This is a genomic window from Psychrobacter sp. P2G3 (genome assembly GCF_001593285.1).
In the GTDB taxonomy this organism is placed as follows: Bacteria; Pseudomonadota; Gammaproteobacteria; order Pseudomonadales; family Moraxellaceae; genus Psychrobacter.
Map to the genome: position 1 here is coordinate 2,708,730 of NZ_CP012529.1, position 57,671 is coordinate 2,766,400.

The window sequence follows — 57,671 nt, forward strand, 5'->3', positions numbered from 1 at the left end:
GTTGGTTTAAAGATTTATCCGCCGCTGACAAGCAGCATCATGGTCAACAAGCTTTAGATCGAGCGTTAAAAACTTACCAAAAAAACCTTGATGATTTGACTGATAGCGATTGGAAAAACTTAATTGAATGGCGCGGCTTACCAGAAAAGAGTGCTCTATTTGAGCAGATAAGTTCTGGCACACTACTACCGCAGCTTGTTGTATCACGCTTATTTAGCGATGAGGTAAGCAATCTACAAGTGCAAGGACATAATGACGATATGACGCAGCCGCAACAGCTGATTGCTAATGCTGCAGGTGTTGAGATTGATTTTGCCAATTGCTGCCATCCTATCTATGGCGACCCTATCGTTGGGCATTTATCAAAGCATGGTCTGGTTGTACATCGACATAAATGCTTTTCACTGGACGATATTCGTAAAGACAACCCTTATCAGGTTATACAGTTGCGCTGGCGTAGTGATAAGGGGATAAAACAAGGTGAGGCAGTTGAGCAAAGCGGGAAAGAAGGCGGAAAAGTTCGTTTTCCAGCCTACCTAAAACTATCTATCGCTCTTAGCGACGAACAAATCAGCGAAGTCATCTACCATTTGCGTCAGCTGAATATCGGCGTCGAAACGGTCGATGTACGTAGCAGTGATACCATTGTTCATATTATTGTCCGTAGCCGCGATCACTTAGCGCAAGGTATTCGTGAGCTGCGCTCTTTATTGGGCTTTCCTAATATCGTACGCCTATATCAGCTCTAAAAACATTTATAATAATTATCTAAATTTTTATTGATTAGGGCGTGTCCTAGATAATCTGTCAAAAAATCGATACTTTTAGCCTAAAATTTTAGAAAAATTCAAAACAATGCTAGACTCTTCTGCTAACTTTTTAGCATACTAAACTAATGAACATACAATAAGGATATAAAATGAGCCGTCAAACCATCCAAACTGATAAAGCTCCTGCAGCCGTTGGCACCTATTCACAAGCAGTTAAAGTGGGTAACACTGTTTATATCTCAGGACAGCTTGGTTTCGATCCTGATACGATGGAATTACGAGACGGTTTTGAGGCGCAAGCGAAGCAAGTATTTGCTAACTTGAAAGCCGTTTGTGAAGCAGCTGGTGGTAGCTTAAATGATGTGGTTAAGTTTAATGTATCTTTAACTGATTTAAGCGACTTTGCCGTACTTAATGAAGTATTCGTTGAAAACCTAAGTGAGCCTTACCCTGCCCGCGCTGCCGTACAGGTTGCTGCATTGCCTAAAGGTGGCGTGGTTGAGATTGAAGCTATTTTATATATTGAGTAACGTTATATATTGGATTAGGCCGTGTCACCAATTAGCACATTGGTACATTTAATGGTCTTAAAATATTAAGTCAAAAAAGTTACTGCTAAAAAACTTCTAGAGTAAGCCCAAATATAGCTATTTGGGCTTATTGCTATTATCCTCATCAATATCATTTTCTAAATCTCTAAAAGCTAAATATAAAAGCTGGTTATCTAAAAGCTATATATCTAAACGTTGGGAATGCATTTTATGTTGGTACAAGTTGCTCTGCCCGTGCCCCTTTATCGGGTATTTGACTATAGCGTACCGGCAGATGTAAACGCCTTATCAAGCTCTTCTTTACCTCATGTTGGTAGTCGCGTCGAGGTATCATTCGGTCGTCAGACTCTAGTCGGTATTGTAGTCGCTCATATCTCGGAAGCTGATAGCAGCGTACCCACGAATAAACTAAAACCCATTAATAAAAGCTTAGATGCTGAGCCTATTTTAGATGCCAGTATGTTAAAGCTGGCCTATTGGCTTGCGCGCTATTATCACTACCCGCTTGGCGATGTCTTAGCAGTTATCTTGCCAAGCTTGGTTCGTCAAGGCAAGCCACTGGACTTACTCATTACCCATTGGCGAATTTTGGCGAATGCGAGCGACAACGACTTTCGTGCCAATGCAAAAAAGCAAAAGCAGCAGTTTGATATGCTCAAACTACATGGCGAGCGCGGTGCAAGTGAAGACGTACTATTATTGGAAGGTATGGAGCGAGCTTTTTTAAAAACGCTAGAAGATAAAGGTCTTATCGAGCGCTATATTGAGCCAAAACAAGCGCCATCTCCTGTCAAATTAGCAAAAATGCCACTCGATCTCAATGATGAGCAACAGCTTGCCGTTGCAGCCATTGTTACCGCCCATGAAGCTAAACGCTATACAGGATTTTTACTAAATGGCATTACCGGTAGTGGCAAGACCGAAGTCTATCTACAAGCGATGCAAGCTGTATTAGAAGCTGGCAAGCAGGTTTTGATTTTAGTGCCGGAGATTGGACTGACCCCGCAGACGCGTGCGCGTTTTGCCAGTCGCTTTGCCGCTCATATCGTCTTACTGCATTCAGGTATGAACAATACTCACCGCCTACAAGGCTGGCAAGATTGCCGCACTGGTCATGCTCAAATCATTATCGGGACGCGTTCAGCAGTACTATATCCTTTTAAAGATTTAGGACTCATCGTCGTCGATGAAGCACATGATGGTTCTTATAAGCAGCAAGATACACTGCGTTATCATGCTGCTGACGTCGCGCTTTATCGCGGCCTGCAATACAATATCCCAGTCGTACTTGGTACCGCTACCCCTTCTCTTGAGCATTTAAAACTGGTCGATGACGGCAAGTTAGTAGAGTGCCAACTGCTTACTCGTCCTGGCAATGCCAAACCTGCCATGATGCAGCTGATTGATGCGCGCTTGCAAAGTACTCATCAACAAACGACGGATGACGGCGCGCGCTTTGATACAGGTTTGACCGATGCATTGATTGGTGCGATACGGCAAACACTAGAAGCTGGCAATCAAGTATTGATATTCTTAAATCGTCGCGGTTATGCCCCTGTCTTATTGTGTGAGGCTTGCGGTTGGCAGGCGGACTGCCCGCGCTGCGACGCGCATTTAACCGTTCATTATAATAGCCAAGCTCAGCATAGCAATTACTCAAGCAACTCATATCTGAAATGCCATCATTGTGATTGGCAAGCTTATATTCCTACTGTTTGCCCTGATTGCAGTAGTCAAAACTTAGATGCCAAGGGTATGGGTACCACAAGGCTGAGCGAAAACCTACACGCTATCTTTGCCAATCCGCAAACCAGTAAAGAGCTGTATCCGATTATTCAAATCGATCGCGATACTACCAGGCGTAAAGATAGCTGGGAGAATATTTATCAGCGTATCAATCAAGGCAATCCTGCTATCTTAGTCGGCACGCAAATGGTCGCCAAAGGTCATCACTTTCCCAATGTCACCTTAGTTTGTTTGCCCAATGCTGATCGTGGCTTTTTATCAGCAGACTTTCGCTCGCCTGAACATACCGCTCAGCTAATGGTTCAGGTGGCAGGCCGTGCTGGACGCGGTGATAAATCTGGTCGCGTACTGATTCAAACGCTGCAACCAGATAATGAGCTATTATTAAAGCTGGTGAAAGACGGTTATCTGTCATTCGCGCGTGAGCTATTGCAAGAGCGTAAAATGATGGGATTACCCCCTCATAGCCACGCCGCACTAATACGCTGTGAAGGCAAAACCCTTGCGGCTACTACTCAAGCCCTTAAAGATGCCATTGCCAATCTGCCTCATGGGCACAACCTTGCTGTACTGGGCCCCATCGACGCGCCAATGAGTAAAAAGAACAGTCGCTACCACGCACAATTGCTGCTCTTAGCCAAGGATCGGCAGCAATTACACCATGTATTAAATCAATGGTGGCAGCCAGTACTCGCCTTGCCCAGCGCCAAATATCTGAAGCTTACTTTGGACATTGACCCTGTCGGTTGGTAGTCTTAGAGCGTATCCTCAATCTGAACATTAAATTCTAAATGGGCTAAAAAGGGCTAAATAATTTTCCGTTATATCTATTCTCCATTATTTATCTACCGTATTTTTACCTCGTCATTACAGCTTCTAATACTCGGCTATGTTAAATTCATAATTAACCTTTGATAGATTCTGACAAAAATGCAGCATCTACTTTATATAAAGCATAAATTAATATCGACTAGTTTATTTAAATTTCAGCAAACCTGAGTGTTGTTATGAATCAAAAAAATTCAAACCCTGAACAAAGTAACCACTCTTATCAGAATGGAGCGGCTGTGCCTGAGCATCTGCACAAAGATGATGAGAGCAACTACACTCATGACAATCAAGACACTCACGACCACGATGAACACTTAGAGCAAACAACAGCGCCGCGTGATACCAAAGGCTATCAGCGCACTTTACTGTTTAGCTTTATTATCATTACTGGCTACATGTTTATTGAAGCTATCGGCGGCTGGCTCACAGGCAGTTTAGCGTTATTATCTGATGCAGGTCACATGCTAAGCGATGCTATAGCACTTGGCGCTACCCTAATGGCTTTTAAAATCGGTGAGAAAGCGGCTACCCATCAAAAGACTTTTGGCTATAAACGTTTTGAGATATTAGTTGCTACTGTCAATGGCGCTACGCTTGTTATCATTGCGCTGATGATTTTCTATGAAGCAATCAAACGCTTCAATTCACCGCCTGAAATCGCTACCCAAGGTATGCTTATTGTTGCCACCATCGGTATGCTAGTCAATATTTTGGTTGCGTGGCTTATGCATCGAGGTAGCCGCAGTGGAAATGGAAATGAACACGCTCACAATCACAGTCATAGCTCAAATGGAGACAATGCAAAAGCCGGAATTTCTGACACTAAAGAACCCGTTAACCTCAATATGCAAAGTGCTTACTTACATGTACTGAGCGATTTAATGGGATCCGTTGCCGCTATTGTTGCTGCGCTATTGATGATGAGTTTTGGTTGGGTTTGGGCAGATGCAGCGGCGTCAGTGATTGTCGCGATACTAATCTTAATCAGTGGTTACCGCGTCGTACGTGATTCGGTGCATATCTTAATGGAAGGTACGCCAGAAGGAATATCACTGGTTGATGTTGAGGATAAATTGGTTGCCCATCCACAGGTACAAAAAGTCCATGACCTGCATGTTTGGAGCATCACCAGCGGCTTAAACGCCTTATCTTGTCATGTGGTGGTCGATGGTGACATGAGAATCTCGGATGCCAGCTTATTGATTGCCAATCTTGAACAAAGCTTGTTAGAGCTCGGTATTCATCACGCCACCATTCAGGTCGAAAGCTTATCGCATCCGCAAACTGAGGCACATAGTGATGCGCTGGTCTGTGATATCTCAGAGCGTCCTGCTGATGGTAATAGCCATATTGGTCACAGCCATTAGTAACAGTCATTGGTAATGAAGAAACAATTACTGGCTATTAGGTAGAATCGTAGATGATACAGACGCAGCTAGTTAGTGGTTACCTCTAATGCAGCGGTAAATATAGCGTAATATAGGCCAAACTAACCAAGCTACTGCGGTAATCCAAACAATGAACCCAAGACCTAATAACGTCATTCTAATCCAAAAATCTAAACAGCCATTGTACACATCAGGCAGATAAGCTGGCCCCATATTTGACGCCATCACTAACCAAAATCCAAAGGCTAGTGTCAATCCTATAACAAGTATTCTTATTAACAGTAGGAAGGGAGTGTGGTTGATGCTCCATGATAAATTAGTCTCGATTTTTACTTTATTCCATTTTTCTCAATCTTATAAAGCCTGTCCATTTATAACCTCGTTTGCCTCTTCCGTTAAAATCACCTTAACAACTTTTATCAAGCTTTTGCTTACCCGATTTCAAAAAAAACCATTCCAAGCAGGCTTATATGGTTATAATAACTATTGTAAACCACCATTTAAGCTATAGATTGACTTTGGCAAACATACTTATTAGTATTTTTTCAACTTATCTATTGATGATATAACACTATGTCTAGACGCTCGGCGCCCTTTGTCGCCCCCGACTATATCGACAACCCTACTTCAACAGACGGCAAAAAACACGCCAAGGTTTTGCTATCAACGCTGCAAGAGGATATCTCCAGCTTTCGTAATGAGCAGTTTCCGCCTGATATTTTGCGCCAAATTCGTGACATGCCCATTTATGAAGGTAACTTAGCAGAAGTCCAAGCCTACCAACAACGCTGGCAAAATCTGCTTGAGCGCGCAATGGCATTTTATCCTGCTGCCAACCTACCACCCGACTATCTACCATTGCCGGCCAGTCTTGAGATTCCACAGTTTATCTACCATGTTCAGCGCCTACATCTAACCAAGACCCATGCAAAAGAATCCAAAAGCTTTGGGTCGGTCGGTGCGCTTACCGATAAATGCGGTGATTACAGTGCTGATGAGATCGCGCGTATGTCATCAGTATTTGATAATGACGATGAGGCGCGCTTAGTTGCCCATCGTGAATTTATTGATCTGCGCGCGTATGTTTTTTGCCGTGACCATAAAAGCGAGATGTTAGAGCCTGAACGCATACGCTTTTATCGTACTGGGCTTATCGTCCATGCGCTGCCAGATTTCAAGATAATTGATAGTCGGCAGACGCCGCGTAAGCGTCGCAATGACGCATATAGCAATCCGCTAGCGGACAATGGAGTGTGGAAAATTTACCGTAAAAAATAACCATATTATTATTTTATTTACGCGTGTCATTGATTATATTTTGAAGCTTTAAAATAGACAATAGCGTGCTCTATAGTTTATTTAAGCTTATTTGGTTACAGGAAAGATGAGTGAAAGTACTATCAATAGTAGACTAAGCGAACCTGACACCGTATCTAATGTAGATTAGATTGACTATATTTTTATATTGATTGCTAAGGATTTTATATGTTCGCTGCCGCTGCCGGCTCACCAAACTTGATGTTACAAGCCACCATATTTTTGGGTGCAGCGCTGCTTTTTGTTCCACTTGGTAAACGCTTTGGTATAGCCACTGTCCTCGGTTATCTGATTACAGGACTGATATTAGGCCCAAGTGCGCTAGATGTGGCAGGTGATGCCGAGAGCTTGCTACACTTTTCTGAGTTTGGTGTGGTAATGCTGCTATTCATCATTGGTCTTGAATTGCAACCATCACGGCTTTGGGCACTACGACGCTCTATATTCGTCCTTGGCGGCTTACAAGTTGGGCTTACGGGCACGCTATTGATGGTAATTCTGTATCAGTTTTTCTCTCTAAGACTAGATACTGCTTTCATTGTCGGCTTCGGCTTAGCGCTCTCTTCTACTGCCTTTGTACTACAGATACTGACCGAAAAACAGCAACTATCCAGTACACATGGTCGTGAAGCATTTACTATCTTACTATTCCAAGATATTGCCGTTATTCCATTATTAGCAGTGATTCCATTTTTATCAGGGGTGCGCGAACAAAGCTACGATTTGATTTATTTTGCCAAAGTTTTTGCCGTCTTTGGTGGTCTTATCCTTGCTAGCCGTTATGTTATCCGACCATTTTTTAAGTTTGTAGCATCCAGTGGTGCTTCAGAGCTACTGACCGCTGTCGCCTTGTTTATCGTCATGGGCGTATCTATTTTGATGGGACAAATCGGTCTGTCAATGGCTTTAGGTGCATTTTTGACCGGTGTACTATTAGCTGACTCTGAATATCGTCATGAGCTAGAAGCCAGTATTGAGCCATTTAAAGGTTTATTGCTCGGCTTATTTTTTATGTCAGTAGGTATGCTGACCGATATCAAGCTTATCTTAGCGCATCCTATATTCATAATAAGTTGTGCGTTGGCGTTGATGTTTATCAAGTTTGCCGTGATTACTGCTATTGCAAAAATATCAGGCAATCGCTGGCCGACCAGTATTCGGCTTGGTGTTACCTTAGCTCAAGGCGGTGAGTTTGCCTTTGTTTTATTCAACGTCGCGGCGACTCAAAATGTATTAGCGCCTGAACTGGAAAACACGCTTAATCTAATCGTAACCATTTCTATGGCACTCACACCGTTGGCATTTTTATTACTAGATAAAGTCGGCGAGCCTTTGTTCGCTAAAAGTAAGCCTAGTCGCGAACACGATACGATTCCCGACCATGAGCATCCAGTCATTATCGCTGGTTTTGGACGAGTCGGACAAATTATCGGGCGAGTACTACGCATGCATAATATCGAATTTACTGCCATTGAACGCTCGGCAAATCGAGTGGATTTTGTGCGTAAATTTGGTAACCAAGTCTATTATGGCGATCCAAAAAACCCTGAAATTCTGCGTGCTGCCGGTATTAGTAAAGCACGTATTTTTATTATCGCTGTTGATGATTTAGAGCGCTCTATCACTACCGCTGAGTATCTTCGCAAAAACTATCCTGATTTAGTTGTGCTAGCGCGAGCTCGTGACCGTCAGCATTATTACCGCTTACGTGAGGTCGGTGTGCGTCATATCTGGCGTGAGACCTACTTATCCTCGTTAGATATGTCGCGCGAGTCCTTACAGCTGCTTGGAATATCACCTGAAAAAGCACGTGAGACCATTCAAACTTTCCGCAACTACGATGACGATTTAATTGAACGTCAGCAAGCGATCTATGGTGATGAGGCGCGCCTGATTGAATCAGCACAATCGGCTATGGCTGAGCTTGAAAGCTTGTTTGATGAAGATATCGGTAAAGCGCGCAAGATGGACTTAGGTGAGTTTTATGAAGTCCTTAAGAATCAAGCAACGCCCGTTGATGACGCCCCAGATGATGTCGTTACTGACCCTAAGGCCTAGATGATTTGTGGTTTATTGCTCAGTTTATCGATAGCTCGGTTTGACAGTTACTTAGCTTGATAGTTACTTAGCTTGACAGCTACTAAATTTTAAGTGCCAAACATGATTTAATTAGCCATGCAGCGTTTGGGAGCCTGTTTTTTATTAAGTGAGCTTATACAATTCCAGCTATCGCTATCAGGGTTATGGTGAAACACTAAGGTTTGACCATTTAGATAACGTATAGGGAACTTGGCATTTTCAACTGTCGCCACCACTGCACAGTCAGTAGCGGATACACCTTCTACTTGCGTAGTAATATGCATGCGTACCTGCTGTGCATCGGTGCTGAGAGGTAATTTGGTTGGGCACTCTCCCGTTTGCTGATAGATTAGAGCGACCCTATTCTGTGCATTTTTAGTTATGTCATAAGCATCAAACAATACCTCATTTTCCTGTTGTTTAGCAATAATCGGCAAAAACTGCACATTGATCACCATGAGCGCAAAAGCAAAAAATCCAAAACCAAGCCCCAAACCAAATAAGCTCACTCCTCCCTCACGGCGTAGATGCGCTTGTTGCGCTGCTTCGTCTCGTGGATGGTCATTAATAGCATCCGCAATTTCACGTCTTGCCATTCGGTAATAATAAGCATCGGTCCAGCGAGCCACTATAAAAGCCCAAAACAGCCAAATAACTGCTGCAATTCCAATACGTGTTACCATCTGATAGACATCTGGAATATAAGGCATCGCCACAAATTCAAACGTGACTAGCGCGATGACAATATTAAGTTGAATAAAGGACCAGCCAGCAACGCTATAGACAAGAGCGTCCATGTAACGCTTACGATATAGGAGCCAAGGTAAGGTAATAAAGAACGCAGCCCAGTGCCACTTGGGTGACAGATATCCTTGCTGATCAAACTGCGCAAAGCGCTTAAGGTAATAACCTTGTGTACGATGACCAATAAACCATTGATCAAGCTTTTTGCGCTTGAGAGGACTCAGCTGTTCTTGATAAAACGGTGGTGGCGAATCCGTCTCAATAAATAACATAGCAGTAGGCTCTATTAACTGTGCATGATTAAAAATTACTTGAAATTTAGGATTCTAAATAGGGATTTATTGGGTCGATAGGTGACCTTTATTATATGATAATCAAAAGGCAGATGCGATATCACTTTAGTGCCGATAGGTAGCTTAATATAGCGTCTATCTAAGCGCGTTAGTAAGCGATTGATAACTTACTAATAACCACGTCCATTGTAGTTTGGTCATTCATTATAAGATTGGACGTTCACACCCAGGTGTATTTAACTTATAATACGCTCATATTCGTCACTTAATTAAGTTCTATAGATCTTATGAATGAACATTCTCGCACCGATAGCCCTTCTCAAAGCCATAACGACATGGCCACTGATACCGATATCGACACTGATATAAATACCAATGAATCTGCATCGACCGACGCAGAAGCGTCTGATAGCAAACACATTCGTATCGTCAATACGTTTATGAAACGCCGCACGCATATGAATAAAAATGCCGAGCTGGCACTAACTGATCCAGAATTTGCTCAGTATTTAGTGAATAATAGTTTCGGTGATGGCAATCTAGAGGGCATAAATGATCTGCGCTCGCTATTTGCTGACACGCCGAATGGCAGTGACGCTCCGCTTACCTTAGAGATTGGTTTTGGGTTGGGTGATTCGTTCATTGAGATGGCTGCAGCTGACCCTACACGCAACTTTGTTGGAGTCGAAGTACATGAGCCCGGTATTGGCAAATGTGCCTATATGGCTGGTACACAAGGCTTGACCAACGTTAAAATTATCAATGGTGATGCCATTCAACTACTGAAGCAGCTGCCAGAAAACCATATTGACCGTATTCAACTTTACTTCCCTGATCCGTGGCAAAAAAAGCGTCATTATAAGCGCCGTTTTGTCAGTCCGGAACGCATGGCTATAGTTGCTCGCAGTCTAAAGCAAGGTGGCTGGTTTCATACGGCAACCGACTGGGAACATTATGCATTTTGGATGGTCGATGTGTTAGATAGCTTTGCTGGCCTCAGTAATCAGGCAGGTAAAGGTAGCTTTACTGCACGTCCTGACTTTCGTCCAATGACCAAGTTTGAACGTCGCGGCTTAGAACGTGGTCATGGTGTTTGGGATTTGATTTATACTAAAGACTAAATTTTTATCTTTTTTATAGTTTATATTCAGCATTCAGCGGCTAATCGACTTAGCCGCTTTTTTGTAACATTATATAATCAATTCATGTGCTCAAACTACTCGATTCATGAGCTCAAACTACATAGTATCGCCCTACTTACTCTTGTGGTTGTGCGCTACTCTAGCTTATTGTTATATCATTCATTCTTTTGCCACCCTTCTTATTTTCTAGTATCTATTCTCTGACATCTGTTTCTGTTCCTGCATTTATCAAATATCTACTTCCTAGCTGATAAAGTTTCATTCTACATTGCGGCTATGCAACATTACGCCAGTCTAGTCTTTATTTGAAGCCAAAACTTTATCTTCAGAATAATGCAAAGAGCTCTTGCTATTTTCAACTATTGTTTTTATCAAAAAAAATTTTAGCATTCCAGTTTTCCTTAAAGTTTAGGCTAATAATGACTATAAAGGTAACGAGACAATACTACGTGAAACATCGTCAAAAAATATAAAAATTAGCACGATTTTCCTATAAAATCTGAGCTACAAAAACATCTCGACTGAATCTCAAGCTTTTATCATCATCGCAAACATTGATAGCATAAGGGTTTGATGAGTTTTCCCCATAAGCTGTGGATAAGTATGTGGATAAGTACCTACTTGACACGTATCTAGCTTGATACACTAATGCCTTAGGTAAAATCGTTCATTTTTTGTACAATTTAAATTAATATTAGAATCAATGACTTATGTTATTAAAAAAGTAAAAATAACTTTTTAGAAATTAATTTCAAATATTTTTCATACTAACCTATGTTTCACGAACGAGACTTTAGAGCCTATTATTTTCTGTGGACAACTTAATATTTTTATTGACAAATTTGGCTGGTAGTGAGTCTAAGTTACCATATTAATAGTAAGAATTTCTACTATTTCATTTAACTTTTTCGTCAATTTAAATCATGCGACAGCTGTTGTCGCTTGTTCTGTATCAGGTCAAGATGTAGCAGTCAGATTTTGCTATAATTACTTCATCAAATAACACACCTAAAGACATCACTTCTCCAAACTTTTTTCTACTTTTATTATCGATATTTTTTACTGTATAGTGGGACAAAGTATTCTTATAGCGTTTTAGCTAAGATAAATATGAAATTAAAAGTAGGTTAAGATAGACGACCCATGTATTAAAAATTTTTGTTTAATTATCACTATACATTCAAACTTTCGAATTACTCTTTTATGATAAGGACTCCATTATGGACGACAATAAAGCCAAAGCACTTAAAGCGGCACTGGGTCAAATTGAAAAGCAATTTGGCAAAAACACCATCATGCATCTAGGTGACGACTCTGCCATTTTGGATGTTGATGTGGTATCAACAGGCTCATTAGGTCTAGACATTGCCCTTGGCATTGGTGGCCTACCAAAAGGCCGTATCGTTGAGATTTATGGCCCAGAAAGCTCTGGTAAAACTACCATGACGCTACAAGCTATTGCAGAATGCCAAAAGCAAGGTGGTATCTGTGCCTTTATTGATGCTGAGCATGCACTAGATCCAGTTTATGCGCGCAAGCTTGGCGTGAATACTGATGAACTATTGCTCTCTCAGCCTGATAATGGTGAGCAAGCGCTTGAAATCACTGACATGCTTGTGCGTTCTGGGGCGGTTGATATGATTGTTATTGATTCAGTTGCTGCCTTGACGCCGCGTGCAGAGATTGAGGGCGAGATGGGCGACTCACATATGGGTTTGCAAGCACGCTTGATGAGCCAAGCCTTACGTAAGATTACTGGTAATGCTAAACGCTCTAACTGTATGGTAGTATTTATTAACCAAATCCGTATGAAAATCGGTGTCATGTTTGGTAGCCCTGAGACCACAACAGGTGGTAACGCACTTAAGTTCTACGCCTCAGTGCGTATGGACATTCGTCGTATTGGTGCGGTTAAAAATGGTGATGAAATCATCGGCAACCAAACTCGGGTTAAAGTTATCAAAAATAAGATGGCACCGCCTTTCCGCCAAGCAGAGTTTGAAATCACTTATGGTGAAGGTACTAACCACTTAGCCGAAGTGATTGACCTGGGCGTTGAGATTGGTGCGGTTGGCAAAGCAGGCTCGTGGTATAGCTATGGCGATGAAAAAATCGGTCAAGGTAAAGCCAACTCTGTGCTGTTTTTGAAAGAGAACCCTGCTATTGCCAAAGAGATTGAAGATAAAATTCGTGACGAAAAGCTTGGATCAAAAAAAGAAGCAAAAGCAACGGACGCTAATGAAGCCGATGCAGAACTGGCCTCTGAACCTGTACAATAGCAGCTTAATCACTAATCATTATCAATAATCTTGATTTCTTATGAAAATTAAAACATTAGCCGAAATTCTAGCTGAATCGGAAGCCGATTCAGCTAGTACTCCTGTCTCTAAACAAAAAACAACCACTCAAAAGTATTTATCTAAAAAACCTGCCAAAATAAAACAATCTGTAGATAAATCAAAATATGCAAAATCTAGTCCTAGGCGCGCAGATCTTAAGGATGACGAGCCTTCTCAAACCTTTGATAACTCCGACAACGATACTACCTCATTTTTCTCTCCTGACCACTCATCCAAATCTTCTAAGTCTAAATCGAAAAAGCGGAAAAAGCGCTTTCATCCGGCTGTCAATTTTGAGCCTGAAGCTAATGACATACCTACTTACCAGCTTCCTACATCGCAAAGTATCAAAGAGATGCTAGCAGAAGTTAAACGTAACGTTCATGCTGACGCTATAGTCGATAAGTCCAATATAAAAGAATTTTCAGATATAGATAAAATTAGCGACGACAACACAATTAGTCGCACCGATGAGCACTTATCAGAGCCAGAAAAAGACTGTAGTGAAGTTAATCAAACGGACAACTTACCATCCGCGTTAAAAGCCTACCTACGTACACCTGAGCAGCGACAAGCAGAAGTAGATGCTATCAAAGCTGAAAGCCGCCTACGCTGGTTAGCGTTTTACTATTTATCGCGCCGCGAATATGGCAAAGCTGAATTAAAACAAAAACTACTCGATAAAGAGCAAGATCCTACCAAAATTAATGAACTACTCGATGAGTTTGAAGAGAAGGGTTATCAAAGTGATTACCGTACTACCTTGATGCTTATTCGGGAAAATATCCGTAAAGGTCGTGGACGTGGACGCATCAAACAAGAGTTCTATCGCAAAAAAATAGCCATACCTAGCAATATAGATGAGCTAATTGACATGGCAAATACAGAGTCTGATGAATTTAGCGAGTTCGTTGATGAGGATCCAGAAAGCTTAGTGGAAGGCGTCGACTGGCTAAAGCTTGCGGTAGCTGCACGTACCAAAAAATATGGAAACGACATCCCTATTGAGCAAAAAGACAAAGCACGCCAGCTGCGGTTTTTACAATATCGTGGATTTAAGAGTGATATCTGTTTTGCCGCGCTCAACTATACGTTAGAGACGTTAGATGAACGCTTTTAGCTAATTTTCTTGCAGATTGATTAGGTTAAAGTATTTAGAACGCAATGAATGAACCCTATTAATAATATGTACGCACGTTTAATAATAGCCGAGCACTTTCCACCAAACCAGACCTGCACCTATCCAAACGACTAAGTTAACCACACTCATTATCGCGCCAATACCCCACCACTCCCCTAATGTCACATAATCTGAGTTAAAGATAACTGGAGCGGTACCTGTCGCATAATGAGTCAAGGTCATCATGATGTTGCCTGCTGCCGCAAGTATTAACGCATATAACATTGGCGGTGCACCTAAGCTTAACCCTACTGCGTAAAAGGCTGCGAATAGCGCTGTAATATGAGCAGTCGTACTGGCAAAGAAATAATGGATATACAAATAAACCAAGGTCAAAATCGCTACTGCACCCATCCAACCAACCCCAGTCGTACCAATCATTGACTCGATGTTGCTAGAAAACCAGCTGATCAAACCAAGCTTATTTAGGTAAGACGCCATCATAATTAGCGCACCGAACCAAATAATAGTATCCCAAGCAGACTTTTCTTTGAGCACATCCTCCCACGTGAGTACACCAGTTAATATCAAAGTCGTCAATCCAATAAAAGCCGTCGTCGTGGCATCAACACTAAAGGCTTCACCGAATATAAGAGCAGGAATATTCGCCCACAGTATCAACATCAGTGCAAAGACACCGAGCATAATCTTTTCTTGCTTACTGATACTCCCCATTTCATCCAAATTTTCTGTAGCGAATTTTTTGGCGTTGGGTGTAACTTTTAAGTCAGGTGGATAAATAACATAAATGACCAGTGGCATCAATATTAAACATAGCATCCCAGGTACAAACATCGCCACTGCCCATGTTGTCCAAGACAGTTGAATGTCACCACCTGTTGCTTTGTTAACTAAATCTACGACCAGAGGGTTGGGTGCGGTTGCAGTAATAAACATGCCCGAAGTGATTGGGTTAGCATGATAATTCACCATTGCTAAATAACGGCCAATCTTTTTTTGAGTACCTTCTTCTGGAGTTGAATGGAAACTCTGCGCGATGGATTTCATAATAGGGTGAATAATACCGCCACCACGGGCAGTATTAGAGGGCGTAATAGGTGCAATCATTAACTCAGCTGCAGTTAGGGAATAAGCCACACCAATCGATTTTTTGCCGAAAATAGAGATAAAGTAATAAGCAATACGGCGTCCCAAACCAGTCTTAATCAATCCTCGCGATATCATTACCGCGATACCGATCAGCCAAATAAGCGGGCTTGAGTAGCTTGAGAGAGCATCACTGATTGCCTCTTTCGGGCTCTCATTAGTCACGCCAGTGACAGCCACTAATGTCACTGCAATAATGGCAATTGCGCCAATCGGTAAAACTTTACCAATAATGGCAACAATCGTAGCAATAAACAACGCCAGCATATGCCAAGCTTCAGGTGTAACGTCAGCAGGAACTGGAATAACGAACCAGATAATCAAGCCAACTAAGACGGCAATCGCGGCAGGAATAGGTTTAAATGGCATCATCAGCTCAACCTTATCACACGTATAGTAGGTAGTAATATCTTATTCATCAGCTTCAACAAAACCTAAAACTGTAAATAGATAAAAAAACATATAATGAAGCAGTCATTAACTAATTATATAGCTATGATATAACGATTAGACTAATGCTGCTTTATTGCTCACTTTTTTTAACATAACTATTTAATGTTAACAATGTCACTTAATGCTAAGAGTGCCACGAGTTTCTGATTATTAATTATTGGCCATAAAAAAAGAGTGCGTTATTAAACGCACTCTTTTTTAAACCAAAACATAATGTACTGAAATTAAAAAATACTTGTCTTATTTCAGCGTACCAAGACGACTAGATAATTGACTAACAATCTGATCAATCTCTTGATTGGCTTCTGATTCATTGTCCAAATTGCCATGTGGCGTTAGCTGATTAAAGACTTCTGGCAGTAGCTCAGCCAGACCTTGGCGTACTTCTACATCATTGGCACCAGTATGCGCAGCGACTTGTTGAATTTCATTCTCGTCAAATAAACGACTGACATCATTAGGATCCAAGTTATCATTAAGTTCATGATTACTCATCCAAGAGCGTGCTTGATTGTCATAACCCATTCCTGTGACTTTAGACAATGCGCCGCTAAGTCCACCGTTACGTTGAATCCAGCTTAGTACCATAGGCATAAGAGCCGCCACTAGCATACCTTTACCACCGAAACCGCTTCTAGTACGCTGACTGCCTAATACGCTACCTAAGATATCACCTAAGCCCCCTGCACCAGAGCTCATACCACCGCGCTGATTGCCACCAGTCAAACCTCCTAAAATATCATCCAAACCAAAGCCATTACCTGGCTGTTTATCGTATTGTTGCGGATTATATTCACGTGTTTGATTGCGACTACCTGTTAATACCCCACCTAAAATATCACCAAGACCACCAGTACGACGCGGATTAATATTCTGATTGACTGGGTTGCGTTTAGAATCTTCTGGATCCATAGCACTACGGGCGACTTGTGTAATTAAATTTCCTAATAAACTCATAATATTATCCTCTTATTATTTATAATCGTATTGTCATACCTGACATCAGAGCTGTTAAAAGCATAATCTGACCTGCTATCTAATATAACAAACCGTTTTAACTAGCAGGATAGGTATTTTGTTATAACGCGTAGGACTTCGTTAGAGAATAATGAAACATTGAATATAAAAAATTTATACAATCATATTACCCATGTAAATTTTGCCTGAAACAGACAACTTTAAACAATTTTTTCACCTGATATATTCGCTAAAATATTTAGCTGTCGCCATTCATTACGACTGACTTGATCACGAAAAACGGTCACTGTCAGAGTGCGCTTAAAAGGCTCGACAGTCATAAATTCAAAAGTTATCAACCAATGATAACGATGTATATTATTAAGCTCAGCCAGCCATAGCTCATCGCCGCGACCAGTACGCATAAGTAATTGCCAATCCTGACTCACTTGCTTATACAAAGGTGGCTGACTCAAATGTAACAATATTGGACGTGATAAAGCCAAATAGCTTACTACTACTGCACTGATAACCAGTATCACAACATCTTGCCACAATGATAATTCGGCAAGCCATAATAGTAATACCAGCGCACTTAGCAATCCGACATATATGAGCGCACGAAGATAACTGCTAGAATTAACAGCAGTATCAATACGTAACGGATTGGTTTGCGACGGAGCCATAGCGTTGTCAAGCATAAGAGAGAACCAGATTTTTATAGTGAATCTTTAGCATGGCGCCATGTCTTAATTTTATTTACTAATGTCCATATCGCTTCGTTTTCTGGACGAGCTTGATTGGTAAAGTAATCCAGTAAATCTGGGTCTTCATGAGTAAGCATTTGCGCAAAAGCCTCTTGCTCAGCAGGCGCTGCTGTCAAGTAAAGCTCTTTAACGTAAGGATCAATATAGAAATCTAACTCTTTTAATCCACGGCGTGCTTGATAAATAATACGGCGCTGTTCGTTAGTTGGTTCTGGTTGGGTTATTGCTGTCATAGGTACGGTCTCAATTAAAGATATATTTAAATAGAAGTTTGATTTTTAATCATCGAATAATAATTATGATAGTTAGGCTTTATGCTGATTATGAGTGGATAACTGTTTCCATAATGCCACTGCCTGCTGCATCATTGGCACATTATGGGTACGAATAATGCTTGCGCCTTGTTGCAAAGCCAGCAAGCCAGCGGCAGTCCCTACTGCATCACGATCAGATGCCTTAGTCTCTGCGAGCATGTTGACTCCGCTATTGGCCAATACTTCTGCTAAAAAACGCTTGCGCGAAACACCAAACATCATTGGTAACCCAAGTATTTGCAAGCTATCAAGCTGTGTTAATAAGGTGCAGTGATGGTCATAGTTTTTAGCAAAACCAAATCCTGGGTCAATAATTATCTTATCACGCTTCACGCCGAAGCTTGTTACCTCATCGATACGAGCGGCTAACTCAGCAATGACATCGCTAACTACATTATTATACTGCGCTAAATGATTCATGGTTGTCGGCTCACCACGCATATGCATAAGCATCACTGGTATATCAAGTTTGACCGCCATAGCTACTGCACCCTCGCGCTTGAGAGCACGCACATCATTCCAAATGTCTGCACCTGCTTCAAACGCAGTCTCTATAACTGCAGGATTACTAGTATCAATAGATAGCCAAACTGCATCGCCAAGATATTGCCTGATGGCTGTGACAACTGGCACCACGCGCTGTACTTCTTCAATAGTATCAACGGCATCCGCATTTGGACGTGTAGATTCGCCCCCAATATCGATAATAGTCGCTCCTGCCTCAAGCATTTCTTGACAGTGTGCAACGGCTTTATCAATGGCATTGAATTGTCCACCATCCGAGAATGAGTCAGGTGTTACATTCAAAATACCCATTATATGTGGTTGAGATAAATCTAAAACTTTATTGCCACTAGAAAGAGTATAAGCTGGTAAAGGGAGGAACAATGCCATAATTAATCCATTATTGATAATTGTTTCATAAATAAATATGCTTTGCTAAATGATCGGTCTCAGTTATGTTCTACAAGAAGATAAATCCCGAAGCAAATAAATTTAGCTCATCATACCAGTAAATTTATACCAATAAAAAAGCCCTTTAAGAAAAAGGGCTTTTGCATAAATTATTGAATGACTTTTAACTTTACATCGCTGGCAATGGTGGTGGAGTTAAACCCGTTGGCTTAATATTACCTTTTGCGAGATTGACTTCATGTTGGTAAACTTTTGGTGGACGTGGATCTTCACCTGCTAGGATATCCTGCAACTGATCACGGTCAATCGTTTCCCATTTCATTAAGGCATCAACCATTGCATGCATTTTATCTTGATTACCTTCGATCAGCTCACGAGCAATATCATACTGCTCTTCTAACATCCGGCGTACTTCTTCATCAACTTTTTGCTGCGTCGCTTCTGAGATAGTACGGTTACTAGAACCGAAATATCCTTGCGAGCTATCATCATCTTCATACACCATAATACCAAGGGCATCAGACATACCATACTTAGTAACCATGGCGCGCGCCATTTTAGTTGCACGCTCAAAGTCGTTAGAAGCGCCTGTCGACTGCTGATTAATAAATACTTCTTCAGCAATACGACCGCCGAATAATATAGCGATATCGCTTAGCATTTTTGACTTATACATACTAGTTTGATCGTGCTCAGGCAATTGCCAAGTCACACCAAGCGCAAAACCACGCGGCATAATAGTCACTTTATGCACAGGATCCGTACCTGGCAATAGCTCAGCGACCAATGCATGGCCCGCCTCATGATAAGCAGTTGCACGGCGCTCTTCTTCGCGTATCACCATTGATTTACGCTCAGGACCCATGTACAACTTATCTTTAGCATCTTCAAAATCATTCATGTCGACGCTAGTTTTATTACGACGTGCTGCAAACAATGCTGCTTCGTTTACAAGGTTAGCAAGCTGTGCGCCACTGAATCCAGGAGTACCACGAGCAAGTGCATTGGCATCAACACCGATAGTATTCGGTAGTTTTCTCAAATGCACTTTTAAAATTTGCTCACGGCCTTTAATATCTGGCAAGCCTACTTGCACCTGACGGTCAAAACGACCCGGACGCAACAATGCTTTATCGAGAACATCTGCACGGTTAGTCGCAGCAATGACAATAACGCCTTCATTACCTTCAAAACCATCCATCTCGACCAGCAACTGGTTAAGCGTCTGTTCACGCTCGTCATTACCGCCGCCCATACCAGAGCCACGATGGCGACCGACTGCATCAATCTCATCAATAAAGATGATACAAGGCGCACTTTTCTTGGCTTGTTCAAACATGTCACGTACACGAGATGCACCGACACCGACGAACATCTCAACAAAATCAGAACCTGAAATTGAGAAGAACGGTACTTTAGCTTCACCAGCAATGGCTCGTGCTAGCAACGTTTTACCAGTACCAGGAGGACCTACCATCAAAATACCACGTGGAATCGTCGCACCAAGCTTGGTAAACTTATCGGGATCACGTAAGAACTCGACAACTTCCACCACTTCTTCTTTGGCTTCTTCACAACCAGCAACGTCTTCGAAGTTGACGTTGATTTGGTCTTCAGTCAGCATTTTAGCTTTAGATTTACCAAAGCTCATTGGACCGCCGCCCTTACCGCCAGCGCCCCCTTGCATGTTACGCATGAAGAACAAGAACAGACCAATAATCAATAGGATTGGGAAACTGGCTATTAACAATTGCATTAACACGCTTTGACGTTTAGGCGCAGTCCCTTGGACTTCGACTTGGTTCTCACGCAATAGTGGCATTAGCTGCTCATCAGTCACAGCTGGCCTAATGGTCTCAAAAGATGAGCCATTTTTCTTCTCGCCGATGATTTGCTCGCCGTCAATCTCAACACTGGCTACTTGGTTTTCGGACACTGCGGTCACAAACTCAGAGTAGTTAAGGTTATCTGGCTCAGATGATTGATCAAAGCCACTAAACACCAGCACCAAAACGCCGATTACCACCAGCCACAATAAGGTATTTTTTACCATGTCGCTCACTAGTTATTCCCATCCCTTACTTATTGGTGTGTTTACTAAACACGTGACGCCCATATATAAATGTAATATAAATTCATCATACATTATCAGACGACTTTGCTTGAAACAAAACAAAGTTAATATATTATGATATGTGGTTTTAACCTGCACAATTCAAGCGAAAGCTGCGTTTATTCAGTTAACAATTGTAGCGGTTTTCGCACCTTATATGACGTACTTTATAAAGTTAATAATAGACTATTTATTAGCTACAACCTATTGAAACAACAAGTTATTTTATTGCTATCCAGAACATCTCTTTTGATCGTGGTCTAGATGCTGCAGGCTTCATACTACGAATCTTACTAAATTTAGACTGCATCTGCTTGCGTAATTCTTGTGAGCCCTCACCTTGAAACACTTTCATAATAAGCGCGCCACCTTCTGGTAAGGTATCCAAAGCAAAGTCTACAGCCAGCTCGCATAAGTACATCATTCGGGGTTGATCAATAGAACTATTCCCTGCTGTGTTAGGTGCCATATCAGACAATACCACATCTACTTGCTTGCCACCGACCTCAGCCATGATTTTGTCAAAAACTTCTGCTTCTCTAAAGTCGCCTTGAATAAACTTCACATCTGCTAAAGCATCCATAGGCAAGATATCAGACGCAATTAAAGTACCTCGTTCACCAACTAGTTTAATTGCAACCTGTGACCAACTGCCAGGAGCACTGCCTAAATCTACTACAGTCATACCAGGAGATATCAATTTGGCTTTATCGTTTATCTCAAGCAACTTATAAGCAGCACGTGCACGGTAGCCATCTTTTTGTGCTTGTTTCACATAATAGTCGTCAATATGCTCTTTCATCCAAGCACTACTACTTTTTGACAAACCTTTATTCTCAATACGCGTGGCCAAAATACCTGCTCCTATTACTTTACAACGTGACAACGTGACAACGTGACAACGTGACAATGTACAACTATTTAAATTTATATTTATATTTTTTATATTCGACAGTATTTACCTGTAGTGGGGTTTAAGCATTAAATCTGCAATGCCTATTTTACTTTTAAGACTGCCTATTTAGAATAAATCTATATAGTTAATAAAATTAATAGCATTAGTAATGATTTAACAGCTTTATGACTCAGCAGCGTCTATAATGCGGCAAGTTAATCAGTTTAACATTTTCATCACGTAAAATCGTGCAAAATACTGATGATTTCATGCAAGATGGTCACAGATTATTTATAATGAATATTAACTTTTTTAATAACATTGTTTTAATGATATTGTTTAAATAACATTGCTTCTTATTTATTATGACTCGTTATAACAACGCAACTATTTTAAGACTGTCTTTTATTTTTACTAGAATTTAGGAATACTATGCAACTCGATAACGCTACGATTAAACGCTTAAAAGGTATTGGTCATGAGCTCAAACCTGTCGTTATGATCGGTAATAATGGCATTACTCCTGCCATCACTGAAGAGATTGACCGTGCTTTGACTGATCATGAACTTATTAAAGTAAAACTACCTGCTGGTAGTAAACATGACCGCGACTTGGTCAGTACGGAACTTGCTACTGCTGCTAAGGCTGAGGTGATTCATACTATTGGACGTATGGCATTATTACTACGCCAGAATCCAAATGCCAACCCTAAGTTGTCAAACCTAGTACGCCATGCTCAATAGCAAATGAGCAATGAATGATATTGGTTAAACCCATACAACGGTTATAATTATAAAAGCCGCGACGCATCATTGCTCGCGGCTTTTATGTTATCTCTCACTTAATATATTCTATATTGAAAATCTCTGTTAGGTCACTTTTGTCATGAGTCAGCTATTCAACCTAAAACTTGCAACCGAAAATCTATTTACAGATGCAAAGCAGATTGGTGTACCCATTGATCAGCTCCTGCAAATTCGAATTAGCGTAAGTGCTTCAATCATTTATCAGCCCAAGCGACAACTTTGGCTGAGTTATCAAGTTCAGCTGCCATCACCTACCTTAGCTGCGCAACTAGATTGGCCCGCATGGCAACAAACACAGGTCAGTTTCAATGATTACTTGTGGGAGCAGACTTGCTTGGAGTGTTTTATTAGTAGTAAAGCTATTGGTGATAACGAAACGAACAGCTATATCGAAATCAACGCCAGCCCCAATGGGCAATATGCACTGTATAAGTTTAACGACTATCGCACTCCATCGACGCTACCTCCAGAAGCATTACTACAATCAGATAGCAAGACAAAGGCTCATATCATTTGGAAAGACAACTTTTCAGGCCAACAGATAAAAAGCGTAATTGGTCTGAAACCATCTCTTAGACTGGCAAGTCTCGCTATAGATTTAACTGCTGCGAAATTTATTCCATACTATCAGTATCAACGTAGCTTTGGATTGTATTTAGAACAAATATCATCTGACTATTCCAATTCTGAATCGCCTGCTGATATTGGTATCGAGCTGCTACATCCTTGCGTAATTCTACGTTTTGATAAAACCAATTTATACTTCGCATCGGCTCATGCTGCCCCGCCCGACTTTCATCAGCAGTATCATTGGTCAAAACTGGATTACCAAGCTGCACTGTCTAAATCAACGTTGTCTTAAATGAGCTTTATAATTATTAGACGACCTTATCAGACAGCTAAAAACAGATGTTTTTGATTGCAGTTTAACAAGTATAAGAATAAACATAAAAAAACTCAGTAATGTCATAAAGAGCATTACTGAGTTAGGAGAAAACGGTCAATTTTTAGCTTACGGCTACTTAATCAGACTTTATTTGTCAGCCATAGCAAGGTAGATACCACGATCTGAAGCATCATCAACGTACTGCGAATCACGCCATGTAGTATAGTTATGAACGCCGCTGTATGGGCTAATACTGTTCTGACGGAAATCAGAAACCCATCCTGAACCGTCAAAAATTTGGATATGGCCATGCGGACGTTGTGAGCTGCGATCATAGACTACGACATCACCTACTTGTGGCGGCATGTCATTGCTGATTTTGGTAAAACCTGCGTTAGCAAGTGTGCCGCGAGAGGCATACTGATAAGCTGAAGGATTAGGCGTAAATTCGTAACCAGCTGACTGTAAAGCTTTACGTACATAACGGGCACAATATCCAGAGCTTCTAGACAAAGCAACTCGTGACGCACGAGCAGCGGCGATAGCAGGAGCTGAGTTACTATCTGGTACTCTGCTACTAGCTTGCTGCTGACGCTCATATGATAAGCGATTGGTTAACGATGCTAACTGATATTCTTTTTGTTTGGCATGAGCACTTAAATTGTCGATAGCTTGACTGATTTCATCATTGCTAAAGACATGGGCGCCACTATTCGTGCTATAGACGTTGCGGCTAGAACCATAGTTTTGAGAAACTGAAATATTTGTGATGGTATGACTCAAGGTATTATTTGGTTGAAAGGTGGTTTCGGCAGCACCACTCGTTTGTGCTAAACCCATTCCCAGTACTGACAAAATTAATAAAGCTTGTTTCATAAATTTACTACCTATTTGTTAATACAAGATTGCTCGTCATCCGTGACAAAGCATTAATTGATTTAGAGGATGTACCATTGAATAACCATGATAAAATCCTTAGTACAGCAGCTAACTATTCAGTCTATGACGATTAACACAGGCATTATTGCCAGTTTGGTTATTCGCCTCTTAAACAGCTCGCTTTATATTCTATATATACTGATATTAGGCATATTTATTTTATAAATCGGCTTTTATCACCTAATTGATGAGTAAACACGATGTCAAAAAAACAGCCTAATCGTCTTGCTGAGCTTATCGACCATCAAGCATTTGCTGGTAGCGCACTACCTCAAACACTAGCTGATGATATGCGTCTTTATACACAAGTAACCAATGAGATAAAAACGCTATTGGTAGACTGTCTACCTGAAGAAATACTTAATACCTGCTGGGTTGTAGGTCTGAGCTCTGAGCAATTAACACTAAGCGTAGCCTCAGTTACTGCAGCCAATCATATTCGATACTTACAACATGCATATCTACAAGTACTGACAACGCAGTCAATTACATTTCAACAACTTAAGAAGATTCGCGTAGTAGTATCGAAAACCAATACTAATAATTCATCGTATAAAGAAAAATTATCATCACTAACTAATAATCTTAAATATGATAAAGCCAATGAAAATCAGGCTCTTAGCCAAAACACAAAGCGGACTATAGCACAGGCTGCAAAGCATGTCACCACTGATGAAAAGCTCAAAAAAGCACTTTTACGACTAGCAAATGAGTAAAAGTTCGCATCTTACAATGTAATCTTATGTAAATAAAAACAGAAAATCGACATGGTAACGCTGCATTTTTGTAATTCTATAAACAAAAAAAATCATCTGTTAGTTCTATCCCTATTAAGGATTTGACTAGCAGATGATTTTTTTACTGTCCAAAGCTTTTATATTGTCTAGGCTCTAGCCTAGTTATTAAAAAATATGAAAGTATATATTTTTCAATGTGATTATAATTTGAACGTTGATATTCCCAAAATATGTAATCTTACGTAAATGTTGCGATACTTCGTGTATATTCCTGTATTCATCCTTCAACAGTTAGACCTGTTAGAGGTAAATATTTGATAGGACAGGTTACATTGTCATCAAAAGTTACAATTTCAAAGTTATTTGCATCTGATAAGATTTCACGTACTAACATATTGTTTAAGGCGTGTCCTGATTTATAGGCATTAAAACGACCTATAATAGGATATCCAATCAAATATAAATCGCCTAAAGCATCTAAAATTTTATGGCGAACGAACTCATCAGCAAAGCGTAACCCACCAGCATTTAATATACGAGCATCATCAATGACAATCGCATTGTCCATACTACCGCCCAACGCTAAGTTGTTTTGTCTTAACGTTTCAATATCTTGTAAAAACCCAAAAGTACGCGCCTCACTTAATTGCTCGATGAAATTTTGTGTTGAAAAGTTAAGCTGAGCATGTTGAAAGTCTTTATCGAAAGCTGGATGATCAAAATCAATCTCAAAATTTAATTCAAATCCTTCATAAGGACGCAGTTCTGCCCACTTATCATCAACATCGACACGAACTGGTCGGACAATACGCAGAAACTTCTTTAACTCATCTTGTTCAGTGAAGCCTGCTTGCAATAGTAAGCCCACAAAAGGTGAGGCACTACCATCCATAATCGGAATTTCGCTCGCAGATACTCTTATTAACAGGTTATCTATACCAAGTCCTGCTATTGCACTTAATAAATGCTCAACCGTACCGACGCGCGTACCACCAAATACAAGATTTGATGACATCATGGTATCTTGTACTAAAAAAGCACTAGCTGGAATCGGCTCACTACCCTCAATATCTGAGCGCTCAAAAACCACTCCAGTGTTAACAGGTTGTGGATGAAACTCTAAATCAACAGGCTCGCCACTGTGCAGACCGATACCTGTAATAGCTATAGCTGTTTTTATGGTTCGTTGATTCATGGCTGCTTTCTCACATATTTTGTTACAATTGCCATAGTGTACCACTAGCTCCTATCAATTCGCTATAGTCAAAAATTAGTAATTTACTCATTTCTATGATTGACCCAGCTTATGATGAACTGTTTTTCATTATTAACTTATTAATGACTTGCCTAATTAACACCAATTTTTTAGCTAAAACTATGTTAAAACCTTTTAAATATCTACTATTAACAGATTATAAATACAAAAAAGCCAGCGTTGCTACGCTGGCTCTTTATAAAACTGACATCACTGTTGATAGTTTATTAAGACTTTATAATCTAAAAACCGTTGTAAAAACCATACAATATATTAATATTAGTGCAACTTAAAACAGATTAATTACTTATTCTGCTGACGTTTAAGATAGTCTTGAATACTATTAGTTTTAGTCTGTGGTTGCTCTTGAGCAGGTGCAGAACGTGCTCCAGTATCTTGATATGCCTGATTTTGTGAATGCTTTTGACTGTTCAAAGCACTGGTATGCAGATTGGGATCTACTGGTTGCGTGCTGGTCACAGAAGGCACTGATTGTTGAACTTTAGGTGCTTCACTCACCTTTTCATCCAACGTCAAACCTGTTGCGATAACCGTAACATGTAAATCATCGCCCATCTCTTCATCAACAACTGAACCATAAAAAATGTTCGCTTCATCAGTATCTGTGATACCTTCCACAATTTCACTGATCTGACTGAATTCATCTAATGATAGAGTTTCTGAAGAGATAACATTGACTAATAAGCCTTTGGCATTTTCTAAGCATAGATCATCTAACAACGGTGACTTGATTGCCTTTTCAGTGGCTTGACGCGCACGATCATCACCACTAGCACGCCCGACACCCATCATAGCGTGACCTTTAGCTGTCATCGCAGTACGAATATCATTGAAGTCAATGTTAACAAGACCTGAGCGCGCAATAGTTTCAGCAATACCCTGCACTGCATGCAATAACACGTCATCCGCTTTTTTAAACGCGTCTTTCATTGAGATATTACCGTAGACACTCATAAGCTTGTCGTTAGGAATAGTAATGATAGAATCAACGAAGTTTGTCAATTGCTCAATGCCTGCTTTAGCAGATTTGTTACGCTTGCCGCCTTCAAACTTAAATGGTGTCGTAACGACCGCAACGGTCAAAACTTCCATCTCTTTCGCGATACGCGCAATGACAGGAGCTGCACCAGTACCTGTACCACCACCCATGCCAGCAGTAATGAATACCATATCTGAGTTTTCAAGCAAAGTTCGAATCGCTTCTTCTTCGCTTTCTGCAGCTTCACGCCCAACTTCTGGGTTAGCACCAGCACCTAAGCCACGATTACTCTTCGCACCAAGCTGCAATTTATGCGGTACTGTCAGGCGATCAAGGGCTTGTCTATCAGTATTGGCACAAATAAACGTCACGCCTTTGATACCTTGCTGTACCATATGTTCGACTGCATTACCGCCACCGCCGCCAACACCGAATACGGTAAAACGAGCTTGGCCATTATTTTGAGGCTGGTTATCATCTGGCATGGTGTATTTTGACATAAAAAAGATTCTCCAGTTGCAGATAGCGTGATGGTCGATACGTGGTAACGCACTCGCATAAAGTACTATCGACTTACTATATATAAATGCATACAAATAAAATAAGATAATAAAGCTGAGGCTTAGTTGATACGTGTCAAACCTCTATCTAAATGCGCTACGCTAATAATATGGTCTCGCAGTACTACAGTATTTTGTCAAATAAACGTATTAATCGTTAGATTGAGATAGCGCACTTCAAAGACGATTACAAACGTTTATGCTTTTAAATACTTTATTCTAAATACTCTAAAGTATTTTTTTAAGAACACTAGTGAAACGATGGCCGACACTTTGGAAAGTACCTTTTATTCGGCCCTGTTTAATAGCGTCAGGTTCACTTTGCTCACTGTGACGAAACTGCTCACTTTGACTATAGAGTAAAGTTCCGAATGCAGTTTGATAAGCACGATCATTCACCTGTATATTCAGCTGCTTAAATGACTCTTCATTATCAAAATGATTATAAGCACTGATAGCCGGATGTGTGTTAGACAGCACCACTGGCATTTTTAACAGTCTTTTGGCAAAAGGTATCATACCTTTAATGGTACTACCACCACCAGTAAGTACAATACCGCGATCGATATAACTTAACAGATCTGCCTCATGTAACTGTCGAATGACTTCAGTAAATATCTGTACATAACGCGCTTCAATAATGCGTGCTAGATTATAAAGACTGACATTGACCTCGTCACCTGTACCTTGCGGTTTAAAAATAAAAAACGAGCTTGGATCCATACTATTTATATCGACTGTACCATGTGATTTTTTGAGCTTTTCGGCTTCTATCATAGAAATACCGATATCAGCTGAAATATCCATTGTTACTTCATGGCTACCACTTGCGATACAATGAGTAAAAATAAGCTTATTTTCTTTATACACGCAAATACTAGTAGTACTTGCGCCTATATCTACTAGGCAAACACCTTGTTGGCGTTCTTCACCCATTAAACTATATTCGGCGCTCGTTACTGCATCAAAAACAATATGGTCGATACCAACATCACACCCTTGCAGCAGCTTTTGTATATTTTGACGGCTAGAGACCGGCATCATCATCATGTGATACATGACTGTGATGTTTTTTGCAATCATCTCAATAGCATCATCAACCATTGCTTCTTGCTCATCAATATAAATACCTTGCTGACAGCAGTGCATCAAATAATAATCAGACGGCAAATCTTGCGATTTAGCATTGGATAATGCTTGTACCATATCTTTAGCACGTACAGTCTCTTCCTCGACCGCTACATTACCGACACTGTTTTTGCTAGACAATTCAGGAGTAGCTAAGGTCAACCATACACTATGTACACGGCAGTTCGCTGTATCTTCAGCATCTTGAATGGCTTGTTTGATGGCACCTTGCAAGCGTTCACGATGTTTGATTTGACCTTGATAAAAATCGCTATTTTTAACTTGCCCAACACCCATAATACGTATGTCTTTTGCAGACACAACGCTGCCGATCACGACATAGACTGCAGTGGCACTCAGATGGACAACAACCAGATTTTCAGTATTTTTCATGGTACCAAACAAATTATCGCTAAACAGGAGACTACATGACGTCTCCATTAAATCATTAGAACAGTACTATTTTGAATTTATACATCATCTATAGCACAAAGACGGCAAAACTGTTGTACAGGTAAGACTAGTTTACGTTACAGGCTGAGCTACCACTGGTTCTACTTGTGGCACTTCAGTCTTCCATGCAACGGTAAAACCGTTCTTATATCTTAAATCTACCGACTGCATATTCTCACGGCGGTCACTTAATTGATTGCTTAAAAGCTGGCTTAAATTAAGTAACTTTTGCGCGGTATTTTCGTTATCGACAATAACCCTTAGACCATTATCGAAACGTACTAACCAAGTCATACGCGGTGTTAGAATGATATCCTCAACTCGCATATCAAGCGGTGCATACCAATCATTAATCTGCTGCATTTGCTGCATAATAACAGGCGCTTGGTTCATCTCACCTTGCAACGTAGCAAATTTTGGCTTGGTTAACTCTTCGCTGTCTGCTGGCACGAATACTGCACCTTGAGCATCGACTAAACGTTCTGTACCAAAATTGGCTACTGCCTGCTTAGGTAATGCTGTGATGACGATACCACGCTGCCAATCTCGAGTCACACTGATCTGATCGACCCAAGCAAGTCCCATTGCAATATCTCGTAACGCCTGCAAGTCAGTTGTAAAAAAACTACTTACTGTTTGCTGACTCATAGTCTGTTGCAAAGCTTGATATTGAGCAGTGGTCAAATCTTGTGTGTTGACATGAATAGCAGCTGGCGGTGCATCACGTAGAGCCTTACCACCCATCATTAATATTAATAACAATAGCCCTACTACAAGAGTCATAAAAAAATACTTAACCCAAGTAGGTACTTGCAAGCTGGATCTCGGGCGACGGGCGTCATCACTCATCAAGTCAGTTGTTCCATTGACAGTTTGAGCCATAACCGCGTTTGCCCCTATACCTTGTATATATTTTAGCTTACTAAATATTTCGATTAAATAACTACTGTTTTGCTATGACCGTTTTGCTATAAAAGCCATCAGACTTTAATGCTTTGTCTCTCAATACACGATAAACGCCTAAAATGAGATAAATATCACCAACATAGGGTAATCATTACAATATTAACGTATTTTGATGGTAAACAATAGCCTAACCCATGCTGTAACTAGCGATTTTACACAAGTTTACAGGAAGCTGTGTTATAGCAGGGCTAGCGATACAATCTTAGGATGCATTATATCCGTTTTGTTCAATATAGCACTAAAAATATTAGCAATTTATCTTAATAAATAGTACTAAACTCTATTTATTGTAAAGTAGCAGCGATAAGCTCTCTAACACGATACTAAAAGACAATCTCTAATGAATAGTTTCTCTCTATTAAAGTGTTTGTGCCAGTATGTGCCAGCATAAGGTATCAAAGTCCATACCTTGTGCTTTAGCTGCCATCGGGACTAAGCTATGACTGGTCATACCAGGTACCGTATTGATTTCTAGTAACCAAAAATTGCCAGCCTCATCTTGCATAGCATCGACACGCCCCCAGCCTTTTGCATTAACGGCACGGAACGCAGCAAGGCTCAAGTCTTGCAAATGTTTTTCATCACTATTACTGAGTCCACAAGGAATATAATAGCCAGTATCATTGCGATTATATTTAGCTTCAAAATCGTAAAAGTTAGTGATATCAGCAGGTTCTAAACGAATAACTGGATAGGCTTCATCATCAATAATAACAATTGTAAACTCACGACCCGTAATCCAGCGTTCAGCCATTACTACATCGCCACACTGTACTGCCGTTGCATAGGCAGCAGGCAACTCGTCAAGATGGTTGACCTTAGTCATGCCAATACTTGAACCTTCATGTACAGGTTTAATAATTAAAGGTAAACCCAACATATTCACCACTTGCTGCCAGTCGGTATCAGCTGTCAACAATGAAAATGGTGCCGTTGATAACCCGCAACCCTGCCACAACTGCTTAGTACGAACTTTATCCATTCCTAAGGCTGATGCTAAAATCCCTGAACCTGTTTGCGGAATATCAAACCATTGCAACACGCCTTGTAGCAAACCATCTTCGCCGCCGCGACCATGTAACACGTTAAACACGCGATCATAGTCACGAAGCTCAGTAATGTCTTGATGCTTAGGATCAAAATGAGTGGCATCGACGCCTTGATTTTGTAGCGCTTGCAATACGGCGGCCCCACTGTCCAATGACACGCTGCGCTCATTGCTACTGCCACCATAAACGACAGCCACCTTACCAAACTCACTCGCATCTTTCACTTTGCTAGGAGCGACAGTTAATAGTGTGTCTTGCTTTAGCTGGTTATTTTCCATAGTATCTTTCTCTGCTTGCGCAGCTGCTGCTAAAGCAGACTCTGGATTAGTAATAAGCGTCGTATTCTCGGCATCATTTATGGCTTCGTTGAGGTTTTTTGCATTTTCTTGATTGTTAATAGACATGTAGATAGTTCCTAAAATTCTTCTAGCTTACTGGATATAGAGATTGTTTGCAGCCAAGTCGATGGATATCTGGCCCACATTGCCAGCACCTTGAGTGATAAGCATGTCATTTGCTTTTAATAAGCGCTGCATGACAGGTGCTAGATTGTCCTTATCAATAATCGTTGGTTCAACTTCGCCACGCAAGCGAATACTGCGTGCTAATGACTTAGTATCAGCACCCGCAATCGGGCTTTCGCCTGCTGAATATACCTCTAATAATAAGAGCTCATCAACGCTTGAGAGTACTTCGACGAAATCATCATAACAGTCACGCGTACGGCTATAACGATGCGGCTGAAACAGCATCACTAGACGACGATCAGGAAAACTTTGACGCGCCGCTTTGATAGTGGCATCGACTTCTTTTGGATGGTGACCATAATCATCAATCAATAAAACATTACCCTCATCAATATCCACAGAGGCATGCTGCTCAAAGCGGCGGCCGACCCCTTCGAATTTCTGCAGTGCGCGCTTAATCGCTTCATCATCGACGCCTTCATCGGTCGCCATAGTGATAGCAGCCAATGCATTATAAACGTTATGCGTACCAGGGATATTTAACGTCAAGCGTAGCGGCTCACGGTCGCGGCGCAATACGGTAAAATGTGTCTTAGTACCCTCAGTAACCAAGTCAATTGCCTGTACATCGTTAAACGGCTCAAGACCAAAAGTCAGTACGGGACGGCCAATATCATCAATCATTGCATATAGTTCAGGGTCATCACCGCACACCACAGCCAAGCCATAAAACGGCATATTTTGTAAAAACTGAATGTAAGCAGCTTTTAGTTTATCGAAGCTGTTTTCATAGGTCTCCATATGGTCTTGGTCGATATTGGTGACAATCGCGGCCATCGGATGCAATGACAAAAACGACGCATCAGACTCGTCTGCTTCAGCAACCAAATAACGACTACTGCCAAGCGCGGCATTTTTCCCTGAGGCATTTAGCTTACCGCCAATCACGTAGGTCGGATCGAGCTGTCCTTCTGCCATCATAGTAGTCAACAAACTAGTCGTTGTGGTCTTGCCATGTGCGCCAGCAACCGCAATCCCATGACGATAACGCATTAACTCGCCTAGCATATCAGCGCGGCGAACCACTGGCAGACGCGCTTCTAGTGCTGCTTTTACTTCAGGATTGCTGCGATCAATCGCTGACGATACGACGATGACATCCGCATTGGCGATATTTTTAGAATCATGACCAATTGATATCTTAATTCCAATCTGCTCTAGACGTCGAGTAATCACGCTATCAGCGATGTCAGAACCGCTAACTTGATAGCCTTGATTATTCATAACCTCAGCGATACCGCACATACCTGAACCGCCAATACCGATAAAATGCAAATGCTGAATACGGCGCATTTCTGGTATCTCAATCAAACGCTTAGGTAGAGCTTTCGCAGAGGTAGACATAAGGAGTTCTCTTTATTAAAGGCTAATAAAATATGATGAATTAAAAAACTTAGTTACGGAAAACAATCAGTCATGAAAGCAAAGGCTTATGATATAAGCTACAACGCTTGCCAAATGATATCAGCAACTTGCTTACTGGCACTACGATTAGCAAGGGCGTGACCTTTCTTTGCCATCTCCAAGCAAGTATGACGATCAAGTGCTGCAAGCTCATCACTCAAACGCTGCGGTGTCAACTCAGACTGCGGTAACAAAATTGCAGCATCGTGTGACGTCAAGGTGCGCGCATTCGCAGTTTGATGATCATCTACCGCATGCGGTAGCGGCACAAAAATCGCAGCGATACCGACATTTTGAATTTCAGTAACCGTCAAGGCACCAGCTCGGCAAACGATAATATCTGCCCAATTATAAGCAGCGGCCATATCATCAATAAATGGCTGTACAGTGAACTGATGAGCGCCTAAGTCCTCGCTATCATAAGCTGCTTTTGTAGCCGTCTCGTTGTTACGCCCACATTGATGACGCACCTCAAAAGGACTGTCTATTAACGAAAGTGCCTTAGGTACGGTGTCGTTTAATACTTGCGCGCCAAGCGAGCCACCAACCACCAACAATTTAAGCGCTGAACTGTCATTAATGTCATAACGCTCAGTCGGTTCAGCCACACCCGTAATAGCGTTACGTACTGGATTACCAACGGTTTCAAGCTTAGCATCCTGTTCACTATTAGCAAAAGTATGCTCAAACGCCTGCATTACCTTAGTAGAAATCTTAGCCAAATAACGATTGCTCATACCGGCAATAGCATTTTGCTCATGGATAATTAGAGGCGTATTGGTCATACGCGCAGCAATACCACCAGGCGCAGTTACGTAACCACCAAAACCCACTACCATATCAATCTGATTGCTACGGATGATTTTAACTGCTGCCATCGTCGCTGATAGCAAGGTAAAGGGTAATTTGACTACACGCCCTATGCCTTTGCCGCGTAACCCTTGCATCGCAATAGGATGAAAAGCGTAACCAGTTGGCTTAACCAAGCCATTTTCCATACCATTCGGCGTACCTAGCCAGTGAATAACGGCACCGCGTTGGGTCAATTCCTCAGCAACTGCCAGTGCTGGGAATACATGTCCACCAGTACCAGCGGCCATCATCAATATATGCGGTGTCTTCATTAACGCCTGCCTTTCTTATCTGTACTAAAATGAATATTAAGTAGTAGCCACTGATATATTGATAGAAGTGATTCACTCTGAAGGCACATACACAAAAGCCCGCATAGTATAGAGGAATCTATGCTCATTTATACAGCATTTTATCGCTTAAATAATGGGTTAAATGGCTATAATATTAAACAATAAAAATGAGAGATATCAAAAAACTAATAACCTCTCATCTCCAAAATATAACCCTTAATAACGAGCTTCTATCGCTATCATAAATTCTGTCGCAATATCAGTACCACATTGATCATCAATCTCACGTACGCAAGTCGGACTGGTCACGTTAATCTCCGTAATCCGTCCACCGATTAAGTCTAAGCCGACGAACATTAGGCCTTTTTCTTTGACGATTGGGGCGACTACTTCTGCCACTTGGCGTTCAATATCGGTAAGCGGCATGGCCACTCCGCTACCACCAGCAGCTAGATTACCACGGGTTTCGCCTTTGGTAGGAATACGTGCCAAGCTGTAATCGATTACCACTCCATCGACGATTAACACACGCTTATCACCCTCTTTAATCTCTGGTAAATAACGCTGTGCCATAATTGGCAAGGTTTCAAGCTCAGTTAATATTTCTAGTGTCACCCCGATGTTTGGGCTATCAGCGGTCAGACGGAAAATGCCCGTGCCGCCCATGCCGTCTAATGGCTTGACAATGACATCTTGTTGCTCAGTGATAAATTTGCGAATATGTGCTTGTTTGCTGGTCACAATCGTTGGGCTCATATAATCGCTAAACCAAGTGGCAAACAACTTCTCATTACAGTCGCGAATCGCTTGTGGGTCATTGACCACTAGCACGCCTGCCGCTTTAGCATGATCAAGCATATAGGTCGCATAAATAAAGCGCATGTCAAACGGCGGATCTTTACGCATCAAAATCACGTTATAGTCGCTGACCGGACCTGTCGCCTTATCACCTAACGTATAGAAATTTTCAGGGTCACGCTTTACCGTCACTGGCTGCGTATCGACCATCAATTGCCCACGATCCAACCAAAGATCATGAATCTGACAATAGCCAAGCGTGTGACCACGGTCTTGTGCTGCCCACATCATTGCCAAAGTGGTGTCTTTTTTATAATTAACCTGTTCGATAGGATCCATGATGACGAGTATTTTTAAAGATTTTTTTTGATTTTCTTGGCTCATGATAAGGCTCACTTACGTTATATTATGAATAGGCAGTTATAGGAAATTACAGGCACTTATTTATAGGCAAGTATTCATAAGCACCTGCAATGTAGCAAAGCTTCAATACAGCTCAAGAACAGCATTCTAACAACAAACTATACGCCGTACTGCTCACGGTAATGCTGCATTTTTGCGAGTTGGGTCGCGTCTTTATGCTGGCCGTTTTGTGCACCATGGTCGTCAGCTAAATAACTGATTAAATCGTCAATGTTGACGAGTGCACGCACCGGTACTTTTAGGGTCGCTGCGAGCTCTTGTATAGCAGAATAATCGCTTTGGCCTTTTTCTTTACGATCAAGGGCTACAATAATACCTGCAACGCTTGCGCCAGCTTGCTCTAATATCTCGACCACTTCGCGCATCGCTGTGCCAGCAGTAATAACATCGTCAAGTACCCAGACAGCTTTGCCACTGACATCAGCACCGACTAAGTTACCACCCTCGCCGTGAGTTTTGGCTTCTTTACGGTTATAACCCCATTTAGCATTGATACCATGATGCAGCCATAACGCTTGCGCTGTTGCGGCAACGAATGGAATACCTTTATAAGCCGCACCAAAAATGACCAGCTCTTGCTGCTCTGCACCGTTATTGCTAGCATCTATTTGTTCAGCCATCTCTGCGGCCAAGGCATCTGCATAACCGCGCGCTAGTAACGATAACATCTCACCAGTCGCTAGCAAGCCTGCATTAAAAAAATACGGACTGATACGACCAGACTTAAGCACAAACTCACCAAACTTTAAAACTTGATTGTCTAAAGCCAATTGAATAAATTGATGAGATGAGAAAGAAACGTTTTGGGCAGGTTGAGCATTAGTCATTGGAGCATTGAGCATTATGGCATTCCTATCAGCAAAATAAAGGGCAAAAAATTTGCATTATTGTACGCATTATTGATCAGCTTGACCAACCATTGATGTCGTAATCCTGCATATTGGGATAACGAGTCAACAGGCCACTACGCGATGAGAGATTAAAATAGCATTGACCATTATGGCTCACTTGTATGCCCCAGCCTAAATGGTAAGCCGCAACAATAATATGTCCCGCAAATAGCCGAATCTGACGATACTGATAACGCTGTGCTGGTTCAAGATCAAGCTGGCTAAGTAAGTAGCTACGGACATGCTGACAGATTTGCGCCGCGCTATAGCTATGATTGATAGTTTTGCGCGTACTACATTGCTTTAAAGCATGGACAGCGACGCTACATGCCATAATATCGGTAGCCAAACTGCCCTCGCCTGTCTCAAACTGCTGCGGCTGTAAAATCACTTGCCAATCATCAGCATAAAGACTGCTGAGTAACTCATCAGGATTATAACGTTTGGTCAACGCACGTAACGAGGCAGAAGACGCTTTAGTATTATTTTTATTGGAGCCATTATCATCTTTATTAATCTTTACGGGACTATCAGCAAGCGCAAAACCATAACGATTCAGTTTTGGATAAGCGCGAATCGCCTGCTGAATATCTGACATATCTAATAGAGTCATGTTGCTTAGCGGCGATAATAATGGCTGCTCGCTATGATTTTGATAAAAATTATCAGGAAATTCGACAAGCTTTGCCGCATTTAATAATGACAAATGCTCAGCCAATGCCTCTGACGCAACCAACTCCCATTTCGATAAGCTGTCTTCATTAGGCTGATAAAACCGCGCAGAATTTCCATAGAGCCGTCGCAATTGGCCATTTAGGCGTCGAGCAGGCTCTGGAATATCACTTAAAGGCCGCGCAGGGTCAAGTGGCGATTGGCTCGGATCAAAGTTAGGGTGCACGATCGCAGGCTGCTTGCTATCAGGCAACGTAGACGACAGCTCAGCATTGCCTTCTGGCAGCTTATCGCCTATTGCTGCAAGTTCAGCATTGGGTAAGCGATTATCAGAAGTAGAAGGCTGGGTCATGAAATCTCCATAAACTATAAAATATAAAATCAATTCTAATTAAATCAAACTGTCATCTTACTCTTGATGGCGCAAAATATCACGATAACCTACCTGCCAGTCAGGATAATTGAGCCAAGCTAACGGAATGTTGCTATGTAAACGTTTCCCCGTAACAGTTATTTTTTTCTTATCAATAGCAGGAGGCGTCTCTCCTATCTGCTCACTTAACCAAACGCCTAGCTCAAAAGTCGTGACTGGCGCATAGTCAGTGGCGATATAAAGGGGCTTTGGCGCCCCTGTAGTCATTACATTAGCGATAATATTGACCAAATCACGATTCATAATACGATTACTCCAGTGCGCTGCTGCCACTGGCTCTTTTTGTGACTCGCGGACTTTACGTAAGCGCATTAGACGCTCGCGTCCGTAAATTCCGCTCGGACGAATGACAATGGCTTTATTACCAAAACCTTGTTGCAGCGCTTGTTCTGCTTGGAGTATCACTTTGGAAGCTTCGCGCTTAGGGGTAATAGGCGCGGTATCTTCATCAATCCATTCACCATTATCTTGACCATAAACACCCGTTGAGGAAATAAAAACAACGCGCACAAGGTTGGTTAGCTTATCCGCAAGCTCTGCTAAATGTTGATTAATCGCCAAGTAACTGTCGTGATAACCGCTGGTTGAATACTCATCAGGAGTGACGATAATTGCAATATGAGTAAAGTCTTGCAGCTGCTCAGCGCTAAGCGTCAACGCATCAGCTTGCATAAACTTTGCATTACTATTCAAATCATAATGCTCGCGTTTACTACGAGCAAGACCTGTGACCGAGAAACCGTCCTCAGCAAGTCTATTGGTGACTGGCAGACCGATATCACCTTGTCCGATAATCAGTAAATTTTGCGTACTCATAATGCATCCCTTTTTTGGCACAATTCTGCTTTAACATCAATCTCTAGAAATGACGCTAACAGTAATATTCAAAAACCGTTTTTAACAAACAGTTTTAAAGGCAATCTGTAAAAACCTATTTTCAAAACTTCTTATAAAGCCAGCTGTTAAAAATAGCGTCTGTATGACAATTGCACATCGTCATTGGCATCGACACGATCTTGCCAGTCGTAGTTGGCATTGATGCGTAATGCTTGTGTTTTATCGATATCGTATTGCAGACCTAAGCTTGAGATCGGTTGCCAATAATGACCGCGGACGTTAGAGTCGTCACTGCTGCCATGATACCAATATGGCAATTGCAATTCAGCCTGCGCGCGTAACTGATTGTTAATCTGATAACGGCAGCCAGCATTCACGCCTGCGCCTACGCGAAAACCTTTATTAATCCCACGTCCTGCTTGCCCCTTCCCTGATAACAGGGCATAGCATAGCTGTGGTGGCATCTCACCAGTACCAGCACTAGGTGTACCGAACGCCCACGACCAACCAGTTTCATAGCCAACGCTCCCAACTAAATGGTTCCGACCCTCGGCTTGCGAGCCATCGTTCACGCGCGTCGCTTCGACACTTGCACCCCAAGTCTTGCCTTGCTTAGCAGTATTGACCGGATTAAAAGAGCGTCCGCGCAGCACGGTGAAGTTTTCTAATACCACGCTGTCAGGTTCATTGTCCTTACTGCTATCAGTATCATAAAAGCGCAGCGTAGTGGCAAGCGCTTCTAAATTAAAGAACTGTGAAAATCCTGACGCCTGATCAAGGGTGTCATGAAAGCCTAGACGTAATCCAACATCGACATAGCTGTTGTCACCGCGCTGACCAATACCAATTTGAGCCACTTGCAAAGGATGCCTGTCGATAGGATTATTATCCGAGGCGACAATACCGTAATCTATAATCGTTTTTGGGTCAGCATCATCAGCAGATATACTTGATGCCAAATTGCGCTCTGCTGATTTAATATTACGAGCGTCATCTTTAAATAGTTTCTGATAACCAAGCGCCGCAGCTGCCTTAGCCTTATTCAGCTCGGCTTGACGTACGGTACTGTCAGATGGCGTGTAACGAGTATCTGCTAATATACCTTCGTTATTTAGCAGTTGAATCACGTCGGAAGGAATGACGACATAGGGCAATTGACTGAGCAAATCCTGCTCAGGACGCACGACATCAATCAAGCGTAAAATCTCAGAAGCACAGTTGTCCGTGGTGAAATAATAAGGAATGTCTAAATCTTTGGTTTCCCATACATGCAATATGATTTGTTGTACTTCCGCGGGAGTCAAATCCAACTGATACGTCCACGCATCGCGCTCATCGTCTTTGAGATACTTGGCCAGCTTCTCTGGATAAGGATCAATCTCAATTACGTTATTATAAGCACCAGTAGCCGACTTAATAGCGTAAACGACAAAAGCATCATCAGGATTACCATCGACGGTATCGTTGAGCGCATAAGCATGATGAATTTGGCTAGGATTTGCCGCGCTTGCTGGCGAGTCAATACGCAGCAAAGTGTGAGCAAAAGCGGAGATTGGATTGTCCAAATACTCCTCGGCAAACATAATTGACAGTTGCTCAGGAGCTAGCATGGTCATCCATTTTTTAAGCTCTGGACAGTCAGCTTGCAAGCTCGAACTATCAATGCCCAAAGTCTCAGTAAGCCAGTGCGTGCGTGCTGGAAAACGACAAATGGCTGAGTTTGAGTTATTGGTAGACTGTGTGATTTGAGACGCTGCGATTTGATTGGCAAACGCGATGAGCATCGCGTCAAGCTCAGCACTGGCATCCTGTTGTCCACTCGCACTCAGAAAAAACTCTGGACTATCAATTAAGCTTTTGGGCGCACCTTTATTAAATAGCGATTTTTTATCATCTAAAAAATATAATAACCGTCGCCATGTTGTATGCTCGGCAAGATTGTCTGCCTGTACTTGCTTACGCCATGTGGCTAATAGTTGTTCGGCTTGTAGTGAATTAGCTCGATTGTTTTGCACACTCTTATCACTATCCAAATTCACCGCTTTTGCTTGAGGCGCAGCAGTTATATCAGGCGCTAATTCCCCTGTTGTCACTACTGACAATGGCGTTGGCAAAAAAGCCTGCGCATTTGCAGAGAGTAGTAGCCCAGCAATGGCAATCGGCAAACGTGCTCGATGACTACAAGCTCGCAGGCTAATTGTGCTTAAGGTACAATCTACAGATATAGAAGACGGCTTTATAGACATGAGGTAAAATCTCGCACGTTATTATTGATAGGCTGGTAGCGCTGCTAAGGTCTAGTCAACAAGTTCTGCTAGGCTGTTGACTTAAATATTTCAAAAGTTATCTTGGAACTAAATTATTTAATTATTTGGCTCTTAAGTATATAAATTATGTTTGTTATTATTTTACGAAAATTTATTAGATAAATGCTTTAGCTGCATACTTGTTAATACCATTATATAAAGAGAACATTATGCTCAGTTCAGCTATTCCATCGTCAATGACTATCAAAGATGGCCTATTATCCGACGCGACATGGCTTGCATCACCGAATAACAATAGACGACCTGACGATACGACTATTGATACTATCGTCATTCATAATATTAGCCTACCACCCAATGAGTTTGGCGCCTGTGGCACTGACGGTGTGCATTATGTAAAGGCGCTATTTACCAATCAATTAGACTGGGATGCACATCCTTATTTTCAGACAATTAGAGGCGCAGAAGTTTCAGCTCACTTATTTATCGAACGTGATGGCACCATTACTCAATTTGTAAATTTCAATGAACGCGCGTGGCATGCGGGCAGGTCAAGCTACCTTGGCCGACCTGAATGTAACGATTATAGCATTGGCATCGAGCTTGAAGGGTCAGATTTTGTGTCCTTCACCACCCCTCAATACGACACGCTCGCAGCAGTAGTCGCCGCTATATACGCCGCCTATCCTAAAACCCGCCGACACCTAACCGGACACAGTGATATTGCACCGGGACGTAAGACAGATCCTGGTGATTATTTTGAATGGGCGAAGTTACGCGGGCTAGTGGCCGAGAAATTCTGTAAGTAGCGATTACTCATAATAACAGCAGCATTCAATTCCACATTCAATTCCACATTCAATTCATTTATCTATGCTATAGATATGCCATGAAAATGCTATAATCCGTCAGTTTTTTGACAACAGTAAATCAGCAAACAACCATCCCTAAACAAATTAGCAGAATAGGTTCTCATGGCAAAAAGTCGGTTATTTCGTTCAACCATGGTGGTCAGTAGCATGACCATGCTGTCGCGTATTTTAGGTTTGGTACGTGATATTGTGTTATTAGGTGTCTTTGGCGCAGGTGGCCTGATGGATGCCTTTTTGGTCGCTTTCAAGATACCGAACTTTTTACGGCGTTTATTTGCAGAAGGCGCATTTAGCCAAGCCTTCGTTCCTGTACTGTCCGAATATAAAGAAAAATACAGTCTGCAACAGGTACAGATTTTAGTCAGTCGCACCTCAGGGGCGTTGTTGCTGGTTTTATCCATGCTGACAGTAGTTGTGATTTTAATCGCACCTTGGGTGGTGACATTATTTGCGCCTGGATTTGCTGATCAACCAGACAAGTTTGCCATTACTGCTGAGCTGCTCCGTCTGACCTTCCCTTACTTACTGTTTATTTCTATGACCGCTTTTGCCAGCGGTATTTTGCAAAGTTACGGGCGTTTTGCTGCGCCAGCCTTTGCACCAGTATTATTAAACTTGTGTATGATTGGCGGTGCGCTAATTTTCGCCCCAATGTTTGATACGCCGATTATGGCGCTCGGTTATGCAGTCGCTATCGCTGGTTTGTTACAGTTTCTGATACAGCTGCCACAGCTATGGCAACAAAAATTGCTGGTTGCACCTAAAATTGATTTTCAGCACGAAGGTGTTAAGCGTATTTTAAAATTGATGCTACCTGCTATCTTTGGCGTTTCTGTCACTCAGATTAACCTACTGCTCAATACCGTATTCGCTTCTCTCATGATAGGCGGTTCAGTCTCTTGGTTGTATGCTGCGGAACGTATGAGCGAGCTACCACTAGGACTAATCGGTGTGGCTATCGGTACGGTTATTCTGCCAAGCTTGTCAAAAAGTGAAGCGCAAAAAGATGATGTTAGCTTTAAAAAGACCATTGATTGGGCAGCGCGACTAATTATTTTGGTTGGTGTTCCAGCATCCGCAGCCTTATTTATACTGGCAGATGTGCTCATGCAGGCGCTGTTCTTACGTGGTGAGTTTACCTTACGTGATGCACAAATGAGCTCGTTGGCGTTACGTAGTATGGCCGGCGGAATTTTGGGATTCATGCTGATTAAAATCTTTGCCCCAGCATTTTTTGCACGCCAAGATACCAGAACACCAGTAAAAATCGGTATTATTTCCGTGTTTGCCAATATGGTTTTCAGTGTTATTTTTATCGGAATATTTTACTTTTTCAAAATACCACTGCATGGTGCCTTGGCTTTAGCGACTACGGGTGCAGCATTCGTGAACGCAGGCTTGTTATATTACTTCTTGCACAAGCGTGAGATATTCCGCTTTGGCAGCCATTGGAAAAAGCTTTTTGCCCAGTTTGCGATTTCTACAAGCGCTATGGTCGCGGTCCTTTATGTCATGCTGCCCTACTTCCCAACCGATGATGCTCAATGGCGACGTATAGCAGCTCTGCTCATTATGTGTGGGGTTGGCGCAGTAGTTTATGGCGTAGTCTTATTGGCAACGGGATTCCGTCCTCGTCAGCTAAAACATGGTTAAAACTCAGTGTTAAAAAATAATTAGCGTACAAACTTACGAAACCAAAACAAGCTTAGTATGAGAATTGACAGTGCATGACGTTGATAGTTGCCATAATGAGTCTTTTATGCATAAATGAATTTTGAGGACTAATATGACAACTAAACAATCTATCTTGCTACGTTTGCCAACCATACTGGCTGCTGGCGTGTTGAGCACCGGACTAGTTATAAGTGGTTGTAGCAACAACGATAATGTAGAAACAGAGACAGCTGCCAGTAACACTGAAAATACTGCAGATGTTGTGGAAGCATCTGAGAACGATGTAGCTGGTCAAACAGAATTAACTGATGCTGATAATGCTGTTGAAAGTCAGCAAGTAGCTGAGAGCTCTAGCTCTATTAATAAGCAAAAAAGCCTAGTTACCAATCCGACCGAAGCTGGCACACCAGAAGATACTGTCAAAAAAGCCCTAGATAGCTTATATGACGGCGATGTGCAGCAAGCCGCTGGATACTATAAAGTAGATATGGCAAATTTTGAAGAAGAGCTGGCTAAGACTCAGTCTGCTTTTCAGCAAACTGTCGATGGCGTCACTATTACTGATACCAAATATAATGGTGATAAAACTCGTGCCACTATCACCGGTGAGCTGATGCTAAAAGGTCAAAGTGAGCCTGCACCACTGACCTATGAATTACAGAAAATAGACAACCAATGGAAGATTTTAGGTTAAATCTATTCCTTGTCTTTATTTAATATTATTTGTCTGACGTCACTGCTTTACCTAGCATGACAACATCAGCGATGAAACCCTCCATATCGCACACTTTCGGCATATACCCCCACTGCTCAAAGCCAAGCTTACGGAATAATCCTAAGCTTGGCTGGTTATGGGCAAAGATAAGTGCGATTACATTATGAATGCCTAGACTTGGCGCTTGCGTCATCATCCAGCGCGCGAGCAAGCTACCCAGCCCTTTTCCATGATAATCCTGATGCAAGTAGATACTGATTTCAGTGCTGATATGGTACGCGGTACGTGCATACAAATCACTAAAGCTGCCCCACGCGATGATTGGGGACGCTGTTTGCACTGCGCTTTCGGTAGTGTCAGCCGCCAATTTAACAACCGCTCTAACAACATAGATTGGGCGCGTTAGACTATTTAGATGCTCCTCAAACCATTCTGCACGCTCTTCACAAGTTACTGGAGTAAGATTAGCCGTTGCTTGTTTGCCCGCAATGCTTTGATTATAGATTGCTAAAATCTCTGGCAAATCAGCCTTGCTGGCACGCTGCACAGTAAATTGCTCATTGAGATTATATGTTGGAGAGGTCGATGGTATATCGTTCAAAGCAATGTCAGTCATAGGGTCTCCATAGCTAATGTTAAAGTTTGTGATAAACAATTAAAAATCACTCTTGGTTATTAAACATAGTCAATCTACAGTCGCATTTATTACAGTTATTAAAGAAGAATGGGCGTAGGCGTATATGGGATACTGCAAGCGAGATTAACGCCGTCACTCTTTTATAGTGGATTGACTATACTTGTATTATCAGCAGACTATAGGATGTTAGTATGGCTATTTTACTTTATAATGGCTGGTTTTAGACACATCAATCTTTAATAGAGATGTGTTTTTTCTTTTCTATCTGTTCTTATCTATCATAGCTGAAAATTTATGAACACCTATTTTCTTGAGCAACTGATTGCCTCGCCAAGCACTTTGCCTGCAAATACTAGCCCAGTAGATTTAGCGCCCTGTGTGCTGACTATCGGCAACTTCGACGGTGTGCATTTAGGTCATCAAGCGATGTTAGCCCAAGTTCGTGACATTGCTGACGCGCAAAACCTTAGCTCTGCCGTCATGATATTTGAACCACAGCCGCGTGAATTTTTCTCACCAGCGACTGCTCCTGCGCGCCTGACCAATCTTGCAGAAAAGCAAGCCTTGCTCGCAGAATATGGCATTGAAACACTGATTGTAGCAGGCTTTGATAGCGATTTTCGCTCATTATCAGCGCAAGCATTCGCTGATCTTTTAGCACTACGCTTGAACGTAAAATCTTTGGTATTAGGTGATGACTTCAAATTTGGTCATGACCGTACCGGCGACAGTCAGTTTTTGCGTGACTATGGCTTGCATGTCACCAATTTACATACCGTCACGGATGAAAGCGATGCAGCTGAGCGCATTAGCTCTACTCGTGTTCGCGATCTATTATTAGCCGGTGACCTTGACGCTGCTAACACTCTGCTCGGCCGCGACTATGCCATTACAGGGTTAGTCATCGGTGGTGATAAAATTGGTCGTACCATGGACTTCCCCACTGCTAATATCGATTTAGAACGCTTAAAACCTGCTCTACACGGTATTTTCGCAGTTGACGTGGTCAGCTTAGATGATGATGGAAAAGTAATACCTAATGGTTTAACAGCACTCGCTGTTGATGGCAAAACAGGCGTCGCAGGCTTACGTCCATATAGCTTGTTTGGTACAGCCAGTATCGGTACCAGACCCTCTGTCAATAAAGAGCGTGACTGGCGCTTGGAAGTACATTTTCCAGCGTTGCAAGCTGATCTATATGGCTTGACGCTGCAAGTACGATTTTTACATTATCTGCATGGTGAACGACATTATGACGGTTTAGAGGCCTTAAAAATAGGCATTCATAACGATGTAAAAGAATTACTTGATTGGCGCTCAAAGCAGAAAATAAGTTAAAAAGTATGCTTAATTTATAGACAGAAAAAAACCCACAACCTTAACGCTTGTGGGTTTTCGTTTTAATCAATCTTTTTTATTTTTCTAAGCATCTGGGTGCATGCGTACATTTAAGTCATCAATAACTTCTACCCATGCCGCATCTTTTTCCCACTCTTCTTGTAAGAACATACGCTGATTATCATTCCAGACATCAGACTCTGTTAACTTCTCTTCTTTCGCTAATTTATGTTTTTCAACGAAGCTATCAATCGCTTCGTCAGAGCTATCAAGCCCTAGCTGTGCAAATAATTCATTCATATTGTATTCAGGTTCACCCAACATACTTTTTCTCCTTAAGTGCTACGGATTCAATTGTGCTTATTATTTGAACTAACGTATTCATTGTAGCAAGCTTTATTTTAAAAGCTGTTATTCAACGTTAATCTAACGTTATCAATTGTGTTAACGACTGATTATCAAAAACTAGGAAATCACAGTGCATTGATAACCAAAAATTCAGCATAAATTATTAATGATGCGAATGTTAAAGTACAAAAAAGCCCTCTATATAGAAGGCTTTTTTACATAATACGAATTATAAATAGCGCCACAGTCTTAGCAAGCTACTTAATTATGGTAATAAATGTGCTACTGCATCACGCTCTTCGCTAAGCTCTTGCTCAGTCGCCGCCATTTTCTCTTTTGAGAAATCTGATGACACATCAACGCCGTCTACGATAGACCAGTCGCCGTTAGCGCAGGTAACTGGGAATGAGTAGATTAAGCCTTCAGCAATACCGTATTCGCCGTTTGAGTAAACACCCATTGATACCCAATCGTTTTCATCACTACCTAGTGCCCACGTGCGCATGTGTGCAATGGCAGCATTGGCAGCAGAAGCGGCAGATGATGCACCGCGAGCTTTAATAATCGCTGCACCGCGCTGTTGTACTTCTGGGATATAAGTGTTTTCGTACCAATCGCGATCTACTAGATCTAGCGCTGGCTTACCGTTTACGGTACAAGCGGTTAGGTCTGGATACTGAGTTGATGAATGGTTGCCCCAGATAGTCATGTTTTTGATGTCATTAACAGTGCTGTCAGTTTTGTCAGCTAACTGTGCCATAGCACGGTTATGATCTAGGCGAGTCATGGCAGTAAAGTTACGTGGGTCAAGACCTGGTGCATTACGCTGAGCGATAAGCGCGTTGGTATTCGCAGGGTTACCCACGACCAATACTTTTACATCACGGCTTGCAACATCGTTCAATGCTTTACCTTGTGCTGAGAAAATCGCAGCATTGGCTTCTAGCAAATCTTTACGTTCCATACCTGGGCCACGCGGACGTGCGCCAACAAGTAATGCATAGTCGATATCTTTAAATGCAACGTTAGCATCATCAGTTTGAACGATACCGGCCAACAATGGGAATGCACAGTCTTCTAGTTCCATGACTACACCCTTTAGGGCGTCAAGAGCTGGTGTGATTTCAAGTAATTGCAAAATAACTGGCTGATCTTTACCTAGCATCTCGCCAGATGCAATACGAAATAGCATCGCGTAGCTGATATTACCAGCGGCACCAGTCACGGCAACACGTAAAGGCTGTTTCATAGAATACTCCCTAATTAATTATTAGATAATGTCGTCATCATTATATAGACAGGCATATTAGATATGGACTTGCTCAATGAGGTATAGACTTGCTCAATGGTAGCGGTCACAAACCGAAAGCTAGTGTAGCACTTCGTTCGGTAAACCGTCTAGAGATAACAACGCGCTTACTGATGTCTATATTGTTACATTTTATACATACAAAAGTTTGTCAGCAAAAAAGACTGTCTGATTAAATAGTAAGTATAGAAAACACAAAAGCCGCCCTAAAGAGGCGGCTTTAATACGTTAATGTATATCTCTAATACTCATAAGCAGCATTGCTCAGGTATAACTATTTACCACCTGAAATAATGAAATTGTTGCCGCAACTGTTTATCACCTCATTGCATCTACCGAATTGACCACCGTCATAACAGACATGGATGTCAGTAAGCACAGACTGACGGCGACTACCAGCCTGACAGATTAAGTCAATACTAGCAGAAGACATTCCACTATTGAGACGAGTCATTTGACTAATAAAACGAGACTTTGAAACTGTGTAGCTATTGCCCGTATTCAACTCGCTAGGTAGTTTTAATGCTCCTGCATAGTTGGTGATTTGACGAAAATAACTGCTAGCACTAAGCGGGCTACACGCACCGTAATGTTGCCATGCTTGGCTGCGCACAGTGGTATCAGGCATGATACGGTTGACTACTTTTAATTGTAATGGTGTCAGGCGCGGATCACTACCGCGTCCACAGCGCTCACCATAACCCATATCTAAGCCAGATACTGTTAAAGAGTAACCTTCTAAACATTGACGCATACGTGCGCGTGAAGGTTGCAAATTACATAAAGCTGGAGTCATCTCAATCATTAACACTCGCTGACCAGTCTGAACCGCATTTGCTGCCTGCGCAGGTAGTGACAGCATAACTTGTAGCAATGCTAAACCTGTAATACTTAAAGTGAGATGACTTAGAGTAAAAGGACTTAGAGTGAAAGGATAGACTTTATCAAAAGTGGTGTTCTGACAGCTTTCTGAGCAATGCTTTTTTGATCGATCGTTTTTCAAAACCGGCTGCCATAATTGAGTCTTTGAGCTCGATACCCTAATAAACTGTTGCACATACCTCTTAACAGATGATTGAAATCTGATAGATGTCTGCATAAGCCGATTTGGGTCATTATTTATCATAAGTAAAAAAACATTCAATAGTTATTAGGCGTGAACAATACATTCAGGCAACATCATACAGTGAAATGCACCTAAGTTTTAGGTTTAAAATACCAATAATTAAAGTAGTAACTCTGAATATACAATTTAGTAAAAGTTTTTTAATAACGATAGGTTATCAGATATTAACTAAAGTAATGGTAGCAAAACTCCTTTCTTAATCTATAGCAAATACGTAAGCTGACAGTTAAGTCCTAAGCACGGCACGTATATGCTAACGATCAAGCGCTTTACTACCACTTATAGCAGTTTAGGCCTACATTTTAATGTTTTGGTAGACCTAAGTAATGGATACCTTTAAAACGCTGCTGGAACAGTACCCATGCGCTCACTGATAGGCTTAGCACGACCTAACAAACTACTATAGACAGTTGCATTTTCCATTACATGTTTAACGTAATTACGAGTCTCAGGATAAGCTATTGACTCAACATACTGATCAGAGGCCAACGAACCATAGGTAGGTTGCCAACGCTTAGCGTTGTTTGGGCCAGCATTATAACCTGCAGTTGCCAGTACAGGCTGATAGTTCAGCTTGCCTAAGATATCACTCATATACCACGTGCCATAACGAATATTGGTATCACCACTATTGGCACGGCTGGCACTATACGACTCGCCTAAATTACGGGCAATATACTTTGCCGTATCAGGCATTATTTGCATAAGCCCGCTAGCACCAACGTTAGAACGCGCTGATGTTACAAAGCGACTTTCTTGACGCATAATGCCGTATGCCCATGCTGGGTCGATACCTGCCGACTGACTATAACGTACCACTGAATCTTGGTGCGGCATTGGATGTGATAGCGCCAAGCTATTTACTTTGTCAGTATTATCAGCAGCATAGATAGCGCGATCAAGCCAGCCCATATCATGTGCTTGACGAGCTGCTGCAATAATCAAGCCATCATCACGATTATCACGTGCCTGCTTCACCGCCCAGTTCCACTCGCGATTGGCATAGGCACGGCTGGCATCTGCATTGTATAGTGCAAAAGCACGCGCAAAATGTTGGTTCTGCAAAACACGTGCTTTATCAGCATTACTTACGTTCGGCAAGCTACTACCACCTAAACTATTAGCATCAAAGCGTTGACCAACTTTATCTTTTGCCAACAAACCATAGTAATCATTACTTTTGGCCAAATGCTGATACATTTTCTTAGCAGTATTGCGCTTACCACTGTTACTCGATTGCTCGTACGCACGTGCCAACCAATATTGCCACTGATTTAGTTTTTGAGTTTCAGCATCCATTTGTGAGATAGATTCAACTACATCATCCCAACGGCTAAAACGAATGGCGGCTTTAGCATAGTCTTCAGCTTCTTCGAAGTTGAAATCATCATCTAAGCTATTGCGGAACCAGTCAACGGCCTCAGAGCTAAAGCCATCATCGGTAGTATGGTTCATGCGCTGCACACCAATGATACGATAAGCATAACGGCGCGTATCATCGTTTAACAGCTTCGCTGAGCGCTGATTGTCTTGTTTGATATCGAAATCTAACTGCATTGCAGCCTCGCTGTATGACTTCTCAGCGAGTCGCCCAATCGCATACAAATATAGATATTGATTGGTTTGGTTGTTAGGCTGCATACCGAAGCGTCCAAAATAGGCGCTTGGATTCAGCTGAATCTCACTCAATGCTGAATAAGAAATGGGAGTGCCAAGGCGTGATGATAAGGCCATGATATCGCCCGTCTTGCCTTTACGTAACATACGTTTGAGACGTGATGCCCGATCTTGATTACTGATTAGCGTATTATTATTAAGCTCAGTTGCTAGCTGATCGCACAATGCAGGCTGTTTGAGCGTGTTCAACCAAACGTCCGACTTTTCTGCCAACGCTCGCATAGTGTCGCCACCACTATTAAATCCAAGTCCAATTGCACAGCGCTCACTACGATCACCATTGGTAACCAAATTGGCAACTTGACGTACCGACGCATAATCACCTGAAGCGGCTTTTGCTTCTGCAAAGTCAGCGACTAATTTTTCAGCCATGACAGTATCAGGATATTGACGGACGAACTGTGATATGGCAGCAGAGCTTTGGGCATTTAAGTCCAGATTCATACGCCAATATGTTGGATACATGGCAAATAATCCGCCACTCATTAATTGCTCATAATTAAATAGCGCACTGACATCACCACGTTCTGCAGCCAATGCAGCGGCCGTGAAATAATCCACACTATTGTCTTGCTGGTAGCTCTCACCATAAGGCGCAGGCTGTGCACAGGCTACTTGCGACAATCCAAGCGCACTCATTGCCGTAGCGACACTCAGTGCACCAATACGCAACGAGCGAGCTTGTAAGCATGCAGCGGTCATGTGGCTAAGACGTTTGGGCGGATGACTCATAGAAGCATCCATACCATTACATTTAGGCATGTCAAAATTGTTGCGGTGGCTGTTCTTGTGATTGGCAGCAGGCTGCTTTGTCATACTTGCTCTCTTTATTATATTAATGATCATTTTGCACTAGAACGCTAAATAAATAAGTCGTTCTAGCTCTCATATCTGTATTGACTGTCTAAAATAAATGCTTAAAGTTGGCAGGTATAAGATGCGTTAACTATGCGCTAAAATAGTCTAGCATTACGCTCATCTGCCAATCTAACAAATATTTATCACTTTATTACTGTTTGCTTAGGATCGAACTAATGTACGATGATAAGGGCATAATACTCATCATACTATATTCGTCTGACTTTCAACCACCACCCTTACTATTTATCAATAAATAAGAGAGTGGCGCGTAACACAAAGGTGATATGACGTTAAACTTCTTCCATCAGCCATACCTATAACGAATTATTGATAAGCAATTGATAGTATTATAAATAATTCATCATGATTGTAGCCGATAGTATACGGTTACTTTTCACATTACTAGATGGTTATGATAAAATACGCCACGCATTAATGGCTTGCCGCTATATTGTTTGATAATTCTTGATAATTGTGGATTTTACTTATGAGTGTTTCTGTATTCGACCCCCGCATTAATGACGCTAGCTCTGAAGCTACTGTCACTGCGCCTGCTATCAATGCACTCGTAGAGCCAAATCTGGCGCAACCATCGGCCGCGACAAAGAAAGTATTTATCACCACGCAAGGCTGTCAGATGAACGTCTACGACTCCGGCAAAATGCTTGACGTACTTGGCGATTCGCATGGCATGGTCGTGACCCATGATATCGATGAAGCCGATGTACTGCTCATGAACACTTGTTCAATTCGTGAAAAAGCCCAAGAAAAAGTCTTTTCAGAATTGGGTCGCTGGCGTAAACTGAAAGAAAAACGTCCAGATTTAGTGATCGGTGTTGGTGGCTGCGTAGCCTCGCAAGAAGGCGATAATATTCAAAAACGCGCCCCTTATGTCGATATGATATTTGGCCCACAGACTCTACATCGTCTTCCAGAATTATACGATCAATCGAGCGAGCAACGCGATATAGCACCTAAAAATCGTATTGGTACGATTGATATCTCCTTCCCCAGTATCGAAAAATTTGATTTTCTACCTGAACCAAAAGTAGAGGGTTACAAAGCCTTTGTCTCTGTTATGGAAGGCTGCTCAAAGTATTGCTCGTTTTGTGTGGTTCCCTATACGCGCGGCGAAGAATTATCACGTCCGCTTGATGATGTATTGGCAGAGATTGACAATTTAGCAGCGCAAGGTGTGCGTGAAATCAATCTATTGGGTCAAAACGTTAACGGCTATCGCGGTGAAAAAGATGACGGCAGTATTTGCCGTTTTGCAGAGCTCCTACATTATGTCTCGCATGTCGATGGTGTTGAGCGTATCCGCTATACGACCAGTCATCCGCTAGAATTTACTGACGATATTATTGACGCTTATGCGCAATTACCAGAGCTGGTATCGCACCTGCATTTACCAGTACAAAGTGGCTCGAATAGAATTTTGGCAGCGATGAAGCGTAACCACACCATTGATGTTTATATCAATCAGATTAATAAGCTTAGAGCGATTCGTCCTGATATTTATTTATCTAGCGACTTTATCATTGGCTTCCCTGGTGAGTCTGATGAAGACTTTCAAGACACTTTGAATCTGGCAAAAGAGTTGGATTTCGATCACTCTTATAGCTTTATTTATTCTAAGCGTCCGGGCACGCCAGCAGCAGAGCTTGCTGATGATGTGAGCTTTACGACTAAAAAAGCACGCTTAGCTGAATTTCAAAAAGTTATCATTGACTCAACGCTTGCCAAAACTCATGAGATGGTTGGCACGACTGCTCGCGTATTAGTTGAACAAATTGCAGACCGTCATCCAGACTGCTTAATCGGTACTGCGGATAACACACGTACCGTCATGTTCCCTTATGACGTTGATAAAATGGATGAGCTACTCGGTAAAATCGTTAGTGTACGTGTGACTGACTTTGTGAGTCCGCATATGGTGAAAGGCGAGATTGTCGAAGTGTTGGCTTAAATCTTTAGAAAAATTGAATTAATAAAAAAGCCGTTCGCTACTTACTTATAGCGAACGGCTTTTTTGTGAGTCATATTAATATTAAAAATTATCCGTCTTTTATATCAAAAAACTATTTAACACTTCAGCCAATAAAGCTGCCGCGATTAATATAAATATTACTCCGCAACTACGATTCAACCACGTTAAGCGATTGCCCATATCAAGCCAACTCGCTAGCTTTTTGCCACCTAGTGTATAAATAATTTGCCAAATCGTCTCACTCAAAAATAATCCTATTGTTAATAAGATATATTGTGGCCATAGCGGCGCACTAAAATTGATAAATTTTGGGAAAAAAGCGGCGAAAAACAAAATGGCTTTTGGGTTAGATAGCGATACCCATATACCAGTACGAAATAGTGTCATATTGCTCGGCGATACTTTAACTGCCGCACTCGATAGTGAGCGTGGCTTAGGCATATTAGCCGTATGTTGCATAGTAGTAGGATAGTCAGCAGCCACCTCCTTCTCCATTTCTCTGGCATCGCTCATCAAACTGCCATCACCGGCATCGCGCCATGTACTGATACCCAAATAGATCAAATACGCTGCACCTACTGCTTTAATGACCGTGAGTAGCCAAGGTGACTGGCGACTAATCACATCCAAGCCAAGTAAGGTTGAAAGCAGTAAAATGAATAAACCAAGGCTTAACCCTGCTAACGTCCAGAGCGTCCGCTTCACCCCATAGTTCATGCCATATTGAAACGCTAGTAGCATATTGGGACCAGGGGTCGCTGAGATAAAAAACGTACTTGCAAAAAACACCGCAAACAGATGCCAAGACATCAACTAACCCCTACTCTTTTATTTAAAATAAACTGAATACATGAAAAAGATGCAAAAAATAAACACCGCCATCAAGACGGTGTATTTTGTGCCTATTCATATCAAATATAAACGGTCTGCTATCTAATGGACTAATTAACCGTACAGCTACCTAACAACTTCTGTAAAAACCCATCACAACGCTCAATTTCGCTCAGCTCTACATACTCATCAGCTTTATGAGCCTGCTCGATACTACCGGGACCACAGATAATCGTTGGGATGCCAGCATTGGTAAATTGCCCGCCCTCAGTTGCATAAGCTACTTTATGACGTTTATCATCGCCCGTGAGTGCTGCTATTAACGCTTGTAGCTCAGCGCTGTCGCTATCGGTCATTGCTGGTACGCTTTCTTCTTGCATCAGCTCAATACCCGTCTCCGGCGCGCGTGCTTGCATCTGTGCGTTGAGTTCTGCAACCTTCGCCTGAATCGGCGCGAGGATATCGTCTTGTGTCATATGCGGCAGATTGCGATAGTCAAAGGTAAACTCACATAGATTGGGGACAATATTGGTCGCCGTCCCACCCTTTATCGTGCCCACTGAAAGTGTCGAATAAGGCACATCAAACAACGCATCCCCATCATCAAGAGCACCGTCACGATGGCTCAATTCTTCCGCCAAAGTATCAACATAACCAATCAAACGACTGGCATAGCTAATGGCGTTAACGCCTTGTTTGGTCAATGACGAATGTGCAGACTTGCCATGGACGCGGCAACGATAAACAGCGATGCCTTTATGTGCCACAACCATCGTCATCTTAGTTGGTTCCCCAACAATACAATAATCAGGTGTGATACCACGTGCTTTTAAATCTGCCAATATTAAGGGCGCACCTAAGCAACCAACTTCTTCATCAAATGATAAAGCCAAGTGCAATGGACGACGTAGCTGACCATTTTTAGATAGCTTTGCAGCTTGTGGCAATAAAGTTAATGCGCAAGCGATAAAGCCTTTCATATCACAAGCACCGCGACCATATAGTTTGTCACCATGAATGGTCGCTATGAACGGCTCTGACGTCCATTCTTGCCCATCAACTGGCACGACATCGGTATGACCCGATAGCACAAGACCGTGATTGACTTCGTCAGCGTTTGCTCCTGCTGGCACAGTAACGAATAGATTGGCTTTATTTTTGGCTTCATTAAAAGTCAAATCTACCGTTAAACCTAAATGCTCACAATAGGCTTGTACATCTTCAATTAATGCTAAGTTTGAATGCCGACTGACCGTATCAAAACCAATCAAGCGCGTCAGCCAATCGATACTTTTAGATGGATAGTCAGTATTTTTAAGTTGGCTATCATTATCATTTGAAATCATAGGATATCCTTATCAAAATATAATACCGATCCTAGAAATACGACTAGCTGTATCAAACTTGCTAAGCCTACAAGATGTAGTACTCGCATTCGTTTTCCTTGCTACTGTAATTTTTGGGATGGTAAAAAATAAAAACGTTAGCCTTTTTGGAAAGAACGCTGGTGTAACTGTTTTACTTCTTCGTCTAAGCCTGCAACCGGACCATCTACTGGTACGTTCGGCGCCACTTCTTGAATTGACAAGGTATTGATGGGAGATGAGGGTTTGACGCTCATCTCATCCATCCATGCGCCTAACTGTTTTGAAGAGCTAACGTAAACAATACGCCCCAATCCTGCCCAAGCGTGAGCCGCAGAGCACATGGCACAATGCTCACCTGAAGTATAAACCACCGCTTTTGCACGCGCCTCTGAAGTCATATTTTCCGCCGCCCATTTCGCGACAGCAATCTCAGGATGGTAAGTTGCATCGACCGTATTGGCACGGTTACGATCTTCACGCAATACATGACCCTCGCCATCGACCAACACACTACCCAATGGCTCATCGCCTGCTTCTAAAGCTTCAGCGGCAAGCTCAACACAGCGACGCAGATGTTGCATTTCATTGTCGGTTATCATAATGCTACTCTTATTCTACTTCTAATAAGTTGTTTAGTAATTAGTCTTACTCTTGAGACAGTTTAAATCTTAATTATGTGGCTCGCAAGTTAGTATAAAGTAAGTACAAAACGGTGCGAGCCACGTGATCAGAAATAGATATATGCAGAGTTGTTGAGTTTTATTAAGTATTTACGATGGATTATTCTGATTCATTACATCCAACACATGTGGCATAGGCTTTGGTAACTTACCTTCCGCTTGCAATTCTTTAGTTGTTTTAGCATCCATAGCGAGACCTGAGATTAGCGCCAACTCTTTAACAGGTTTGCGTTTGCGGGTGGCAAAGCTCACAGGCACCATACGCGCAAACTCATAAATATAAAGGTAGGACTCTTCGCCGCCCTCATACTCTTCATCTTCTTCAAGACGAATACCGCCAATCTTAGCCAAATCCATTAGCATCTCATTTTCTTCGCTAGTTAGGCGACAATCAGTGATACCAAAACCTGTCATAAAGCCATTTGCCCACTGTTTTAACGCCATCACGCGCTCATACAAGTCATGCTCATCGTCAGGTACTAGTGGCGTATACGCATAAGCGTCGTCTTTGTCTTTGAGCTGAAATACCGTATCCTCTGCCTCTTCAGTCAATAAAGTCAATGCAGCATCTGGTAACGGCGCAAAGCTCAACTCTGCCAATACGGTCGCCCATTCTTGCTCAGTAGGCGCGTTGCAAGCCGTCATCAAGCCAGTCATCAAACCATGTAGCTCACAAATACTCACGTCAGTCCAATCTTCAATCGCATTTGACCAAGTATTCCAGCCAGAGATATTGTCATTCATAATAGTTGTCCCATCAATTAGTTAGCAATTATTCGTTAAAGACAGTCGCAACCTTACGATATTTGCAAGACTGCGACTAATAAAAGTAAAAAACAAAGCTCAATACGTGCAATTACTTTGTTGATATAGATATTATGCGGTCACCTATGGCATTATTAAACGTAACGAAGAAAATTCATCCACGCATGACTTGTTAAGGATAAAAACTGACTATGTATGATCAACTTAAAAGCCTAGAAAAAATGATACTCGATATAAAAAAGCAGTATCAGCTCGTCAGTGCTGAACTTAGCAGCCTAAAACAACAACCTAATAGTGACCCAAAAGAGCTGGCCGCCCTCCAAACCAAGCTTGATAGCAGTAGCACTGAACGTGATAACGCTAAAAAACAGCTGGGCGATCTAGATAAACGCTATCAGAACCTT

General features: G+C 41.9%; 48 protein-coding genes (2 of these 48 cut by a window edge). 18 read left to right on the top strand and 30 right to left on the bottom strand.

Translation table 11 applies throughout. The features are described from left to right. The 6 genes from AK823_RS11035 to AK823_RS11060 form a co-directional block, all read left to right on the top strand. Positions 1 to 749 carry the final stretch of an HD domain-containing protein gene (locus AK823_RS11035; protein ID WP_068329239.1) on the top strand. 1,450 nt of this gene lie to the left of the window's left edge, so only the last 749 of its 2,199 coding nucleotides appear in the window; its start codon lies off the left edge, out of view; it ends in the stop codon at positions 747 to 749. A gap of 170 nt (positions 750 to 919) precedes the next feature. Then, positions 920 to 1,300, top strand: coding sequence for a RidA family protein (locus tag AK823_RS11040; protein ID WP_068037519.1), 381 nt, complete (start codon positions 920 to 922; stop codon positions 1,298 to 1,300). Between the two features lie 231 nt (positions 1,301 to 1,531). Then, positions 1,532 to 3,820, top strand: a complete 2,289-nt coding sequence (locus tag AK823_RS11045) for a primosomal protein N' (protein WP_068329240.1) — start codon at positions 1,532 to 1,534, stop codon at positions 3,818 to 3,820. Between the two features lie 254 nt (positions 3,821 to 4,074). Further along, on the top strand, positions 4,075 to 5,265 hold the full coding sequence (locus AK823_RS11050) for a cation diffusion facilitator family transporter (protein ID WP_068329241.1): 1,191 nt from the start codon (positions 4,075 to 4,077) through the stop codon (positions 5,263 to 5,265). A gap of 594 nt (positions 5,266 to 5,859) precedes the next feature. Further along, complete coding sequence (locus tag AK823_RS11055) at positions 5,860 to 6,564, top strand: hypothetical protein (protein WP_068329242.1); 705 nt, start codon at positions 5,860 to 5,862, stop codon at positions 6,562 to 6,564. 207 nt (positions 6,565 to 6,771) lie between these two features. Continuing rightward, the gene (locus tag AK823_RS11060) at positions 6,772 to 8,661 is read left to right on the top strand and encodes a monovalent cation:proton antiporter-2 (CPA2) family protein (protein ID WP_068329245.1); all 1,890 of its coding nucleotides are present in this window, start codon (positions 6,772 to 6,774) and stop codon (positions 8,659 to 8,661) included. 107 nt (positions 8,662 to 8,768) lie between these two features. On the opposite strand, the gene AK823_RS11065 is transcribed toward AK823_RS11060, so the two are convergent. Then, the gene (locus AK823_RS11065; protein ID WP_068329248.1) at positions 8,769 to 9,698 is read right to left on the bottom strand and encodes a DUF2628 domain-containing protein; all 930 of its coding nucleotides are present in this window, start codon (positions 9,696 to 9,698) and stop codon (positions 8,769 to 8,771) included. Positions 9,699 to 10,054: 356 nt separating this feature from the next. On the opposite strand from AK823_RS11065, the gene trmB reads away from it, so the two are divergent. From trmB to AK823_RS11080, 3 genes are all read left to right on the top strand, one after another. Next, positions 10,055 to 10,840: a tRNA (guanosine(46)-N7)-methyltransferase TrmB gene (gene trmB, locus AK823_RS11070; protein ID WP_149031906.1), complete on the top strand. Its 786-nt coding sequence runs from the start codon at positions 10,055 to 10,057 to the stop codon at positions 10,838 to 10,840. 1,241 nt (positions 10,841 to 12,081) lie between these two features. After that, a complete protein-coding gene (gene recA, locus AK823_RS11075) occupies positions 12,082 to 13,140 on the top strand; it encodes a recombinase RecA (protein ID WP_068037536.1) in 1,059 nt (352 codons plus the stop codon). 40 nt (positions 13,141 to 13,180) lie between these two features. Beyond that, positions 13,181 to 14,320: a regulatory protein RecX gene (locus AK823_RS11080; protein ID WP_068329254.1), complete on the top strand. Its 1,140-nt coding sequence runs from the start codon at positions 13,181 to 13,183 to the stop codon at positions 14,318 to 14,320. Positions 14,321 to 14,398: 78 nt separating this feature from the next. Here AK823_RS11080 and AK823_RS11085 read toward each other — a convergent pair whose 3' ends face one another. The 7 genes from AK823_RS11085 to AK823_RS11115 all read right to left on the bottom strand — a co-directional run bounded on the left by AK823_RS11085 (position 14,399) and on the right by AK823_RS11115 (position 21,859). After that, positions 14,399 to 15,856 (bottom strand): anion permease, encoded by a 1,458-nt coding sequence (locus AK823_RS11085; RefSeq protein ID WP_068039401.1) that lies wholly within the window; start codon positions 15,854 to 15,856, stop codon positions 14,399 to 14,401. Positions 15,857 to 16,180: 324 nt separating this feature from the next. Continuing rightward, on the bottom strand, positions 16,181 to 16,897 hold the full coding sequence (locus tag AK823_RS11090) for a YidB family protein (protein WP_068037542.1): 717 nt from the start codon (positions 16,895 to 16,897) through the stop codon (positions 16,181 to 16,183). A gap of 221 nt (positions 16,898 to 17,118) precedes the next feature. Continuing rightward, on the bottom strand, positions 17,119 to 17,598 hold the full coding sequence (locus AK823_RS11095) for a hypothetical protein (RefSeq protein WP_228138854.1): 480 nt from the start codon (positions 17,596 to 17,598) through the stop codon (positions 17,119 to 17,121). Between the two features lie 17 nt (positions 17,599 to 17,615). Further along, entirely contained in the window at positions 17,616 to 17,897 is a 282-nt protein-coding gene (locus AK823_RS11100) for a succinate dehydrogenase assembly factor 2 (RefSeq protein WP_068037546.1), read from the bottom strand. Positions 17,898 to 17,969: 72 nt separating this feature from the next. Further along, on the bottom strand, positions 17,970 to 18,872 hold the full coding sequence (gene folP, locus AK823_RS11105) for a dihydropteroate synthase (RefSeq protein WP_068329257.1): 903 nt from the start codon (positions 18,870 to 18,872) through the stop codon (positions 17,970 to 17,972). A 190-nt stretch (positions 18,873 to 19,062) separates the two neighbouring features. Continuing rightward, the gene (gene ftsH, locus AK823_RS11110; protein ID WP_068037551.1) at positions 19,063 to 20,955 is read right to left on the bottom strand and encodes an ATP-dependent zinc metalloprotease FtsH; all 1,893 of its coding nucleotides are present in this window, start codon (positions 20,953 to 20,955) and stop codon (positions 19,063 to 19,065) included. A gap of 271 nt (positions 20,956 to 21,226) precedes the next feature. After that, positions 21,227 to 21,859: an RlmE family RNA methyltransferase gene (locus AK823_RS11115; protein WP_068037556.1), complete on the bottom strand. Its 633-nt coding sequence runs from the start codon at positions 21,857 to 21,859 to the stop codon at positions 21,227 to 21,229. 474 nt (positions 21,860 to 22,333) lie between these two features. Here AK823_RS11115 and AK823_RS11120 point away from each other — a divergent pair, with 474 nt between their 5' ends. Next, positions 22,334 to 22,645 carry a YhbY family RNA-binding protein gene (locus AK823_RS11120; protein ID WP_068037559.1) on the top strand — a complete coding sequence of 104 codons (312 nt, stop codon included), beginning with the start codon at positions 22,334 to 22,336 and terminating at the stop codon, positions 22,643 to 22,645. Positions 22,646 to 22,787: 142 nt separating this feature from the next. Next, positions 22,788 to 23,570 carry a hypothetical protein gene (locus tag AK823_RS11125; RefSeq protein WP_068329259.1) on the top strand — a complete coding sequence of 261 codons (783 nt, stop codon included), beginning with the start codon at positions 22,788 to 22,790 and terminating at the stop codon, positions 23,568 to 23,570. Positions 23,571 to 23,741: 171 nt separating this feature from the next. On the opposite strand, the gene AK823_RS11130 is transcribed toward AK823_RS11125, so the two are convergent. After that, a complete protein-coding gene (locus AK823_RS11130; protein ID WP_068037565.1) occupies positions 23,742 to 24,470 on the bottom strand; it encodes a CHAP domain-containing protein in 729 nt (242 codons plus the stop codon). 263 nt (positions 24,471 to 24,733) lie between these two features. On the opposite strand from AK823_RS11130, the gene AK823_RS11135 reads away from it, so the two are divergent. Next, positions 24,734 to 25,249, top strand: a complete 516-nt coding sequence (locus AK823_RS11135) for a hypothetical protein (RefSeq protein WP_068329262.1) — start codon at positions 24,734 to 24,736, stop codon at positions 25,247 to 25,249. Positions 25,250 to 25,547: 298 nt separating this feature from the next. On the opposite strand, the gene lpxC is transcribed toward AK823_RS11135, so the two are convergent. The 12 genes from lpxC to AK823_RS11200 all read right to left on the bottom strand — a co-directional run bounded on the left by lpxC (position 25,548) and on the right by AK823_RS11200 (position 41,056). Further along, positions 25,548 to 26,465: a UDP-3-O-acyl-N-acetylglucosamine deacetylase gene (lpxC, locus tag AK823_RS11140; RefSeq protein WP_068330301.1), complete on the bottom strand. Its 918-nt coding sequence runs from the start codon at positions 26,463 to 26,465 to the stop codon at positions 25,548 to 25,550. A 363-nt stretch (positions 26,466 to 26,828) separates the two neighbouring features. Further along, positions 26,829 to 28,025, bottom strand: a complete 1,197-nt coding sequence (ftsZ, locus tag AK823_RS11150; protein WP_068329266.1) for a cell division protein FtsZ — start codon at positions 28,023 to 28,025, stop codon at positions 26,829 to 26,831. Between the two features lie 288 nt (positions 28,026 to 28,313). Beyond that, positions 28,314 to 29,606: a cell division protein FtsA gene (ftsA, locus tag AK823_RS11155; RefSeq protein WP_203226476.1), complete on the bottom strand. Its 1,293-nt coding sequence runs from the start codon at positions 29,604 to 29,606 to the stop codon at positions 28,314 to 28,316. A 132-nt stretch (positions 29,607 to 29,738) separates the two neighbouring features. Beyond that, positions 29,739 to 30,548, bottom strand: coding sequence for a cell division protein FtsQ/DivIB (locus AK823_RS11160; RefSeq protein WP_068037577.1), 810 nt, complete (start codon positions 30,546 to 30,548; stop codon positions 29,739 to 29,741). Positions 30,549 to 30,990: 442 nt separating this feature from the next. Further along, positions 30,991 to 31,905 carry a D-alanine--D-alanine ligase gene (locus AK823_RS11165; RefSeq protein ID WP_068330303.1) on the bottom strand — a complete coding sequence of 305 codons (915 nt, stop codon included), beginning with the start codon at positions 31,903 to 31,905 and terminating at the stop codon, positions 30,991 to 30,993. Between the two features lie 207 nt (positions 31,906 to 32,112). Then, positions 32,113 to 33,552 carry a UDP-N-acetylmuramate--L-alanine ligase gene (gene murC / locus AK823_RS11170; RefSeq protein ID WP_068329267.1) on the bottom strand — a complete coding sequence of 480 codons (1,440 nt, stop codon included), beginning with the start codon at positions 33,550 to 33,552 and terminating at the stop codon, positions 32,113 to 32,115. A 98-nt stretch (positions 33,553 to 33,650) separates the two neighbouring features. Then, complete coding sequence (gene murG, locus AK823_RS11175; protein WP_068329270.1) at positions 33,651 to 34,736, bottom strand: undecaprenyldiphospho-muramoylpentapeptide beta-N-acetylglucosaminyltransferase; 1,086 nt, start codon at positions 34,734 to 34,736, stop codon at positions 33,651 to 33,653. 237 nt (positions 34,737 to 34,973) lie between these two features. Beyond that, the gene (gshB, locus tag AK823_RS11180) at positions 34,974 to 35,939 is read right to left on the bottom strand and encodes a glutathione synthase (RefSeq protein ID WP_068329273.1); all 966 of its coding nucleotides are present in this window, start codon (positions 35,937 to 35,939) and stop codon (positions 34,974 to 34,976) included. Between the two features lie 137 nt (positions 35,940 to 36,076). After that, positions 36,077 to 36,805: an orotate phosphoribosyltransferase gene (gene pyrE, locus AK823_RS11185; RefSeq protein WP_068330304.1), complete on the bottom strand. Its 729-nt coding sequence runs from the start codon at positions 36,803 to 36,805 to the stop codon at positions 36,077 to 36,079. 76 nt (positions 36,806 to 36,881) lie between these two features. After that, complete coding sequence (locus AK823_RS11190) at positions 36,882 to 37,892, bottom strand: hypothetical protein (RefSeq protein ID WP_068329275.1); 1,011 nt, start codon at positions 37,890 to 37,892, stop codon at positions 36,882 to 36,884. Between the two features lie 57 nt (positions 37,893 to 37,949). Continuing rightward, positions 37,950 to 38,789 (bottom strand): SDR family oxidoreductase, encoded by an 840-nt coding sequence (locus tag AK823_RS11195; RefSeq protein ID WP_068329277.1) that lies wholly within the window; start codon positions 38,787 to 38,789, stop codon positions 37,950 to 37,952. 146 nt (positions 38,790 to 38,935) lie between these two features. Then, positions 38,936 to 41,056, bottom strand: a complete 2,121-nt coding sequence (locus AK823_RS11200; RefSeq protein WP_149031861.1) for a DUF4105 domain-containing protein — start codon at positions 41,054 to 41,056, stop codon at positions 38,936 to 38,938. A gap of 230 nt (positions 41,057 to 41,286) precedes the next feature. Here AK823_RS11200 and ampD point away from each other — a divergent pair, with 230 nt between their 5' ends. The 3 genes from ampD (at position 41,287) to AK823_RS11215 (ending at position 44,317) form a co-directional block, all read left to right on the top strand. Further along, on the top strand, positions 41,287 to 41,886 hold the full coding sequence (ampD, locus tag AK823_RS11205; protein ID WP_082785713.1) for a 1,6-anhydro-N-acetylmuramyl-L-alanine amidase AmpD: 600 nt from the start codon (positions 41,287 to 41,289) through the stop codon (positions 41,884 to 41,886). 165 nt (positions 41,887 to 42,051) lie between these two features. Then, the gene (gene murJ, locus AK823_RS11210) at positions 42,052 to 43,602 is read left to right on the top strand and encodes a murein biosynthesis integral membrane protein MurJ (protein WP_068329279.1); all 1,551 of its coding nucleotides are present in this window, start codon (positions 42,052 to 42,054) and stop codon (positions 43,600 to 43,602) included. 133 nt (positions 43,603 to 43,735) lie between these two features. Further along, a complete protein-coding gene (locus AK823_RS11215; RefSeq protein WP_068329282.1) occupies positions 43,736 to 44,317 on the top strand; it encodes a hypothetical protein in 582 nt (193 codons plus the stop codon). A gap of 25 nt (positions 44,318 to 44,342) precedes the next feature. On the opposite strand, the gene AK823_RS11220 is transcribed toward AK823_RS11215, so the two are convergent. Next, entirely contained in the window at positions 44,343 to 44,954 is a 612-nt protein-coding gene (locus tag AK823_RS11220) for a GNAT family N-acetyltransferase (RefSeq protein ID WP_068329285.1), read from the bottom strand. Between the two features lie 315 nt (positions 44,955 to 45,269). Between AK823_RS11220 and ribF the strand changes: the two genes are divergently transcribed. Further along, positions 45,270 to 46,313, top strand: a complete 1,044-nt coding sequence (ribF, locus tag AK823_RS11225; RefSeq protein ID WP_068329287.1) for a riboflavin biosynthesis protein RibF — start codon at positions 45,270 to 45,272, stop codon at positions 46,311 to 46,313. An 84-nt stretch (positions 46,314 to 46,397) separates the two neighbouring features. Here ribF and AK823_RS11230 read toward each other — a convergent pair whose 3' ends face one another. From AK823_RS11230 to AK823_RS11245, 4 genes are all read right to left on the bottom strand, one after another. Further along, positions 46,398 to 46,637, bottom strand: coding sequence for a DUF2789 domain-containing protein (locus AK823_RS11230; protein ID WP_068037599.1), 240 nt, complete (start codon positions 46,635 to 46,637; stop codon positions 46,398 to 46,400). A 289-nt stretch (positions 46,638 to 46,926) separates the two neighbouring features. Beyond that, positions 46,927 to 47,910, bottom strand: a complete 984-nt coding sequence (locus AK823_RS11235) for a malate dehydrogenase (protein WP_068329289.1) — start codon at positions 47,908 to 47,910, stop codon at positions 46,927 to 46,929. 334 nt (positions 47,911 to 48,244) lie between these two features. Continuing rightward, positions 48,245 to 48,973, bottom strand: a complete 729-nt coding sequence (locus AK823_RS11240; RefSeq protein ID WP_227514066.1) for a hypothetical protein — start codon at positions 48,971 to 48,973, stop codon at positions 48,245 to 48,247. Positions 48,974 to 49,432: 459 nt separating this feature from the next. Beyond that, a complete protein-coding gene (locus AK823_RS11245; protein ID WP_068039423.1) occupies positions 49,433 to 51,475 on the bottom strand; it encodes a lytic transglycosylase domain-containing protein in 2,043 nt (680 codons plus the stop codon). 646 nt (positions 51,476 to 52,121) lie between these two features. Between AK823_RS11245 and miaB the strand changes: the two genes are divergently transcribed. After that, a complete protein-coding gene (miaB, locus tag AK823_RS11250; protein WP_068329293.1) occupies positions 52,122 to 53,603 on the top strand; it encodes a tRNA (N6-isopentenyl adenosine(37)-C2)-methylthiotransferase MiaB in 1,482 nt (493 codons plus the stop codon). Between the two features lie 99 nt (positions 53,604 to 53,702). Here miaB and AK823_RS11255 read toward each other — a convergent pair whose 3' ends face one another. The 4 genes from AK823_RS11255 to AK823_RS11270 all read right to left on the bottom strand — a co-directional run bounded on the left by AK823_RS11255 (position 53,703) and on the right by AK823_RS11270 (position 57,246). After that, positions 53,703 to 54,434 (bottom strand): LysE family translocator, encoded by a 732-nt coding sequence (locus tag AK823_RS11255; protein ID WP_068329295.1) that lies wholly within the window; start codon positions 54,432 to 54,434, stop codon positions 53,703 to 53,705. A 131-nt stretch (positions 54,435 to 54,565) separates the two neighbouring features. After that, entirely contained in the window at positions 54,566 to 55,801 is a 1,236-nt protein-coding gene (gene argE, locus AK823_RS11260; protein ID WP_068329297.1) for an acetylornithine deacetylase, read from the bottom strand. 137 nt (positions 55,802 to 55,938) lie between these two features. Next, positions 55,939 to 56,421 (bottom strand): nucleoside deaminase, encoded by a 483-nt coding sequence (locus tag AK823_RS11265; RefSeq protein ID WP_082785714.1) that lies wholly within the window; start codon positions 56,419 to 56,421, stop codon positions 55,939 to 55,941. Positions 56,422 to 56,592: 171 nt separating this feature from the next. Continuing rightward, entirely contained in the window at positions 56,593 to 57,246 is a 654-nt protein-coding gene (locus tag AK823_RS11270) for a UPF0149 family protein (RefSeq protein ID WP_068037605.1), read from the bottom strand. 212 nt (positions 57,247 to 57,458) lie between these two features. On the opposite strand from AK823_RS11270, the gene AK823_RS11275 reads away from it, so the two are divergent. Beyond that, positions 57,459 to 57,671: the 5' portion of a hypothetical protein gene (locus AK823_RS11275; protein WP_068329300.1), read on the top strand. The gene runs 228 nt beyond the window's last position; the window shows 213 of its 441 coding nt (coding positions 1-213); its start codon is at positions 57,459 to 57,461; its stop codon lies beyond the right edge, outside the window.

What these genes read in the sequence shown, in the direction of transcription:
- AK823_RS11040 (WP_068037519.1), top strand. Translation starts at nt 920, where the DNA reads ATGAGCCGTCAAACCATCCAAACTGATAAAGCTCCTGCAGCCGTTGGC.
- AK823_RS11045 (WP_068329240.1), top strand. Translation starts at nt 1,532, where the DNA reads ATGTTGGTACAAGTTGCTCTGCCCGTGCCCCTTTATCGGGTATTTGAC.
- AK823_RS11050 (WP_068329241.1), top strand. Translation starts at nt 4,075, where the DNA reads ATGAATCAAAAAAATTCAAACCCTGAACAAAGTAACCACTCTTATCAG.
- AK823_RS11055 (WP_068329242.1), top strand. Translation starts at nt 5,860, where the DNA reads ATGTCTAGACGCTCGGCGCCCTTTGTCGCCCCCGACTATATCGACAAC.
- AK823_RS11060 (WP_068329245.1), top strand. Translation starts at nt 6,772, where the DNA reads ATGTTCGCTGCCGCTGCCGGCTCACCAAACTTGATGTTACAAGCCACC.
- AK823_RS11065 (WP_068329248.1), bottom strand. Translation starts at nt 9,698, where the DNA reads ATGTTATTTATTGAGACGGATTCGCCACCACCGTTTTATCAAGAACAG.
- trmB (WP_149031906.1), top strand. Translation starts at nt 10,055, where the DNA reads ATGGCCACTGATACCGATATCGACACTGATATAAATACCAATGAATCT.
- recA (WP_068037536.1), top strand. Translation starts at nt 12,082, where the DNA reads ATGGACGACAATAAAGCCAAAGCACTTAAAGCGGCACTGGGTCAAATT.
- AK823_RS11080 (WP_068329254.1), top strand. Translation starts at nt 13,181, where the DNA reads ATGAAAATTAAAACATTAGCCGAAATTCTAGCTGAATCGGAAGCCGAT.
- AK823_RS11085 (WP_068039401.1), bottom strand. Translation starts at nt 15,856, where the DNA reads ATGCCATTTAAACCTATTCCTGCCGCGATTGCCGTCTTAGTTGGCTTG.
- AK823_RS11090 (WP_068037542.1), bottom strand. Translation starts at nt 16,897, where the DNA reads ATGAGTTTATTAGGAAATTTAATTACACAAGTCGCCCGTAGTGCTATG.
- AK823_RS11095 (WP_228138854.1), bottom strand. Translation starts at nt 17,598, where the DNA reads ATGCTTGACAACGCTATGGCTCCGTCGCAAACCAATCCGTTACGTATT.
- AK823_RS11100 (WP_068037546.1), bottom strand. Translation starts at nt 17,897, where the DNA reads ATGACAGCAATAACCCAACCAGAACCAACTAACGAACAGCGCCGTATT.
- folP (WP_068329257.1), bottom strand. Translation starts at nt 18,872, where the DNA reads ATGGCATTGTTCCTCCCTTTACCAGCTTATACTCTTTCTAGTGGCAAT.
- AK823_RS11120 (WP_068037559.1), top strand. Translation starts at nt 22,334, where the DNA reads ATGCAACTCGATAACGCTACGATTAAACGCTTAAAAGGTATTGGTCAT.
- AK823_RS11125 (WP_068329259.1), top strand. Translation starts at nt 22,788, where the DNA reads ATGAGTCAGCTATTCAACCTAAAACTTGCAACCGAAAATCTATTTACA.
- AK823_RS11130 (WP_068037565.1), bottom strand. Translation starts at nt 24,470, where the DNA reads ATGAAACAAGCTTTATTAATTTTGTCAGTACTGGGAATGGGTTTAGCA.
- AK823_RS11135 (WP_068329262.1), top strand. Translation starts at nt 24,734, where the DNA reads ATGTCAAAAAAACAGCCTAATCGTCTTGCTGAGCTTATCGACCATCAA.
- lpxC (WP_068330301.1), bottom strand. Translation starts at nt 26,465, where the DNA reads ATGAATCAACGAACCATAAAAACAGCTATAGCTATTACAGGTATCGGT.
- ftsZ (WP_068329266.1), bottom strand. Translation starts at nt 28,025, where the DNA reads ATGTCAAAATACACCATGCCAGATGATAACCAGCCTCAAAATAATGGC.
- ftsA (WP_203226476.1), bottom strand. Translation starts at nt 29,606, where the DNA reads ATGAAAAATACTGAAAATCTGGTTGTTGTCCATCTGAGTGCCACTGCA.
- AK823_RS11160 (WP_068037577.1), bottom strand. Translation starts at nt 30,548, where the DNA reads ATGGCTCAAACTGTCAATGGAACAACTGACTTGATGAGTGATGACGCC.
- murC (WP_068329267.1), bottom strand. Translation starts at nt 33,552, where the DNA reads ATGTCTACCTCTGCGAAAGCTCTACCTAAGCGTTTGATTGAGATACCA.
- murG (WP_068329270.1), bottom strand. Translation starts at nt 34,736, where the DNA reads ATGAAGACACCGCATATATTGATGATGGCCGCTGGTACTGGTGGACAT.
- gshB (WP_068329273.1), bottom strand. Translation starts at nt 35,939, where the DNA reads ATGAGCCAAGAAAATCAAAAAAAATCTTTAAAAATACTCGTCATCATG.
- pyrE (WP_068330304.1), bottom strand. Translation starts at nt 36,805, where the DNA reads ATGACTAATGCTCAACCTGCCCAAAACGTTTCTTTCTCATCTCATCAA.
- AK823_RS11190 (WP_068329275.1), bottom strand. Translation starts at nt 37,892, where the DNA reads ATGACCCAGCCTTCTACTTCTGATAATCGCTTACCCAATGCTGAACTT.
- AK823_RS11195 (WP_068329277.1), bottom strand. Translation starts at nt 38,789, where the DNA reads ATGAGTACGCAAAATTTACTGATTATCGGACAAGGTGATATCGGTCTG.
- AK823_RS11200 (WP_149031861.1), bottom strand. Translation starts at nt 41,056, where the DNA reads ATGTCTATAAAGCCGTCTTCTATATCTGTAGATTGTACCTTAAGCACA.
- ampD (WP_082785713.1), top strand. Translation starts at nt 41,287, where the DNA reads ATGCTCAGTTCAGCTATTCCATCGTCAATGACTATCAAAGATGGCCTA.
- murJ (WP_068329279.1), top strand. Translation starts at nt 42,052, where the DNA reads ATGGCAAAAAGTCGGTTATTTCGTTCAACCATGGTGGTCAGTAGCATG.
- AK823_RS11215 (WP_068329282.1), top strand. Translation starts at nt 43,736, where the DNA reads ATGACAACTAAACAATCTATCTTGCTACGTTTGCCAACCATACTGGCT.
- AK823_RS11220 (WP_068329285.1), bottom strand. Translation starts at nt 44,954, where the DNA reads ATGACTGACATTGCTTTGAACGATATACCATCGACCTCTCCAACATAT.
- ribF (WP_068329287.1), top strand. Translation starts at nt 45,270, where the DNA reads ATGAACACCTATTTTCTTGAGCAACTGATTGCCTCGCCAAGCACTTTG.
- AK823_RS11230 (WP_068037599.1), bottom strand. Translation starts at nt 46,637, where the DNA reads ATGTTGGGTGAACCTGAATACAATATGAATGAATTATTTGCACAGCTA.
- AK823_RS11235 (WP_068329289.1), bottom strand. Translation starts at nt 47,910, where the DNA reads ATGAAACAGCCTTTACGTGTTGCCGTGACTGGTGCCGCTGGTAATATC.
- AK823_RS11245 (WP_068039423.1), bottom strand. Translation starts at nt 51,475, where the DNA reads ATGACCGCTGCATGCTTACAAGCTCGCTCGTTGCGTATTGGTGCACTG.
- miaB (WP_068329293.1), top strand. Translation starts at nt 52,122, where the DNA reads ATGAGTGTTTCTGTATTCGACCCCCGCATTAATGACGCTAGCTCTGAA.
- AK823_RS11255 (WP_068329295.1), bottom strand. Translation starts at nt 54,434, where the DNA reads ATGTCTTGGCATCTGTTTGCGGTGTTTTTTGCAAGTACGTTTTTTATC.
- argE (WP_068329297.1), bottom strand. Translation starts at nt 55,801, where the DNA reads ATGATTTCAAATGATAATGATAGCCAACTTAAAAATACTGACTATCCA.
- AK823_RS11265 (WP_082785714.1), bottom strand. Translation starts at nt 56,421, where the DNA reads ATGATAACCGACAATGAAATGCAACATCTGCGTCGCTGTGTTGAGCTT.
- AK823_RS11270 (WP_068037605.1), bottom strand. Translation starts at nt 57,246, where the DNA reads ATGAATGACAATATCTCTGGCTGGAATACTTGGTCAAATGCGATTGAA.